The sequence below is a fragment of the Streptomyces sp. MS191 genome, from assembly GCF_008042125.1.
In the GTDB taxonomy this organism is placed as follows: domain Bacteria; phylum Actinomycetota; class Actinomycetes; order Streptomycetales; family Streptomycetaceae; genus Streptomyces.
Map to the genome: position 1 here is coordinate 4,640 of NZ_RDBI01000016.1, position 44,982 is coordinate 49,621.

The following is a 44,982-nucleotide window of genomic DNA, read 5'->3' on the forward strand; positions in this document are numbered from 1 at the left end:
CCCCCTTGTGCCCGAAGCGCCTCCCGGGCCGGGGGAGGGCGGTGGCGGACGGGGGCGTCCGGTGAGCGAACCCGCGTGACCGGTTTCCGCTCTTGACGGGAAGTCAAACCCTCGCTGAACATTCAGCACGCACAGCCGTACGCCGCACAAACGCACCATGCACAGCTCCAGCGCCTCGTGGCACCCACGCCGCGGGGCGTCTCGCACGTTCCGTCCCATCCCCGTTCGGAATCCGGAGCCCCCACATGAAGTTCTCCGTGCCCAGACGCGTCGGCGCCGTCGCCGCGCTCGCACTCGCCGGGTTGCTCGGCACCTCGGCCCCCTCCGCCACCGCGCAGCCGGACGCCGCGCTCGCCGCACCCGACATCTCGGTGGCCAACGTCAAGCAGCACCTCGCGGACCTCCAGTCGATCGCCACCGCCAACGGCGGCAACCGCGCCCACGGCCGTACCGGCTACAAGGCGTCGATCGACTTCGTGAAGGCCAAGCTGGACGCGGCCGGATACACCACCACCGTCCAGCAGTTCACCTCCAGCGGCTCCACCGGCTACAACCTGATAGCCGACTGGCCGGGGGGCGACCCCAACCAGGTCCTGATGGCCGGCTCCCACCTGGACTCGGTCACCTCCGGTCCCGGCATCAACGACAACGGCTCCGGTTCGGCCGCCGTCCTGGAGACCGCGCTCGCCGTCTCCCGGGCCGGCCTCCAGCCCACCAAGCACCTGCGCTTCGGCTGGTGGGGCGCCGAGGAGCTCGGCCTCGTCGGGTCGAAGTACTACGTCAGCCAGCTGCCCACCACGGAGCGCTCGAAGCTCTCCGGGTACCTGAACTTCGACATGATCGGGTCGCCGAACCCGGGCTACTTCGTCTACGACGACGACCCCACCATCGAGCAGACCTTCAAGAGCTACTTCGCGGGTCTCGGCGTCCCCACCGAGATCGAGACCGAGGGCGACGGCCGCTCCGACCACGCGTCGTTCAAGAACGTCGGCGTCCCCGTCGGCGGCCTGTTCACCGGCGCCAGCCGGGTGAAGAGCAGCGCGCAGGTGCAGAAGTGGGGCGGCACGGCCACGGCCTTCGACCGCTGCTACCACTCGTCGTGCGACACGACGTCGAACATCAACGACACGGCCCTCGACCGCAACAGCGACGCGATCGCCCACGCGATCTGGACGCTGTCGGCCGGCACGACCCAGCCGCCCGGCACGGTCTTCGAGAACACCACCGACGTGTCCATCCCGGACAACGGCGCCGCGGTGACCTCGACGCTCAACGTCACCGGTGTCACCGGCAACGCCCCGTCCACGCTGAAGGTCGGCGTGGACATCGTCCACACCTACCGCGGTGACCTGGTCGTCGACCTGGTCGCGCCGGACGGGTCGGTCTACAGCCTGAGCAACCGCTCCGGCGGCAGCGCCGACAACATCGTCCAGACCTACACCGTCGACGCCTCCAGCGAGGTCGCCAACGGCGCCTGGAAGCTGCGGGTCCAGGACAAGGCGGCGGCGGACACCGGCTACATCAACAGCTTCAAGCTCACCTTCTGAGCCGTTCGCCCCTGCACGCGTCCGTGCCGTCCGGCCCCTGGCCGGACGGCACGCACAGCCTCCCGGGTGGGTCGGTGAAGGACTGCCCCCGACCCACCCGGGCAACCAGGCCCGCGGTGCCCTACCGCCCCGCGTTCGCCGCGTCCACCAGGGCGTCCTGGGTGACCGCGCCGACGTAGACCTTGCCGTCGTCCGTCATCAGGGCGTTGACGAGCTTGGTCTTGAAGACCGTGCCCGAACCGAACTTCCCGGTGACCTTGTCGCCGAGGGCGTCGAGGAAGCCCTTGGCCTCCGCCGGGACCTCGGAGTCCTTGGGCGCCGGGGCGCCCGTGTCGAGCTTCGCGATCGTCGTCCAGCCCTCGCCGATCACGTTCGTGCCGCTGAGGTCCCCCAGGCCCGTGAGGTCCCCGAGGCCCTGCGGACCCTTGTCCTCGCCCTCCGGGAAGCCCTCCGTCACCTTCGCGCCCTTGGGCGCGGCGAAGGCGGAGGCGGCGGGCTTGCCGAAGTCGATCTTCGTGAAGCCCGCGTCGACGACGGGCTTGCCGCCCTCGGTCGAGGAGAGCGTGAACTTGAGGGGGGTGCCCGTGGCGGCGTCGACGGCCACCTTCACCGACTCGACCGTCGATCCGCTCTGCTTCGGCTTGACGACGAGCTGGTAGGCGTCACGGCCGGCCACCTTGGCCGTCCCGCCGACCGTGATCGACGTGGTGCCGTCGGCGGCCTTCAGGATCTCGTCCGCGAGCTCCTTGGGCGTGCTGGGCAGGTTCTCCGGCTTCTCCCCCGCCTTGTGGCCGCCCGTCTCGTGGCCGCCGTCCTTCGGGCCGCCGTCCTTCTCGTGGTACGCCTCGTTGGACTTGCTGTCGTACGCCCAGACGTCGTCGCCGTCGTGGATCAGGCTGTACTCGTCCGAGCCGTCGAGCAGCGTCACCTTCTGCCGGTCCGGGCCGTCCGCCGCGAGGCGCAGCGTGTGCGTACCGGAGAAGAGCTCGGTGAGCCGTTCCTGCGGGTCGGCCGAGGAGGAGCCCCCGGCGCCGCCGGTCAGGCCCGCGAAGGACGGCAGGCCGAGGTCCGTGCTGATCTTGAACGTGCCGGACAGTGCCTGGGTGTCCGACGCGGCGATCTTCTCGACGAGTTCCTGCGCCGTGATCTCCGGCAGGTCGGGGTCGCCCGACGCGGCCAGCGCCGGGACGAGGCCGATGGTCGCCGCGGCCACTGCGGCCACCGCGACCGGGACGACGTAGCGGCTCGCCCTGCGGTTTTCGTTCGGTGCCATGGTCTGTCCTACCTCCGTGGTCGATGACATCCATCTGACCAAATCGGCGGGAGGGAATCGTCAGACTCCGGGCTCAACCTCACGTACTGCTACGGGATGACGGGACCCTGAGAGTCCCTAGCCCGCGCGGTGGACCACCGCGTCGCACAGCTCCTCCAGGGCCGCCTTCGCGTATCCCTCGGGCAGCGGCGCCAGCATGGCCCGTGCCTCCTCCGCGAACCGCACGGTGTCGCGGCGGGCCTGCTCCAGGGCGGGGTGGACCCGCAGCCGGCGCAGGGCCTCGGCGTGCCGTACGTCGTCGGTGAGGTCGCTGTCGAGGAGTTCGACGAGTTCCACGTCGTCCGGGCGCCCGTGCGCGGCGGCGGCGGCCCGTACGTGGAGCACGGGGAGGGTCGGGACGCCCTCCCTGAGGTCGGTACCGGGGGTCTTGCCGGACTCGTGGGAGTCGGAGGCGATGTCGAGGACGTCGTCGGCGAGCTGGAAGGCGACGCCGAGCCGCTCGCCGTACTGGGTGAGGATGTCGACGATGCCCTCGTCGGCGCCGGACATCATCGCGCCGAAACGGCAGGAGACGGCGACCAGCGAGCCGGTCTTGCCGCCGAGGACGTCGAGGTAGTGGTCGACGGGGTCGCGGTCGCCCTGCGGTCCGGCCGTCTCCAGGATCTGGCCGGTGACGAGCCGTTCGAACGCCTCGGCCTGGATGCGTACGGCCTCGGGTCCGAGATCCGCCAGGGTGTGCGAGGCGCGGGCGAAGAGGAAGTCACCCGTGAGGACGGCGATCGAGTTGCCCCAGCGGCTGTTCGCGCTGTCGACGCCGCGGCGCACGTCCGCCTCGTCCATCACGTCGTCGTGGTACAGCGTGGCGAGGTGGGTGAGCTCGACGACGACGGCCGAGGGCACGACACCCGGCGCGTAGGGGTCGCCGAACTGGGCGGCGAGCATCACGAGCAGCGGCCTGAAGCGCTTGCCCCCGGCCAGGACGAGGTGCTGCGCGGCCTCCGTGATGAAGGGGATCTCGCTCTTGGTGGCGTCGAGGAGACCCGCCTCCACAGCCGCGAGTCCGGTCTGGACATCGGCTTCGAGAGCCTGGTCCCGCACGCTCAGCCCGAACGGCCCGACGACGGTCACGAGGGGGTCTCCTGTCTGCTGAAGCCTGCTGCCGATCACACGGATTGTCGATGTGTCGCTGGATTCACTCAAGTCAGCGTATCCGGTCGCGTTTCGATCACCATGGGCGCCTTCCCGCCACCCCCGGTATGTTCGTGATCAGCTGATACGACCGGGAGTGGGCGATTTGTCTCGAACAACGATCGACGGTGAGACGAGCGGCGAGCAGCCGCCCGCCGGAGACGATCATGCCTCCTTCGGCCGACCGAGGGGGCTGCTGACGCTCTCGGGCCCCGAGGTCCGGGAGCGGCTCCCCTTCCTCGGCGCGCGGGCGGTCCTCGTCCCCTCCTTCGCCGCCGCAGCGGGGAACGGAGGCACGGGCCCGGACGCGGGTACCGCCGCGTCCGTCCCGGCGGCCCGCGGCGCCCTCGTCCACCTGTGTGGCCGGGGCCGGCAGCGGGGTTTCCCGGCCGCCGCCGTCGGCATGGCCTCCGGCCCGATCCGGTACGTCGCCGGGCGCCGTCACCTGGCCGGGCGCAGCCACGCCGCCGAGTTCGCCGTGGCCGCCGGCCGGGCCGGCGCCCCGGCCGCGCCGCACCACGCACCCCGTCCACTGAGGCAGCCGTGAGGTACCCGTGACGAAGATCCGCACCGAGTTCCCGTACGAGACCGTCCACGAGGACGTCCGCATCCCGCTGCCGGACGGCACCCGGCTCTACGCCCGGGTCTGGCGGCCGGTGACCGACGAGCCGGTCCCGGCCCTCCTGGAGTACCTGCCGTACCGCCTGACGGACTGGACCGCGCCCCGGGACTGGCAGCGTCACCCCTGGTACGCCGGGCACGGCTACGCCTCGGTGCGGGTCGACGTGCGCGGCCACGGCAACAGCGAGGGGCTGCCGGGCGACGAGTACGACCCGGTGGAGCTGGCCGACGGGGTGGCCGTGGTGCACTGGCTGGCCGCTCAGGAGTGGTGCACGGGCCGGGTCGGCATGTTCGGGATCTCCTGGGGCGGCTTCAACTCGCTCCAGATCGCCGCGCTCGCCCCCGAGCCGCTGAAGGCGATCGTCACCGTCTGCTCGACCGACGACCGCTACGACAACGACGTCCACTACATGGGCGGCTCCGTCCTCGCCGTGGACATGCACGCCTGGGCCGCGACGATGCTCGCCTTCGTCTGCCGGCCCCCGGACCCGCGCTACGCCGGCGAGGAGTGGCGCGCGCTGTGGCTCCGGCGGCTGGCGGCCGTGGAGCCGCTCGTGCACACCTGGCTGTCCCACCAGACCCGCGACGACTACTGGAGGCACGGCAGCGTCTGCGAGGACTACGGGGCGATCCGCGCGGCCGTCCTCGCCGTGGGCGGCTGGCACGACCCGTACCGGGACACCGTGCTGCGGCTGACCGAGCACCTGCCCCAGGACCGCGTCCGCGGGATCATCGGGCCCTGGTCGCACCAGTACCCCGACCGCGGCCTGCCGCCCGGACCCGCGATCGGCTTCCTGCAGGAGACCCTGCGCTGGTGGGACCACCATCTGAAGGGCGTCGAGAACGACGTGATGGCCGAGCCGATGCTGCGCTCGTGGATCAGCGGGTCGCACCCGCCGGCGACCGTCTACGGGGAGCTGCCGGGCCGCTGGGTCGCCGACCCCGCCTGGCCGTCGCCGAACGTCACCCCGGTCACCTACGCCTTCCAGGGCGCGCCGGTCGTGGTCGACTCCCCGCAGCAGACCGGGCTGGACGCCGGCCGCTTCTTCCCGTTCGGCAACGACGCCGACCTGCCGCCCGACCAGCGCGAGGAGGACGCCCGCTCGGCGTGCTTCGACTTCACCGTCCCGCCGGACGGCGGCCCGGTCGAGGTCCTGGGCCGGCCGCGGGTGAGTCTGTCGCTGCGCACCACCGCGCCGACCGGGCAGGTGATCGCCCGGCTGTGCGACGTCGCCCCGGACGGCTCCTCGACGCTGGTGACCCGCGGGGTGCTGAACCTGTCCGCCCGCTACGGCCGCGACCGCGCGGTGGAGTCGCAGGTCGACGAGAGCGAGGACGTCGTCTTCGAACTGAACGGAATCGGCCACGCCTTCTCGCCGGGGCACCGGGTGCGGCTCGCGGTCTCCTCCGCGTACTGGCCGTGGATCTGGCCGCAGCCCGACGCGGCGGGCTTCACCCTCGATCCCGTCGCCTCGCACCTGACGCTGCCGGTCCGCCGGCCCGCCGAGGACGCGGTCGAGTGGGAGGAGCCGGAGCAGTCCCCGCCGCTGGGGGTCAGCTTCCCGGCGACGCTGGAGGAGCCCCGGCCGGAGCGGCTGGTGGTGCGGGACGTGGCGAAGGGCGAGTGGCGTCTGGAGGTCGACCCCCGGTACGGCGGCACGCGGGTCTATCCGGACGGCCTCGAATTCACCGAGGACGCGCGGGAGACGTACACGATCGTCGAGGACGACCCGTTGTCGGCGCACAGCCGCTCGGACTGGTCGATCCGGCTGCACCGGCCGGAGTCGGCCTGGGACGTCACGATCGAGACGCGTTCGGAGATCGGCTGCGACGCGGACGCATTCCTGACGTCGAACGAGGTGGTGTGCAAGGAAGGCGGCGAAGTGGTCTTCCACCGGACGTGGGAGAAGCGCATTCCGCGAACGGCGGGGTGAATTCCGTCTGTACGGAGAAAAGGGGAGGCCCGCATTCCTTGCGGAAATGCGGGCCTCGTCCGTCGGTGTGCGGGTCAGGCCTGCGAACCGGCCTTGCGACGGCGGACGACGAACATCGCGCCGGCGCCGAGCGCGACGGCCGCGGCGCCCGTGAGGGCGATCTGCGGGACGGCGTCGTTCGAGCCGGTCCTGGCGAGCGAACCGGTGGTGCCGGTGGTGCCCGTGCCGTCGACCGGGGTGGTGGAGGTGCCGCCCTGGCCGGTGGTGTTCGTGTTGCCGCCGCCGGAGGTGCCCGGGGTGGGCTTCTTCGGCTTGGCGGCGATGTCGAACTCGAAGATGGCGGGCGCCGAGACGCCGCAGGACCCGTCCGCGTCGTCGTAGGCGCCGATGGCGAACAGGAGGCCCTCGCCGGCCGGGGCCTTGGCGTCGACCGTCAGCTTGAACTTGAGGTCGGTGCGGGTCCCGGGCTTCAGGGTGCCGAGGTTGATGCCCTCGGACTCGTCGATGGACTGCCACTTCGGGCTCGCGGCCGTGGACCACTTCAGGTCCAGGTACTTGTCCAGCGGGCCGAAGGTCTTGTTGTCGAAGCCGGTGACGAAGGCGTCCACGATCGCCTCGTCCGCGACCTTCTTCGTCCCGTTGGTGACCTTGAGGGTGTAGTAGGCGGAGGTGCCGGCGACGACCTTCTCCGGGCCGGTGAGCACAGCCGTGAAGGCGCGGTCCTCGAGGCACTCGCCGGCGCCCTCCTCGGCGTCGGCGAGCGCCTTCCTGGCCTCGTCGAGGGCCTTGCGGGCGTCCTCCTTGGCCTTCTGGACCCTGGCGAGCTCCTGCGAGCCGGCGACCCGGGCGTCGTGGACTGCCGTATTCGCGGCGGCGACGGTCGCGTCGGCGGTCACCTTGGCGGTGGCGGCGGTCTGGGCGGTCGCCTTGGCCTCGTCGAGGACGAGCTGGGCGGCGGCCTTCTCCTCGTCGGTGACGGCGGCGTCGAGCTTGGCCTGGGCGTCCACGACGGCCTGGTCGGCCTTCGTCTTGTCCTCGGCGGCCTTCTCGGCGGCCTTCTTGGCCGCGTCGTAGGCGATCGCGGCGGGGTGCGTGCCGCCGGTCTCCAGCGTCTTCAGCAGCGCCTCGAAGGTCTTCTGGGCCTCGGACTCGGCGATGACGGAGGCGTCGTACGCCTTCTGCGCCACGGCGACCGCGAGCTTGAGCTGCTCGATGGTCGGCTTCTGGTTCCGGGTCTGCGCGGCCGGCTTCGTGTCGGCGAACGCGGGCGCGGCGGACAGGAGCACGACCGGCGTGGTCACGGCGGCGGCCACGGCGGTGGCGAGTATGCGACGGATCTTCAAGTCGGACCCTTTTTCTGGTTCTGGGTGAAGAAGAAAGAAATGGGGGGTCGCGCCCGCGGAGATGACACGCGGCACGACGTAGCAGTGATCGTATGACCCGAATATGGCCGCGGAATAGGGGGAATTGAGGGCCGCCGGATGCACAGCCACCCCACAGGACGCATAAAGCACCTGAACATGGACAGTTGTGCACGGAGGCCCCACTTTTTGTGTGACCCATGTCATCTGCGTCGCGCCGCCCGACCCGTAACGTGTCCCCCACACCCGTGGAAAGCGAGGCAAGCACCGATGCCCGAGCAGTCCCCGCTCGACCTGGCCGAGGGCGATCCCTTCGGCCCGCACAACCTTCCGTACGGCGTCTTCTCGACCGCCGACGAGCCCAGCCGGCGGAGGGTCGGCGTCCGCATCGGCGGGCATGTCCTCGACGCGGGGGCCGCGGCACACGCGCTCGGCTCCCCCTATGCCGCACTGCTCGCGCGGCCCAGCCTCAACCCGCTGCTCGCCGCCGGGCGGACCGCCTGGCGCGACGTGCGCAGGGCGCTGACCGCGTGGGTGACCGTACCCGCGCACCGGCCGGACATAGAGCCGCTGCTGCACCCGCTGGGCGCGGTCACGATGCACCTGCCGTTCGAGGTCGCGGACTACGTCGACTTCTACGCGAGCGAGCACCACGCCACGAACGTGGGGCACATCTTCCGTCCGGACGGTGAGCCGCTCACGCCCAACTGGAAGCACCTGCCCATCGGCTACCACGGGCGCGCGGGCACGGTCGTGGTCTCCGGCACCGACGTGGTGCGGCCCTCGGGGCAGCGCAAGGCGCCGACCGACCCGGCGCCGGTCTTCGGCCCGTCGGTGAAGCTGGACATCGAGGCGGAGGTCGGCTTCGTCGTCGGCACCCCGTCCACGCTGGGCACGCCGGTGGCGCTCGGGGACTTCCGCGAGCACGTCTTCGGCCTGACCCTGCTCAACGACTGGTCGGCGCGTGACATCCAGGCCTGGGAGTACGTGCCGCTCGGCCCGTTCCTCGGCAAGTCGTTCACCACGTCGGTCTCGGCGTGGGTGACGCCCCTGGAGGCCCTGGACGCGGCCCGGGTCGCCCCGCCGGCGCGCGACTTCGACCTGCTGCCCTACCTGGAGGACGCGGCCGACGAGGAGCCGGGCGGCTTCGACCTGCGGATCACCGTGCGGATCAACGGTGAGGTGGTCTCCGAGCCGCCGTTCTCGACGATGTACTGGACGGCCGCGCAGCAGCTGGCCCACATGACGGTGAACGGCGCCTCGCTGCGGACCGGCGACCTCTACGGCTCCGGCACGGTCTCGGGACCCGAGGTGCACCAGCGGGGCTCCCTGCTGGAGCTGACCTGGAACGGGCGCGACGCGCTCGAGCTGTCCACCGGCAAGCGGACGTTCCTGGAGGACGGCGACGAGGTCACCCTGACCGCCTGGGCGCCGGGTCCGGACGGCACCCAGGTCGGCCTGGGCGAGGTGACGGGCCGGATCGTTCCGGCGCCCGCCACCTCCTGACACCCGCCGGGACGGCGGGCCCGGGGCCCGAGGGCCTCGGGCCCCGGCGGTCCCGGACGGGACCTAGACCGCCCGCCACAGGGCGGGGACGGACGGGGGCTCCCAGCCCGGCTGGGCGACGTGGCCCTGGAGGCAGACGTAACCCCGTCCCGCGTAGCCGACCCGCGCTCCCGCCGGATAGGCCGTGCCGGCCACCCAGGTGCCTCCGGGCGGCGGGGTGGTCGCGGTGGCCGTGGGCGTGGGGCCGGGGTCCTGCGGCACGTTCAGCACGAAGTCGTAGGCCGCCTCCTTCGCGCCGCCCGCGTCGCGCACGGTCATCAGCAGCCGCGGGTCGAAGATCGTGTCGGTGTTGTTGCGGGGTTCGCCGGGGAAGTAGAGCTGGGTCGTCAGGACCGGCCGGCCGGGCGCCTGCACCTTGACGTGGATGTGGCGGGTGCGGCCCGGATAGAGCCCGGGGACGACGGTCGTCAGGGCGAAGGCCCCGGTGGAGTCGGTGAACTGGTGGCCGCGGAAGCGGTAACCGGTGTTGTCGTACGCGCCGTTGACGTCGGCCTGCCAGAAGTCCATCAGCACGCCCCCGATCGGCTTGCAGGCCAGCCCGAAGACATAGCCGCCGACGGTCAGCCGCGTGCCGGGTGTGCCCGGCTCCAGCAGCGAGGTGCGCAGGGGCGAGGCCGGCTTGAAGTACGGCCCTTCCGTCTGGGCCGGCGTCGGGTCGTCGCCGTCGTCGCACGTGGGGGTGAGTTCGGGCGCGGCGCTGCCGTCGGTGAGGGTGCGCGCCAGGGCCGGTACGCCCATGAGGGCGATGGGCGCCGCCATGCCGGCCGCGAGCGCCGCGCGCAGAACCGCCTTGCGGCTGGGGTGTGCCGGGGTGTTCTCGCCGTCCATGCCTGCTCCTTGTGGGGGGCTGCGGGGTCGGCCACGAACCTACGCAGGGCCGCCGGGCACTTCGATGGACCGGGCGCGGGCGTCATGGTGTTTTCGGAAGTCCCCCGGGGTGCTCCCGGTCTCCCGGCGGAAGAAGCGGCAGAAGTAGGCGGGGTCGGCGAACCCGGTCCGGACCGCGACCTGATGGACCGACAGTTCGGTGCGTGCCAGCAGGCGTTGGGCCTCGGCGACGCGGGCCTCGCGCAGCAGCGGGCCGGGGGTGCGGCCGGTGGCGGCCCGGACCGTCTCGGTGAGGTAGCCGGTGGTGACGCCGAGGCGCTCGGCGCATTCCCGTACGGACCACGGGCCCGCCCCGGTGGGGGCGATCAGCCCCGCGAACCGTGCGGCGAGCGCCGCGGCGCGGCCGGGGGCGGGCGCCGGTGCGCCGGGGCCGGCCCGCCGTCCCGCGCGCACGAGCAGGACGTGCAGCAGGGAGCGCAGCACGGACTCGAAGCCGGGGGCCGCGTGCCGGTACTCCTCGGCGAGTTCGGTCATCAGGCGGGCGATCCCGGCGTCCGCGGCGGCGTCGAGGGTCGCCGGGGGGAGTTCCGCCAGGCGGCGCAGCACGTCCCGGTCGCCGGGGTGGTCCAGCAGGAAGTCCTCGGTGAAGAGCGCGACGGTGCCGTCCAGGCCGGCGGCTCCCTCCCAGTGGTGGATCCGGCCGGGGAGGATCACCTCCAGTTGCGGCGGGCGCAGCCGTCTGCGGGTGAGGTCGACGACGTGGGCGCCGGCTCCCTCGGTGACGTGCACGATCTCGTAGAAGGTGTGCCGGTGGGGGAAGGCGGCCCGGGACATCGGGCCGATCGTGTCGAAGGTGCCGGCGGCGAAGGGCGCGGCGCCGGGCACGGGCAGTTCCAGGCGGTGGAGCGGCGGCTCTCCCTCACGCGGGATGTGGCAGGGCGCTCCGGGTGACACGGTGGTGCCGCGCATCGTCCGTCTCCCTCGACTCCGTGGGCTACAGGTCCAGACCAGTCTCGGGGGTTCAGCCTGACACGGACGGGCCGCGGCGGGCCACCGTGCGTGCGGTGCTCGGCTCCCCCGCGCAGGCTGTCCACGCAGTGGACCGCGGCCTGGCAGATCTTCTGGCCCACATGAGGTCTCCCCAGGTCAGAGCCGTTCCGGTGGGGCGTTCAAGTGGCGCAACACTGTGGCAACACCATCCCGCGCACGCCGTCGGTATGGTCCGTCGCATGCCAGCCGAACGCCTTCGTGAGCACACCGTCCCGGTCGCCGCGGCGCGCCGTCGGCGGCTGCGCGCGGACCAGGCGCGACAGCTCGCCGACCTCCTGCGCCACCAGATCCTCGCCGCCCGATTCCCCCGCGGGGTCCTCCCCCTGGAGGACCGCATCGGCGCCGACTACCGCGTCTCCCGCAACACCGTCCGTCAGGCGCTCGACCTGCTGCGCGCCGAGGGCCTGGTGGAGCGGCAGCCGGGGGTGGGGACGGTCGTGGTGTGCGAGAAGTACCCGCACGCCCTGGACCGGCTCCAGGGGCTCGCGGAGACCCTGCACGAGCACGGCCCGGTGACCAACGAGGTGCGGACCGCGGGCCCGGTCCCGGCCCCCGCGCCGGTCGCGGGCCGGCTGGGCGTCCCCGAGCACTCCGACGTCCTCTACATCGAACGGCTGCGCCGCCTCGGCGGCCTGCCGCTCTCCCTCGACCTCACGTACGTCCCGATGGACGTCGGCGCGGGTCTGCTGGACTGCGACCTGGAGAACACCGACGTCTTCCGGCTCCTCGAGACCCTCACCGGGCAGCCGCTCGGGCACGCCGACATCACGCTGGAGGCCGTCAACGCCGACGCGCACTCCGCCGCCGTCCTGCAGGCGCCGCGCGGCGCCGCCCTGATGATGCTGGACCGGCTCACCCACCTCTCCGACGGCCGTCCCGTGGACCTGGAGTTCATCCGGTTCCGGGGCGACCGGATCACCATGAGCGGCCTGCTGCACCGCACCGCCTGACCTCTCCCCGGCCCTCACCCCTTCCCGCCCCTTTTCGCCCCTTCCCGGAGACAGCCATGCCTTTGGCGCCCCAGCGGGCCGACGTGCCCGTGACCATCGACGAGTCGAAGTGCATCGACGGCTGCACGCTGTGCGTCGAGATGTGCCCGCTGGACTCCCTCGCGATCCACCCCGACAGCGGCAAGGCGTACATGCACGTGGACGAGTGCTGGTACTGCGGCCCGTGCGCGGCCCGGTGTCCCACCGGTGCGGTCACGGTCAACATGCCCTATCTGCTCCGCTGAGAGGTCCCGCATCCCATGCCCTCGAACCGCGCCGCCCGCGTCGCGCCGCTCCTCGCCCTGGTCCTGCTCCTCCCGCTCGCCGCGTGCGGCGGACGGGCGGGCGCCGGCGAGGAGAGGACGGTCACCGTGACCGTCGGCTACCAGTCCAAGACCATCAACACCGTCACGGCCGGCACGCTGCTGCGCTCGCTCGGCCACTTCGAACGCGAACTGCGCGCCCAGGGCGCCAAGGACGGCCGGACGTACAAGGTCGTCTGGCAGGACTACGCCACCGGCGCGCCGATCACCGCCCAGATGACGGCCGGGAAGATCGACATCGGCTCGATGGGCGACTTCCCGCTGCTCCTGAACGCGGCCCGCGGTGTCACCGCCAAGCGCCCGACCCGGCTGGTCTCGGTGACCGGGTACAACCTGCGCGGCGCCCTCAACACCATCGTGACCGCGCCCGGTTCGCGGCTCGGCTCGCTGGCGGACCTGCGCGGGAAGAAGGTGTCGACCAGCGTCGGCTCCGCCGCGGACGGCACCCTCGTCCGTGCCCTGCAGCGTGCCGGGATCGATCCCGGCCGGGACGTGCGCAAGCTCAACCAGCAGCCCGCGGTGGGCGCTTCGGCGCTGACGGCCGGCAGCGTGGACGCGCTCTCGCAGTTCGTCGCGTGGCCTGGGCTCCTCGCCTTCCAGGGGAGGGCGCAGGCGCTCTACGACGGCGGTGAGCTGGACCTGCCGACCTTCCACGGGGTGACGGTCCGCGAGGCGTTCACCCGTGAACACCCGGAGGTCGTCGAGGCGTTCGTACGGGCGCAGATCTCGGCGACCGCGTATCTGCGCGAGCACCCGGTGGCGGCCAGCGAGAAGGTCGGCAAGGCAACCGGCCTCCCGGCGGAGGTGGTCCACCTCTACAACGGCCCGAACGGCATCGCGACCTTCGACCCGTCCCTCAAGCCGCGGCTGATCGACGCGCTCAAGGAGGACGTGCCGGTGCTGAGGTCGGCGGAGCTGGTGGACGAGGTGGACGTGGACGCCTTCGTCGACGACCGCTTCGTCCGCGAGGCGTACGGCGCCGGCTACGCCCGCCAGGTCGCCACGCCGCCTCCGGCGGCGCGCAGCGAGGTGTGGCTGAAGGGGGCCGGGCGGACCGTCTCCTTCGACACGCCGGCGCAGGCGCTGCGGCACGTGGCGGCGCACCGTTCGCAGGTCCGGGCGGCGTACGTCCCGGACGCGGTGACCGGCACCCTCTGGTTCGCGGACCGGGCGGTGTGGGTGGCGGACGGGGCGGAGCTCAAGCCGTTCGTGACCCCGGCCGGGGCGCGGGCCTACCGGGCCGCGCACCCCGGCGCGCGGCAGGTCACCTACGCCGAGGCGCTGGCGTCATGAGGTACGCGCTGCGGGTGCTGTCCCTGGCGGCGGCGCTGGCCGTGTGGCAGGCGCTGACGGCCTACGACGTGACGCTGTGGCTGCGGTTCGAGCAGTTCCCGACCGTGACGGAGGTCGCGGACGCCTTCGCCGACCGCCTGGCGACGAGCGCTTACTGGCAGGACCTCGGCGACAGCCTGACCCGGATCGTCACCGGTTTCACGCTGGCGGCCCTCGCGGGCATCGGACTGGGCACCGCGATCGCCCGCTCGCGCCTCGTGGAGGACCTGCTGGGCCCGATCCTGGAGGTGCTGCGGCCGATCCCGGCGATCGCGCTGGTGCCGGTGGCGATCCTGCTCTTCCCGAGCAACGAGCAGGGCATCGTGTTCATCACCGGCGCGGCGGCGTTCTTCCCCGTCCTGGTCTCCACCCGGCACGCGGTCCGCGCGCTGCCCCCGCTGTGGGAGGACGCCGTCGTGACCATGGGCGGCGGCCGGGCGCGCGTGCTGCTCTCGGTGGTGCTGCCCGGGGCCCTGCCGGGCATCTTCAGCGGTCTGTCGGTCGGGATCGGCGTCTCGTGGATCTGCGTGATCTCGGCGGAGATGATCTCCGGCGAGTACGGGGTGGGCTACCGCACCTGGCAGGACTACACGGTCGTGGACTATCCGGCGGTCTTCGTCGGCATGGTGACCATCGGCGCGCTGGGCTGGCTGACGTCCACGGCGGTCGAGTGGCTGGGCCGCCGTGTGGTGGGCCCGCGGTCCGCCCCGGCCGGTGTCCGGACGTCGGCGCCGGCCGGCCGGGTCCGGCCGGCCCGGACCGGGTCGGCGCCCGCCCCGGCCGGAGCCGAGGCGGTCTCGTGACCGCCCTCGTGCTCGACGCCGTCACCCTCGGCCGGCCGCGCCACCCGCTCCCCCACCGCGTCGACCTGCGCGTCGACCCCGGCGAGCTCCTCACCGTCGTCGGCCCGTCCGGCTGCGGCAAGTCCACGCTGCTGCGCACCCTCGCCGGGCTGCTGCCGCCGCTGTCCGGGACGGTCACCGCACCGCGTGACCACCGGGCCCTGGTGTTCCAGGAGGACGCGCTGCTGCCCTGGCGCACCGCGCGCGCCAACGTCGAACTGCCGCTGGCGATCGCCCGCACCCCCCGGGCGGAGCGGCGGGCGCTGGCGACGGAGTGGCTCGGCCGCGTCGGGCTCGCCGACGAGGCCCTCCGGCTGCCCCACCAGCTCTCCGGCGGGCAGCGCCAGCGCGTGCAGCTCGCCCGGGCGCTGGCTCCGCGACCCCGCGCCGTCTTCATGGACGAGCCGTTCGGCGCGCTGGACGTGCGTACCCGGGCCGACATGCAGGACCTGCTCGTCGAGGTCCTGCACGGCACCGGCGCGACCGTCGTGTTCGTCACGCACGACGTGGACGAGGCGCTGTTCCTCGGGGACCGGGTCGCCGTCCTCGGGACGGGCGTCGTCCTGGAAAACCCCCGGCCGCGCGAGCGCGGGGCGGACCTCTCCGGCCTGCGCCGCGAGGCCCTCAAGGCCCTCGCCTCCTGATCCCCCGAAAGGCCCCCGGATGGACATCCCCTCCCTCACGGACGCGGAGGAGCTCTCCTGCGACGTCCTCGTCGTCGGCGGCGGCACCGCCGGCACGATGGCCGCGCTGACCGCGGCCGAACACGGCGCCGACGTCCTGCTTCTGGAGAAGGCCCACGTCCGGCACTCGGGCGCGCTCGCCATGGGCATGGACGGCGTCAACAACGCCGTGATCCCCGGCCGCGCCGAACCGGACGACTACGTCGCGGAGATCACCCGCGCCAACGACGGTGTCGTGGACCAGTCCACGGTCCGCCAGACCGCGACGCGCGGTTTCGCGATGGTCCGGCGCCTGGAGTCGTACGGCGTGAAGTTCGAGAAGGACGAGCACGGCGAGTACGCGGTCCGCCAGGTCCACCGGTCCGGCTCGTACGTGCTGCCGATGCCCGAGGGCAAGGACGTCAAGAAGGTCCTCTACCGGCAGCTGCGCCGCCGCGAGATGCGGGAACGGATCCGCATCGAGAACCGGGTGATGCCGGTCCGGATCCTGACCGGCGAGGACGGCCGGGCCGTCGGCGCCGCGGGCTTCCACACGCGGACCGGGCGCTTCGTCACCGTGCGGGCCGGCGCCGTGATCCTGGCGACGGGCGCGGCCGGGCGCCTCGGGCTGCCCGCGTCGGGCTATCTGTACGGGACCTACGAGAACCCCACCAACGCGGGCGACGGCTACTCCATGGCGTACCACGCGGGCGCCGAGCTCACCGGGATCGAGTGCTTCCAGATCAACCCGCTGATCAAGGACTACAACGGGCCCGCGTGCGCCTACGTCGCCAACCCCTTCGGCGGCTACCAGGTCAACCGGCACGGCGAGCGCTTCGTCGACTCCGACTACTGGTCGGGCCAGATGATGGCGGAGTTCGCCGAGGAACTGGCCTCGGACCGTGGTCCGGTCTACCTCAAGCTGAGTCATCTGCCCGAGGAGTCCGTCGGCGCGCTCGAGTCGATCCTGCACACCACCGAGCGCCCCACCCGGGGCACCTTCCACGCCAACCGCGGGCACGACTACCGCACCCACGACATCGAGATGCACATCTCCGAGATCGGTCTGTGCGGCGGGCACTCCGCCTCGGGGGTACGGGTCGACGCCCACGCCCGCACCACCGTGCCCCGGCTCTACGCGGCGGGGGACCTGGCGTGCGTCCCGCACAACTACATGATCGGAGCCTTCGTCTTCGGCGACCTGGCGGGCGAGGACGCGGCCCGCTACCGCGCCCCCGAGGGTCCACTGCCGGCCGACCAGCTGGCCGCCGCCCACGCGCTGGTCTACCGGCCGCTGCGCCATCCGCAGGGGCCGCCGCAGCCGCAGGTCGAGTACAAGCTGCGCCGTTTCGTGAACGACTACGTCGCCCCGCCCAAGTCCGGTGCCCGGCTCTCGCTGGCGATCGAGCACTTCGAGCGGATGCGGACGGAGATCGACGCGATGGGCGCGACGACCCCGCACGAGCTGATGCGCTGCGCCGAGGTGGGCTTCATCCGGGACTGCGCCGAGATGGCGGCCCGCTCCTCGCTGGCGCGGACCGAGTCCCGCTGGGGCCTGTACCACGCGCGGACCGACCATCCGGAGCGCGACGACACGGACTGGCTGCACCATCTCGATCTGCGCAAGTCCCCCTCGGGGACGATGGAGTTCACGGCCCGGCCGGTGGCTCCCTACCTGGTGCCGGTCGAGGGCTACGCGCCGGCCGGCGGCGCCTCGCGGGAGCTGGGCGAGGTCCGGCCGGAACAGGTCGCGACGGCGGGTCCGCGCGAGCTGGCACCGGTCGGCTCCGGTGTCCGCACGCCCGCGTCCACGGCGGGGGAACGGAGCGCGGTCGCCGACGCGCCGCGCATCCTGGAGCTGCACGCCCTGGCCGAGTCCGAACCCGAACTCGGGGCGCTGCTGCCCTACCTGGGGGATCCGGACCCGGCCGTACGCAGGGCGGCGGTGGCGGCCCTCACCGAGACCGTCCCGGCGGGTACGGGTCCGGCGCTGGCGGGCGCGCTGGTCGACGCGGATCCGGCGGTACGGGCGGAGGCGGCGGCGGCGCTGCGCGAACTGGTCGAGACGCTGCCCGCGGCGCCGGAACTGCGGACGCCGCTGGTCGCCGCGCTGTCGGCCGCCGACCCGGTGGCGCGGTCGGCGGCCCTGACCGTCCTGCGGGTGCTCCGGCTGGGCTCGGAGGCGCTGTTCGCGGGCGCGCTGGGCGACGCCGACCGGGACGCGCGGGTGGCGGCGGTCGGCGGGCTGGTGTCGGTGGACGCGGTCGGGGCGCTGGCCCGGGCGGCGCAGGACCCGTCCCGTGAGGTCCGGGTGGCGGTGGCGAAGGGGCTCGCGGCGGTGCCCGGCGCCGCGCCCGGCACGCTGGACCCGCTCCTCGCGGACGGGGATCCGCTGGTCCGGGCGGCCGCCCTCGGGGCGCTCGGGACGCTCGGCTGCCCCGCCGGCTACGCCGCGGACGCGGTGCGGGCCCTGGACGATCCGGCCTGGCAGGTGCGTGCGGGGGCGGCCGCCGGGCTGGCTGCGGCGGACCGGGAGACCGCGGTACCGGCGCTGGCGCGGGTGCTCGGCGACCCGAACGCGGACGTCCGCAAGGCGGCGGTCCTGGCGCTGCTGCGCCATCCGGGGACCGCGGCCGTGCTGGCCCCCGCCCTGGACGACGCGGACGCCGACGTCCGCGCCTACGCCTCGCGCGCGGCCGTGCCGGCGGCCGGCTGACCGAGGGCGACGCGGGTCGCCCGCCCCACGCACCAGGGCCCGGCCCCCGCGCGAGCGGGGACCGGGCCCTGGGGTCGTGCGCGGGTGTCAGCGCACGAACACGCCCGCCTGGCTCGCCAGGTCCAGGAAGTACTGCGGCGCGAACCCGAGCACCAGCGTGACGACGACGCCGACCGTGATCGTGGCGGCGGTGAAGCCCGAGGGCACGGCGACCGTCGGGCCGTCGGACCTGGGCTCGCTGAAGAACATCAGCACGATCACCCGGATGTAGAAGAACGCGGCGATCGCGGACGAGATCACGCCGACCACGACCAGGGCGCCGGCCCCGCCCTCCGCCGCCGCCGTGAAGACGGCGAACTTGCCGGAGAAGCCCGCGGTCAGCGGAATGCCGGCGAAGGCGAGCAGGAACACCGCGAAGACCGCCGCGACGAGCGGCGAACGGCGCCCCAGACCGGCCCACTTGGACAGGTGCGTCGCCTCGCCGCCCGCGTCGCGCACCAGCGTGACGACGGCGAAGGCGCCGATGGTCACGAAGGAGTAGGCGGCCAGGTAGAAGAGGACGGAGGAGACGCCGCTGGGCGTGGCCGCGATGACACCGGCCAGGATGAACCCGGCGTGGGCGATCGAGGAGTAGGCGAGGAGCCGCTTGATGTCGGTCTGGGTGATCGCGACGATCGCGCCGCCCAGCATCGTGACGATGGCGACGCCCCACATGACCGGCCGCCAGTCCCAGGTGAGGCCCGGCAGCACCACGTACAGCAGGCGCAGCAGCGCGCCGAACGCGGCGACCTTCGTCGCGGCGGCCATGAAGCCGGTGACGGGGGTCGGCGCGCCCTGGTAGACGTCCGGGGTCCACATGTGGAACGGCACCGCGCCGACCTTGAAGAGCAGGCCCGTGAGCACCAGCGCGAAGCCGATGAGCAGCAGGACGTCGTTGCCCATGGTCTGGGCGAGCGCCGGGTCGACCGAACCGACCGAGCCGTCGACGACGTTCGCGATGGTGGCGTACGAGACGGAGCCCGCGTAGCCGTAGAGCAGGGCGATGCCGAAGAGGAGGAAGGCGGAGGAGAAGGCGCCGAGGAGGAAGTACTTGACCGCGGCCTCCTGCGACATCAGCCGCTTGCGGCGGGCGACGGCGCACAGCAGGTAGAGCGGGAGGGAGAAGACCTCCAGCGCGACGAACAGCGTCAGCAGGTCGTTGGCGGCCGGGAAGACCAGCATGCCGGCGACGGCGAACAGCACCAGCGGGAAGACCTCGGTGGTGGTGAACCCGGCCTTGACGGCAGCCTTCTCCTGGTCGCTGCCGGGGACGGCGGCGGCCTCGGCGGCGAAGGAGTCGACCTTGTGGCCGTGGTCGGCCGGGTCGAGCCTGCGCTCGGCGAAGGTGAAGACGGCGACGACGGCGGCCAGCAGGATGGTGCCCTGGAGGAAGAGCGCCGGGCCGTCGACGGCGATGGCGCCCATGGCCGCGATGTGCGCCTTGGTGGAGCCGTAGCCGCCGGCCGCGAGGCCGACGACCGCGGCGAAGGCGGCGGCGAGTGCCAGGACGCTGAGGAACACCTGGCTGTAGTAGCGGCCCTTGCGGGGCACGAACGCCTCGACGAGGACGCTGACGATCGCGGCACCGACCACGATCAGCACGGGTGAGAGCTGGACGTACTCGATGTGCGGTGCGGGGATCTTGGTGATCGGCTCGGCGGCCGTCGTCCACAGGCTGTGGACAGCCGTTGCACTCACTTGGCTGCCTCCGCGTTCTGAATGGGCACCGTGGGCTGGGGGTCCTGCTGCCGCACGTCCGACAGGGTGTGGTTGACGGCCGGGTCGACGATCTCCGTCAGCGGCTTCGGGAACACGCCGAGGAAGATCAGCAGGGCGATGAGGGGTACGACGACCGCGAGTTCACGCGCTCGCAGGTCGGGCATCGTCCGCACCTCCTCCTTCACCGGCCCCGTCATCGTCCGCTGGTACAGGACGAGGGTGTAGAGCGCGGCGAGGACGATGCCGGTGGTGGCGATGACGCCGGCCACCGGGTAGCGGGCGTACGTGCCGACGAGGACCAGGAACTCGCTGACGAAGGGCGCGAGGCCCGGCAGCGAGAGGGTGGCCAGGCCGCCGATCAGGAAGGTGCCGGCGAGGACCGGGGCGACCTTCTGCACGCCGCCGTAGTCGGCGATGAGCCGGGAACCGCGCCGGGTGATCAGGAAGCCGGCGACCAGCATCAGCGCGGCCGTCGAGATCCCGTGGTTGACCATGTAGAGCGTGGCGCCGCTCTGGCCCTGGGTGGTCATCGCGAAGATGCCCATGATGATGAAGCCGAAGTGCGAGATCGAGGCGTACGCGACCAGCCGCTTGATGTCCCGCTGCCCGACCGCGAGCAGTGCGCCGTAGACGATGCTGATCAGGGCGAGCGCCACGATGACCGGGGTCGCCCACTTCGAGGCCTCCGGGAAGAGCTGGAGGCAGAAGCGGAGCATCGCGAACGTGCCGACCTTGTCGACGACCGCGGTGATGAGCACGGCGACCGGTGCGGTCGCCTCCCCCATCGCGTTCGGCAGCCAGGTGTGCAGCGGCCACAGCGGCGCCTTCACCGCGAAGGCGAAGAAGAAGCCGAGGAACAGCAGCCGTTCGGTGTTGGTGGCCATCTCCAGCTGGCCGCTCGCCCGCGCCTCGGCGATCTCCGTGAGGGAGAAGTTGCCGGCGACGACGTACAGCCCGATGACGGCGGCCAGCATGATCAGCCCGCCGACCAGGTTGTACAGCAGGAACTTGACCGCCGCGTAGGAGCGCTGGGCCGCGGCGTTCTCGTCGGAGCCCGCGTGCGCCCGGTCGCCGAAGCCGCCGATGAGGAAGTACATCGGGATCAGCATGGCTTCGAAAAGGATGTAGAAGAGGAAGACGTCGGTGGCCTCGAAGGAGAGGATCACCATCGCCTCGACCATGAGGATCAGGGCGAAGAAGCCCTGGGTCGGGCGCCAGCGATAGTTCTTCGTCTCCTTGGGGGTCTCCCCGCCGGCGGCGGGGGAAGGGTCGGCGTCGTGCCAGCCCGCCAGGACGACGAAGGGGATGAGCAGCGCGGTGAGCGCGATCAGCGCCACCCCGATGCCGTCCACGCCCAGTTCGTAGCGGACCCCGAAGTCCTTGATCCAGGAGTGGGACTCGACGAGCTGGTAGCGGGCGCCGCCGGGCTCGAAGCGGACGAACACGACCGCGGCGAGCACGAGCGTGACCAGGGAGACCAGCAGCGCCAGCCACTTGGCCGCGGTGCGGCGGGCGGCGGGGACGGCGGCGGTGAGGATCGCACCGGCCGCCGGCACCGCTGCCGTCACCGTCAGGAGGGGAAAGGACATCGGTTACACCGCCCTCATCAGCAGGGTCGCGGCGATCAGCACCGCCGTACCTCCGAACATGGAGACCGCGTACGTGCGGGCGTAGCCGTTCTGGAGCTTGCGCAGCCGGCCGGACAGGCCGCCGACCGAGGCCGCGGTGCCGTTGACCACGCCGTCGACCAGGCTGTGGTCGACGTAGACGAGGGAGCGGGTGAGGTGGGTGCCGCCGCGGACGAAGACGACGTGGTTGAAGTCGTCCTGGAGGAGGTCGCGGCGGGCCGCCCTCGTGAGCAGCGACCCGCGCGGCGCGACGACCGGGACCGGCCTGCGGCCGTACTGGACGTAGGCGACGGCGACGCCGATCACCATGACCGCGACGGTGGCGGAGGTGATGGCCCCGGCGCTGATCGGCGGGTGCCCGTGCTCGAAGCTCGTCACCGGCTCCAGCCAGGTCACGAAGCGGTCGCCGATGCTGAAGAAGGCGCCGGCGCACACGGAGCCGACGGCCAGCAGGACCATCGGGACGGTCATCGACTTCGGCGACTCGTGCGGGTGCGGCAGGTCGCCCTTCTCGTCCGCCTGCCAGCGCTTCTCGCCGAAGAAGGTCATCAGCATCACGCGGGTCATGTAGTACGCGGTGATGGCGGCGCCCAGCAGGGTGACCGCGCCGAGGATCCAGCCCTCGGTGCCGCCCTTGGCGAAGGCGGCCTCGATGATCTTGTCCTTGGAGAAGAAGCCGGACAGTCCCGGGAAGCCGATGATGGCGAGGTAGCCGAGGCCGAAGGTGACGAAGGTGACCGGCATGTACTTCCGCAGGCCGCCGTAACGGCGCATGTCCACCTCGTCGTTCATGCCGTGCATGACCGAACCGGCACCGAGGAACAGCCCGGCCTTGAAGAAGCCGTGGGTCACCAGGTGCATGATCGCGAAGACGTAGCCGATGGGGCCGAGGCCCGCCGCCAGGATCATGTAGCCGATCTGCGACATCGTGGAGCCGGCCAGCGCCTTCTTGATGTCGTCCTTGGCGCAACCGACGATCGCACCGAAGAGGAGAGTGACCGCGCCGACCACGGTGACCACGAGCTGGGCGTCCGGGGCGGCGTTGAAGATGTCGGCCGAGCGGACGATCAGGTACACGCCGGCGGTGACCATGGTGGCGGCGTGGATCAGGGCCGAGACCGGGGTCGGGCCCTCCATCGCGTCACCGAGCCAGGACTGCAGCGGCACCTGGGCCGACTTGCCGCAGGCCGCGAGGAGCAGCATCAGGGCGATCGCCGTCAGCGTGCCCTCGCTCGCCCCGTCCACCGATCCGAGGACCGGCCCGAAGGCGAAGGTCCCGAAGGTGGTGAACATGATCATGATGGCGATCGACAGGCCGATGTCGCCGACCCGGTTGACCAGGAAGGCCTTCTTGGCGGCGGTCGCCGCGCTGGGCTTGTGCTGCCAGAAGCCGATCAGGAGGTACGAGGCGAGGCCGACGCCCTCCCAGCCGAAGTACAGCAGCAGGTAGTTGTCGGCGAGGACCAGCAGCAGCATCGCCGCGACGAACAGGTTGAGGTAGCCGAAGAAGCGGCGGCGGCGCTCGTCGTGCTCCATGTACCCGATCGAGTACACGTGGATGAGCGTGCCGACGCCGGTGATCAGCAGGACGAAGGTCATCGACAGCTGGTCGAGCTGGAAGGCCATCTCCGCCTGGAAGCTGTCGACCGGGATCCAGGTGTACAGCGTCTGGTGCAGGGCCCGGTCGTCGGCGCTCCGGCCGAGCATGTCGGCGAAGAGGACGACGCCGATGACGAAGGAGACGGCCGCGAGCACGGTGCCGAGCCAGTGCCCGGTCTTGTCCAGGCGACGGCCGCCGCACAGCAGGACGGCCGCTCCCAGCAGGGGCGCCGCGATGAGCAGCGCAATCAGGTTCTCCACGGTTCAGCCCCTCACAGCTTCATCAGGCTGGCGTCGTCGACCGAGGCCGAGTGGCGCGCCCGGAAGACCGACACGATGATCGCGAGCCCGACCACGACCTCCGCGGCGGCGACGACCATCGTGAAGAACGCGATGATCTGGCCGTCGAGGTTGCCGTGCATCCGGGAGAAGGCGACGAACGCCAGGTTGCAGGCGTTGAGCATCAGCTCCACGCACATGAACACCACGATCGCGTTGCGCCGGATCAGCACCCCGGCCGCGCCGATGGTGAACAGCAGGGCCGCGAGGTACAGGTAGTTGACGGGGTTCACCGGGTGGCCTCCTCTTCGTCCCGGTCCCGGCCGAGCCGCTCCTCGGAGCGCTGCTCCAGCGCCTTGAGGTCGGCGAGGGCCTCGGTGGACACGTCCCGGATCTGACCGCGCTTGCGCAGCGTCTGCATGACCGTCAGCTCGGCGGGCGTGCCGTCGGGCAGCAGACCGGCGACGTCCACGGCGTTGTGCCGGGCGTAGACGCCGGGGGCGGGCAGCGGCGGCACGTGCTTGCCCTCGCGCACGCGCTGCTCGGACAGCTCGCGCTGGGTCCTGGCCTTCTCGGTGCGCTCGCGGTGCGTGAGCACCATCGCGCCGACCGCTGCCGTGATCAGCAGCGCGCCGGTGATCTCGAAGGCGAAGACGTACTTGGTGAAGATGAGGGCGGCGAGGCCCTCGACGTTGCCGCCGTACGCGCTGTTGGCCGCGCCGAGTCCGTTGAACTCCGTGAGCGACGCCTGGCCGATGCCCGCGACGAGCAGCACGCCGAAGCCGAGCCCGCAGGCCGCGGCCCACCAGCGCTGCCCCTTGATGGTCTCCTTCAGCGAGTCCGCGGCCGTGACACCGACCAGCATGACGATGAAGAGGAAGAGCATCATGATCGCGCCGGTGTAGACGACGATCTGGACGATGCCGAGGAAGTACGCGCCGTTGGCGAGGTAGAAGACGGCGAGGATGATCATGGTGCCGGCCAGGCACAGCGCGCTGTGCATGGCCTTCTTCATGAGGATCGTGCACAGGGCGCCGATGACGGCGACGGTGCCGAGGACCCAGAACTGGAAGGCCTCACCACCCGAGGTGGTGTACGCCGCGAGGTCGGCGGTCATGCGTCCACCTCCTCCGGCTCGCCGTTCTCCCCCTTGGAGGCGGCGACCTGCCGGACCGTGCCGGGCGCGGCACCGGTGACCAGCCCCCGGTAGTAGTCCTGCTCGTCCGTCCCGGGGTGGATCGCGTGCGGGGAGTCGACCATGCCCTCCTCCAGGCCCGCGAGCAGCTGCTCCTTGGTGTAGATCAGGTTCTCGCGGGAGGAGTCGGCCAGTTCGAACTCGTTGGTCATCGTGAGCGCCCGCGTGGGGCACGCCTCGATGCACAGGCCGCACAGGATGCAGCGGGCGTAGTTGATCTGGTAGACCGCGCCGTACCGCTCACCCGGGGAGTAGCGCTCCTCGTCGGTGTTGTCCGCGCCCTCCACGTAGATGGCGTCCGCGGGGCAGGCCCAGGCGCACAGTTCGCAGCCGACGCACTTCTCGAGTCCGTCCGGATGGCGGTTGAGCTGGTGCCGGCCGTGGAAGCGCGGCGCCGTCGTCTTCTGCTGCTCCGGGTACTGCTCGGTCAGCCGCTTCTTGAACATGGCCTTGAAGGTCACGCCGAAGCCGGCCACCGGATTCTGGAAATCAGACACCGTCCGTCTCCTTTCCATCGCTCGCAGTAGCAGAATCGGGGCCGCCGCTGACGACCAGGTCGCGGTCGCGGCGGGACCGGCGCCGCGGGACCGGCGGCAGGGCTTGTCCCGGCTTGGGCGGTACGGGGAATCCGCCGGCCATCGGGTCGAAGGGGAGGCTGTCCTCGGGTGCGGAAGCGGCCTCGCTCCTGGCCTTCCGGTCGCGGAACATGTCCGCGATGAAGGAGAGCAGCAGCACGGCGATGACCGCTCCGGCGACGTAGAGCACGATCGTCTGGAACCCGTAGTTCTCGTTCCGCAGCGCCCGGACGGTGGCGACCAGCATCAGCCAGAGCACCGAGACCGGGATGAGGACCTTCCAGCCGAGCTTCATCAGCTGGTCGTAGCGGACGCGGGGCAGCGTGCCGCGCAGCCAGATGAAGAAGAAGAGCAGCAGCTGGACCTTGATGACGAACCAGAGGAGCGGCCACCAGCCGTGGTTCGCGCCCTCCCAGAAGGTCGAGATCGGGTACGGGGCCCGCCAGCCGCCCAGGAAGAGGGTCACCGACACGGCCGAGACCGTCACCATGTTCACGTACTCGGCGAGCATGAACATCGCGAACTTGATCGAGGAGTACTCGGTGTTGAAGCCGCCGACCAGGTCGCCCTCGGACTCCGGCATGTCGAACGGGGCGCGGTTGGTCTCACCGACCATCGTGACCACGTAGATGATGAAGGAGACCGGCAGCAGGACGATGAACCAGCGGTCGGCCTGCGCCTCCACGATCGCCGAGGTCGACATCGACCCGGAGTAGAGGAAGACGGAGGCGAACGCGGCGCCCATCGCGATCTCGTAGGAGATCATCTGCGCGCAGGAGCGCAGACCGCCCAGCAGCGGATAGGTGGAGCCGGAGGACCAGCCGGCGAGCACGATGCCGTAGATCCCGACGGAGGCGATGGCCAGCACGTAGAGCATGGCGATCGGCAGGTCGGTGAGCTGCATCGAGGTGCGGTGGCCGAAGATCGAGACCTCGTTGCCGGCCGGGCCGAAGGGGATCACGGCGATCGCCATGAACGCCGGGGCCGCGGCGATGATCGGCGCGAGGACGTAGACGACCTTGTCGGCCCGCTTGACGATCACGTCCTCCTTCAGCATCAGCTTGATGCCGTCCGCGAGGGACTGGAGGAGGCCCCAGGGGCCGTGCCGGTTCGGGCCGATGCGCAGCTGCATCCAGGCGACGACCTTGCGCTCCCACACGATGGAGAAGAGCACGGTGATCATCAGGAAGGCGAAGCAGAAGACCGCCTTGATCGCGACGAGCCACCAGGGGTCCGTGCCGAACATGGAGAGGTCCTCGGCGGCGAGCACGCTGCGCTGTGCCTCCGCGAGTGGAGCGAGGGCGGTCATGCGCGCACCTCCGGAGCGGCTACGGCCCGGGCTGCGCCCGGCCTGACGAGGGGGAAGCGGGGGCGCCGCCCCGCGGGCCCGCGGCCCGCGGCCGGGCGGGCGAGGGGCGCGGTCATGACCGGACCTCCGCCGCGTCGGCGGCGCCCGCGGGACCGATGCGGACCAGGTCGCCGGGGTGGGCGCCGGTGTCGGAGAGCACGCCGCCGCCGGTGGAGTTCAGCGGCAGCCACACCACCCGGTCGGGCATCTCGGTGACCTGGAGCGGGAGGTGGACCGAGCCCGCCGGGCCGGTCACCGCGAGGAGGTCGCCGTCCTTGACGCCGGTCTCCGCCGCGGTGGCGGCCGACAGCCGGGCCGGTGCCGCGTGCCGGGTGCCGGCCAGGGCGGTGTCGCCCTCCTGCAGGCGGCCCAGGTCGAGCAGCAGCCGGTGGCCGCCGAGGACGGCCTCGCCGTCGCCCGGCCGGGCCGCGGGCTGCGCCGGCTCGGCGGGCTCGGAGGCCCGCTCCCCCGTCCAGCCGCCCAGCCGGTCCAGCTCCCGCCGGACGGACCGCAGGTCGGGCAGCGCCAGGTGCGCGTCGAGGGCGTCCGCGAGCATGTGGAGCACCCGGGCGTCCGACGGGGCGAGGCGCCGGGTCATCTGCTCGGGCTTGAGCGCGGCCTCGAAGAGCCGGGCCCTGCCCTCCCAGTTGAGGAAGGTGCCGGGCTTCTCGGCGACCGCCGCGACCGGCAGGACCACGTCGGCCCGGTCGGTGACCTCGCTCGGCCGCAGCTCCAGCGACACCACGAAGGCCGCGTCGAGCGCCTCGCGGGCCCGTGCCGGGTCCGGCAGGTCGCGGACCTCGACGCCTCCGACGAGCAGCGCGCCCAGTTCGCCGACGGCGGCGGCCTCGACGATCTGGCCCGTGTCACGGCCGTAGCCGTGCGGGAGTTCGCGTACGCCCCAGGCCGCGGCGACCTCCTCCCGCGCCCGCGGGTCGGTGGCCGGACGGCCGCCGGGCAGCAGCGTCGGGATGGCGCCGGCTTCGAGCGCGCCGCGCTCGCCGGCCCGGCGGGGGATCCACACCAGCTTCGCCCCGGTGGCCGTCGCCCCGCGGACGGCCGCGGTCAGCGCGCCCGGCACGGCGGCGAGCCGCTCGCCGACCACGATGACGGCGCCGTCGAGGCGCAGGGCCTCGGCCGCGTCCGCACCGGCCTCGTCGAGACCGACCCGGGAGGTGAGCGCGTCGAGCCACTCCGTCTCGGTGCCGGGCGCGGCGGGCAGCAGCGTGCCGCCCGCCTTCGTCAGGCCGCGGGTGGCGTGCGAGGCGATCGCGTAGGTCCGCTGGCCGTGCTTGCGCCAGGCCTTGCGCAGCCGCAGGAAGACGCCCGGGGCCTCCTCCTCGGCTTCGAGACCGATCAGGAGCACCGCCGGCGCGGCCTCCAGGGAGGTGTAGGTGACGCCGGCGCCGTCCAGGTCGCGTCCGCGTCCGGCGACCTGCGAGGCCAGGAAGTCGGCCTCCTCGCTGGAGTGGACCCGGGCCCGGAAGTCGACGTCGTTGGTGTCGAGGGCGACCCGCGCGAACTTCGCGTACGCGTAGGAGTCCTCGACGGTCAGCCGGCCGCCGGCCAGGACACCGGTGCGGCCGCGGACCAGGCCGCGGGCCGCGGCCTCCAGGGCCTCGGGCCAGGAGGCGGGTTCGAGGACGCCCTCGGCGTTGCGGACGAGGGGGGTCGTCAGCCGGTCGCGCTGCTGCGCGTACCGGAAGCCGAACCGCCCCTTGTCGCACACCCACTCCTCGTTGACCTCCGGGTCCTCGGCCGCCAGACGTCGCACGACCTTGCCGCGCCGGTGGTCGGTCCGGGTGGCGCAGCCGCCGGCGCAGTGCTCGCAGACCCCGGGCGTCGACACCAGGTCGAAGGGCCGGGAGCGGAAGCGGTACGCCGCCGAGGTCAGCGCGCCGACCGGGCAGATCTGGATGGTGTTGCCGGAGAAGTACGACTCGAAGGGGTCGCCCTCGCCGGTGCCGACCTGCTGGAGCGCGCCGCGCTCGATCAGCTCGATCATCGGGTCGCCGGCGACCTGGTTGGAGAAGCGGGTGCACCGCGCGCACAGCACGCAGCGCTCGCGGTCGAGCAGCACCTGGGTGGAGATCGGGACCGGCTTCTCGTAGGTCCGCTTCCGCCCCTCGAAGCGGGACTCGGCCTGGCCGTGCGACATCGCCTGGTTCTGCAGCGGGCACTCGCCGCCCTTGTCGCAGACCGGGCAGTCCAGCGGGTGGTTGATGAGCAGCAGCTCCATCACACCGTGCTGCGCCTTCTCGGCGACCGGGCTGGTCAGCTGCGAGCGGACCACCATGCCGTCGGTGCAGGTGATGGTGCAGGAGGCCATCGGCTTGCGCTGGCCCTCCACCTCGACGATGCACTGGCGGCAGGCGCCGGCCGGGTCGAGGAGCGGGTGGTCGCAGAAACGCGGGATCTCGATGCCGAGCTGCTCGGCGGCGCGGATGACCAGCGTCCCCTTGGGGACGGAGATCTCGACGCCGTCGATGGTCAGCGTGACCAGATCCTGGCCGGCGGCCCCGGACGGCCCCGCCGCGCTGCCGCCGCCGCTGGGGGTGGACGCGATGACGGTCATGCGGTCACCTCCTTGTGGTTGTCCGCCCAGGCGGTCGACTTGGCCGGGTCGAAGGGGCAGCCGCGGCCGGTGATGTGCTGCTCGTACTCCTCGCGGAAGTACTTCAGCGAGGAGAAGATCGGGGAGGCGGCGCCGTCGCCGAGCGCGCAGAACGACTTGCCGTTGATGTTGTCGGCGATGTCGTTGAGCTTGTCGAGGTCGGACATCCGCCCCTTGCCCGCCTCGATGTCGCGCAGCAACTGGACCAGCCAGTAGGTGCCTTCACGGCAGGGCGTGCACTTGCCGCACGACTCGTGGGCGTAGAACTCCGTCCAGCGGGTGACGGCCCGCACCACACAGGTGGTCTCGTCGAAGCACTGCAGCGCCTTGGTGCCCAGCATCGAGCCGGCCGCGCCGACGCCCTCGTAGTCCAGCGGGACGTCGAGGTGCTCGTCGGTGAACATCGGCGTGGAGGATCCGCCGGGGGTCCAGAACTTGAGCCGGTGGCCGGGCCTCATCCCGCCGCTCATGTCGAGCAGCTGGCGCAGGGTGATCCCGAGCGGGGCCTCGAACTGGCCGGGCGAGGCGACGTGGCCGCTGAGCGAGTAGAGCGTGAAGCCGGGGGACTTCTCGCTGCCCATCGACTTGAACCAGTCCTTGCCGCGGTTCAGGATCGCGGGAACGGACGCGATGGACTCGACGTTGTTCACCACGGTGGGGCAGGCGTACAGACCGGCGACCGCGGGGAACGGGGGACGCAGCCGGGGCTGGCCGCGGCGCCCTTCGAGCGAGTCGAGCAGGGCGGTCTCCTCGCCGCAGATGTACGCGCCGGCGCCCGCGTGCACGGTGAGTTCGACGTCGAGTCCGCTGCCCAGGACGTTCTCGCCCAGATAGCCGGCCTCGTACGCCTCACGCACGGCCTCGTGCAGCCGGCGCAGCACCGGGACGACCTCGCCGCGCAGGTAGATGAAGGCGTGGCTGGAGCGGATCGCGTAGCAGGCGATCACGATGCCCTCGATGAGGGAGTGCGGGTTGGCGAAGAGGAGCGGGATGTCCTTGCAGGTCCCCGGCTCCGACTCGTCCGCGTTGACCACGAGGTAGTGCGGCTTGCCGTCGCCCTGCGGGATGAACTGCCACTTCATCCCGGTGGGGAAGCCGGCGCCGCCGCGGCCGCGGAGTCCGGAGTCCTTGACGTACGCGATGAGGTCGTCGGGCGACATCGCGAGCGCCTTCTTCAGGCCCTGGTAGCCCTCGTGCCGCTTGTACGTCTCCAGGGTCCAGGAGTTCGGCTGGTCCCAGAACGACGACAGGACGGGCGCGAGAAGCTTCTCGGGGCTGCTGTTGTTGATCTCGGCTGCCAAGGTCATCACTCCCCCTCCCCACTGGCTGACTCGCCGCGCGGGTGGACGATCTTGTGGTGCGGGGTCTCGCCCTTGGCCAGGCGCAGCCCGACGAGCGAGGCCGGGCCGGCCCCGCCGGTGGCCTCGACGGCCCCCTCGCGCTCGTCGGGGAAGCCGGCCAGGATGCGGGCGGTCTCCTTGTACGTGCACAGGGGCGCGCCACGGGTGGGTGCGACGGGACGTCCGGCGCGCAGGTCGTCGACGAGCCGCTTGGCGGTCTCGGGCGTCTGGTTGTCGAAGAACTCCCAGTTGACCATCACCACCGGCGCGAAGTCGCAGGCCGCGTTGCACTCGATGTGCTCCAGCGTGACCTTGCCGTCGGCGGTGGTCTCGTCGTTGCCGACGCCGAGGTGCTCCTTGAGCTCCTCGAAGATGGCGTCGCCGCCCATGACCGCGCAGAGCGTGTTGGTGCAGACGCCGACCTGGTAGTCGCCCGACGGCTTGCGGCGGTACATGGTGTAGAAGGTCGCCACCGCGGTGACCTCGGCCGTGGTCAGGCCGAGGACGTCCGCGCAGAACTGCATGCCCGTGCGGGTGACGTGGCCTTCCTCCGACTGCACCAGGTGCAGCAGCGGCAGGAGCGCGGAGCGGGACCCCGGGTAGCGGGCGACGATCTCCTTGGCGTCCGCCTCCAGCCGGGCCCGGACGTCGGCCGGGTAGGCGGGGGCGGGAAGCTGGGGCATGCCCAGGTTCGTCGACGAAGCGTTGTCGGTCATCGGTCGACGCCTCCCATCACGGGGTCGATGGAGGCGACGGCGACGATGACGTCGGCGACCTGGCCGCCCTCGCACATCGCCGCCATGGCCTGCAGGTTGGTGAAGGACGGGTCGCGGAAGTGGACCCGGTAGGGGCGGGTGCCGCCGTCGCTGACGACGTGCACGCCGAGCTCGCCCTTGGGCGACTCGACGGCCGCGTAGGCCTGTCCGGCCGGCACGCGGAAGCCCTCGGTCACCAGCTTGAAGTGGTGGATCAGGGCCTCCATGGAGGTGCCCATGATCTTCTTGATGTGGTCGAGGGAGTTGCCGAGACCGTCCGTGCCGAGGGCGAGCTGCGCCGGCCAGGCGATCTTCTTGTCGCCGACCATGACGTCGCCGGGCTCCAGGCGGTCCAGGCACTGCTCGACGATCCGCAGCGACTGCCGCATCTCCTCCAGCCGCACGAGGAAGCGGCCGTAGGAGTCGCAGGTGTCGGCGGTGGGGACCTCGAACTCGTAGTTCTCGTAGCCGCAGTACGGGTCCGTCTTGCGCAGGTCGTGCGGGAGGCCCGCGGAGCGCAGGATCGGGCCGGTGGCGCCGAGCGCCATGCAGCCGGTGAGGTCGAGGTAGCCGACGTCCTGCATGCGGGCCTTGAAGATCGGGTTGCCGGTGGCGAGCTTGTCGTACTCCGGCAGGTTCTTCTTCATGGTCTTCACGAACTCGCGCACGGCGTCGACGGCGCCGGGCGGGAGGTCCTGGGCGAGGCCGCCGGGCCGGATGTACGCGTGGTTCATGCGCAGGCCGGTGATCAGCTCGTACAGGTCCAGGATCATCTCGCGGTCCCGGAAGCCGTAGATCATGATCGTGGTGGCGCCCAGCTCCATGCCGCCGGTGGCGATGCACACCAGGTGGGAGGAGAGCCGGTTGAGCTCCATGAGCAGGACGCGGATGACGCTGGCGCGGTCCGGGATCTGCTCGGTGATGCCGAGCAGCTTCTCCACGCCCAGGCAGTACGCCGTCTCGTTGTAGAACGAGGTGAGGTAGTCCATGCGCGTGACGAAGGTGGTGCCCTGCGTCCAGGTCCGGTACTCGAGGTTCTTCTCGATGCCGGTGTGGAGGTAGCCGATGCCGCAGCGGGCCTCGGTGACGGTCTCGCCGTCGATCTCCAGGATCAGCCGGAGCACGCCGTGCGTGGACGGGTGCTGGGGACCCATGTTGACGACGATCCGCTCGTCGTCCGCCTTGGCCGCGGACTGGACGACCTCGTCCCAGTCCCCACCCGTGACCGTGTAGACGGTGCCCTCGGTGGTCTCGCGCGCGCTTGCCGATGGGGTAGTCACGAGTACGACCTCCGCTGGTCGGGAGCCGGGATCTGGGCACCCTTGTACTCGACGGCGATGCCGCCGAGGGGGTAGTCCTTGCGCTGCGGGAAGCCCTGCCAGTCGTCCGGCATCATGATCCGGGTGAGGGCGGGATGGCCGTCGAAGACGATGCCGAAGAAGTCGTACGCCTCGCGCTCGTGCCAGTCGTTCGTCGGATAGACCGCGGTGAGCGACGGGATGCGCCGGTCGGTGTCCGGGGCGGACACCTCCAGCCGGATCAGCCGGCCGTGGGTCAGCGAACGCAGGTGGTAGACGGCGTGCAGCTCGCGGCCCTGGTCCCCGGGGTAGTGGACACCGGAGACGCCCGTACACAGCTCGAACCGCAGCGCCGGGTCGTCGCGCAGGGTCCTCGCCACCCGGACGAGGTGCTCGCGCGCGATGTGGAAGGTGAGCTCGTCGCGGTCGACGACCGTCTTCTCGATCGCGTTCTCCGGGAGCAGTCCCTGCTCGTCCAGGGCGCCCTCGAGTTCGTCGGCCACCTCGTCGAACCAGCCGCCGTACGGGCGGGTGGCCTCGCCGGGCAGGCGCACCGAGCGGACGAGGCCGCCGTAGCCGGAGGTGTCGCCGCCGTCGTTGGCGCCGAACATCCCGCGCTGGACGCGGACCTCCTCACCGTGCTCCCCACGCTGCCCCGGCAGGTTCTGCGAGGAGAGGTCCTTCTCGGGATTGGGTGTCTCGTCACTCACCGGAGCAGACCCTTCATCTCGATCGTCGGCAGCGCCTTCAGCGCCGCCTCCTCCGCCTCGCGGGCCGCTTCCTCCGCGTTCACGCCGAGCTTGGAGTTCTGGATCTTCTGGTGGAGCTTGAGGATCGCGTCCATCAGCATCTCGGGGCGCGGGGGGCAGCCCGGCAGATAGATGTCGACCGGGACGATGTGGTCGACTCCCTGCACGATCGCGTAGTTGTTGAACATCCCGCCCGACGAGGCGCAGACGCCCATGGAGATGACCCACTTGGGGTTCGGCATCTGGTCGTAGACCTGCCGCAGGACGGGCGCCATCTTCTGGCTGACGCGGCCGGCCACGATCATCAGGTCGGCCTGGCGCGGCGAGCCGCGGAAGACCTCCATGCCGAAGCGCGCCAGGTCGTACCGCCCGGCGCCGGTCGTCATCATCTCGATGGCGCAGCAGGCGAGGCCGAAGGTCGCGGGGAAGACGGACGCCTTGCGCACCCAGCCCGCGGCCTGTTCGACCGTCGTCAGCACGAAGCCGCTCGGCAGTTTCTCTTCGAGTCCCATAGGTGCCCCTCAGCCCCTCAGTCCCATTCCAGGCCGCCGCGCCGCCACACGTAGGCGTAGGCGACGAAGACGGTGAGCACGAAGAGCAGCATCTCCACGAGCCCGAAAAGCCCCAGGGCGTCGAAGGTGACCGCCCAGGGGTAGAGGAAGACGATCTCGATGTCGAAGACGATGAAGAGCATCGCCGTCAGGTAGTACTTGATGGGGAAGCGACCGCCCGTGACCGGCTTGGGCGTCGGCTCGATGCCGCACTCGTACGCCTCAAGCTTCGCCCTGTTGTACCGTTTTGGGCCGATTAGCGTGGCCATGACCACGGAGAAGATCGCAAACCCCGCACCCAGGGCGCCGAGCACGAGGATGGGCGCGTACGCATTCACGCTCCTCGCTCCTTCCAGTCGTCCTTGACCGTTGGACCGCACCGTCGGGGTCTTCCTCGCTCAGCAGCCCACAGTCACGCGAAGATCGCGTACATGTGAGGCAGTTCACAAGCCCGACTGTCCCGCATCCTATGCCCGCCCCTCTGTGATCTGCGACACGGGGTGCACCAAGGACTTTGTGATCTCCACCACCTGACGAACGATCATCAAGTCGGATGAGCGGTGATCTTGGCACGCGAAGCGCCCAGGTGATCACCAGTTGTGACATCCGGACCCGAAACCGCTGGTCGAAGGGGGTGCGCACTATCAAGAGTTGGGCTGTACAGGCAAATTGGCGACACGGGTCGGCGGAGTGGTAAAGGATCCCGCCGTCGCCCGGTCGAGGGCCTTCGCGTACCGAAGTGGACGCGTGCGTCCGTTCACGAGGGCCGCCGGCACCCCGGGGGCGCCCCCATGTGACCTGCGCCACACACGCACCCGTCCCGGGAAAGCGGGGCTTGGCCATCGGTGTGAAGAGGTGGTAAGTGGCGGTCAATTCGGACGTTTCGCGGAAAACCCATGATCAAGGGCTTGATCGTCGATGCCCGATTTGCCCGTTACGGCGTCAATAAGGGTGCCAGAGAAGCGGATTGAGGGGTTCCGGTCGTAACTGTGGCGCAACACACGTTTCTTGATGGGAACCGCGATCGCCTGATAGCGGTTGTTCCTATGTCCCAGACCGCTCATATACCCAGCCACCGGAAGCCCCGCCGCAGCGCTTCGAAGCTCGCGTTCCGGGCCGGAGTTGCCGGTGGCGTACTCAGCACCATCGCGGTGGCCGGTGCCGCCGGGCCGGCCAACGCCGAGCCGGTGACCGAGACCATCGAGATGCCCACGCTGGGCTCGCTCGACACCGACCTGGCGAGCGTCGTCTCCGCGTCGGCGGAGGCGTCCCAGCAGGAGGCCCTCGACCAGAGCCTGCGCACCCAGGAGGACGCCGCCCTCCAGAAGGCCGCCAAGGAAGCCAAGAAGGCCAAGGCGGAGGCCGACCGCAAGGCCGAGGCCGAGAAGGCGGAGAAGGCCCGCGCCGAGGCCCGTGACCGCGCCTCGCGCACCGCGAGCCGCACCTCGCTCTCCGCGTACTCCGCGAGCGACTCCTCCGACAGCACCTCGCAGGTCGCCACCGGCTCCGCCGCGGCGATCGTGGCCTTCGCCAAGGCGCAGCTCGGCGACGCCTACGTGTCCGGCGGCACCGGCCCGAACTCCTGGGACTGCTCGGGCCTCGTGCAGGCCGCGTACCGCCAGGCCAACATCGACCTGCCCCGCGTCTCCAGCTCGCAGTCCAGCATGGGCACGTCCGTCTCGCTGAGCAGCCTCCAGCCCGGCGACATCCTGTACTGGGGCAGCCGCAGCGGCTCGTACCACGTGGCCATCTACGTGGGCGGCGGCAAGTACGTCGGCGCGCAGAACCCGTCCACCGGCGTGGTCGAGCGCTCCCTGGACTGGGACATGCCGTCCGGAGCCGTGCGTATCCTCTGATTTCGGACGCTTCGGGATTCTCCGTCGCTTCCCTTGCCATAACAGTGAAAAGCCGTCACTCCTCGGGGGAGTGACGGCTTTTCGCGGTTCCGGTGCCGGCCGGGGCGAGGGGCCCCGCGGCCGGAGGGGGCCTGGGAGCCGCGTGAGGCTCCCCGGACCCCTCCCGCGGCCTCGGGCCCCGGGAGCTCCGGCTCAGGCCTTCGGGGCCACCTTCGAGAGACCGTTGATGATGCGGTCCATCGCGTCGCCGCCCGTCGGGTCCGTGAGGTTCGCCAGCATCTTCAGCGTGAACTTCATCAGGACCGGGTGGGTCAGGCCCCGCTGCGTCGCGATCTTCATGATCTTCGGATTGCCGATGATCTTCACGAAGGCGCGGCCCAGCGTGTAGTAGCCGCCGTAGGTGTCCTTCAGGATCTTCGGGTAGTTGTGCAGCGCGAGTTCGCGCTGGGCGGGGGTCGCCCGGGCGTGCGCCTGGACGATGACGTCGGCCGCGATCTGGCCCGACTCCATCGCGTAGGCGATGCCCTCTCCGTTGAACGGGTTGACCAGGCCGCCGGCGTCACCGACGAGCAGCAGGCCCTTGGTGTAGTGCGGCTGGCGGTTGAAGGCCATCGGGAGGGCGGCGCCGCGGATCGGCGTCGTCATGTTGTCCGGGGTGAAGCCCCAGTCCTCCGGCATGGAGGCGCACCAGGCCTTGAGGACCTCGCGCCAGTCCAGCTCCTTGAAGGCCGAGGAGGAGTTCAGGATGCCGAGGCCGACGTTGGACGTGCCGTCGCCCATGCCGAAGATCCAGCCGTAGCCGGGCAGGAGCCGGTCCTGCGGGCCGCGCCGGTCCCAGAGCTCCAGCCAGGACTCCAGGTAGCGTAGTCCGGGTACGAGGCGAGATCGGGCCAGTCGAGCTGGAGGCGCACGCCGCCGCCGATGATCCGCAGCCCCTTGTTGCGCAGCCAGCCGGCCTCTTCGGAGATGTCGATGCCCATGGCGACCAGCTGCTTGGTGGCGCGCGGGGTGAGGCCGTCGCCGCAGACCTTCTCGCGGGGGAACGCGGTCTTCTCCAGCAGCAGGACGTCGAGTCCGGCCTTGGCGAGGTAGTAGGCGGTCGTGGAGCCGGCCGGGCCTGCCCCGGACGGCGTTGATACCGGCCCAGTCTATGGGGGCGCCCCGCGGCCCGACCGAGGGCCACCCCGCGAACGGGGCGGCCGGCGGCCAGGGGACCCGCGGGCCCGTCGCCGGGGGCGTCAGACGGTCTTGAAGCCCCGGTGCATCGCCACGATGCCGCCGCTCAGGTTGCGCCAGGCGACCTTCGACCAGCCGGCCTTCTGCAGCAGGCCCGCGAGGGTCGGCTGGTCCGGCCAGGACTGGATGGACTCGGCGAGGTACACGTAGGCGTCCGGGTTGGACGAGACCGCGCGGGCCACCGGCGGCAGCGCCCGCATCAGGTACTCCTCGTAGACCGTGCGGAACGGCGCCCACGTCGGGTGGGAGAACTCGCAGATCACGACCCGGCCGCCGGGCTTCGTCACGCGGTACAGCTCGCGCAGCGCCGCGTCCGTGTCCTGGATGTTGCGCAGACCGAAGGAGATCGTCACCGCGTCGAAGACGTCGTCGCGGAAGGGCAGGCGGGTGCCGTCACCTGCGGTCAGCGGCAGCCAGCCGTGCCGCTTCTTGCCCTCGCGCAGCATGCCGAGCGAGAAGTCGCAGGGCACGACGTACGCGCCGGTCGCCGCGAAGGGCAGCGACGAGGTGCCGGTACCGGCGGCCAGGTCCAGGATCCGCTGCGCCGGGCGGGCGTCGACCGCCTTGGCGACCTCCTTGCGCCAGCGCCGGTCCTGGCCGAGCGAGAGCACGTCGTTGGTCAGGTCGTAGTTCGCCGCCACGTCGTCGAACATCGAGGCGACTTCGTGCGGCTGCTTGTCCAGGGTTGCTCGCGTCACGCGGCCATTGTCGCAGCCCTGTGAATCCGTTCTCGAACCGCTTCGGCCTTTCGGGCACGGCACGGCTCTCGGAGGCGGCCGGATTCAGCGGCGCCGGAAGACCAGCCGGCCGGCGAGCACGGTCGCGACGCAGGTCCCCGCGCCGCGGGCGGCGAGTTCGGCCTCGTCCCGCACGTCGAAGACGGCGAAGCCGGCGTCGACGCCCACGGGGCCCAGCGGTGTCAGGACCGCTTCCGCGAGGGGGCGGCCGTCCGCCAGCGGATCCAGCGACGGAGGACCCGGAGGCGCGTCGAAGCGCTGCTCCGTGCTCAGGCCCGCGCGCGCCACGGCGTCCACGACCGCGGGTCGCCACAGGTCGCCGGCCACCGCGACCGTCCCGTGCGCGAGCATCCGCTGGACGCCCCGCCGGGCGCTCGCGCCCCAGCGGGCGTCAGTCATGCCCAGGGCGGCGAGGGCGCTCGCGCCCGTGATCGGCTCGGTGCCGAGTTCCGCGGCCTCGCGCGGGTCCGGGTGGTAGGCCCGCTCCAGGAGCTCGGGGCCGTACGGGTTCACCAGCCCCGGGGTCAGCAGGCCCGGCCAGCGCCGGGTCCGCGCGCCGGGGTGGGCGGCGGCGAGGTCCTCGTACGGGCCGATCGCGGCGATCAGCGAGCCCCGGACGACGACGGCCCCGCCCGGCACGGGCGCGTGGCCGCCGCCGGGCAGGACCAGGTCCGCCGCGTGGATCGTGAGCACGGCCGCGTCAGGTGGCGGCGATGATCTGGAGCTCCGGGTGGGCCGTGCCGCCCTCCAGCGCCGTCGACGAGATGTGCGAGGCGACCCGCTCGTCGACCGGGTCGTTCGCCGGGTCGTCGTGCACGACCAGGTGCTCGTACGTCGTCGCCCGCTGGGCGGGGACCCGGCCGGCCTTGCGGATCAGGTCGATGATCTCCAGGCGGTTCGAGCGGTGCTTGGCGCCCGCCGAGGAGACCACGTTCTCCTCCAGCATGATCGAACCGAGGTCGTCCGCGCCGTAGTGCAGCGACAGCTGGCCGACCTCCTTGCCGACGGTCAGCCAGGATCCCTGGATGTGCGCGATGTTGTCCATGAACAGGCGCGCGATGGCGATCATCCGCAGGTACTCGAAGATCGTCGCCTGGGTCCGGCCCTTGAGGTGGTTGTTCTCGGGCTGGTACGTGTACGGGATGAAGGCCCGGAAGCCGCCCGTCCGGTCCTGCACGTCGCGGATCATCCGCAGGTGCTCGATGCGCTCGGCGTTCGTCTCGCCGGTGCCCATCAGCATCGTGGAGGTGGACTCCACGCCCAGGCCGTGCGCGATCTCCATGATCTCCAGCCACCGCTCGCCGCTCTCCTTGAGCGGGGCGATCGCCTTGCGGGGGCGGGCGGGCAGCAGCTCCGCGCCGGCACCGGCGAAGGAGTCGAGGCCGGCCGCGTGGATCCGGGTGATCGCCTCCTCGACGGAGACCCCGCTGATCCGGGCCATGTGCTCGACCTCGGACGCGCCGAGGGAGTGGATGACCAGCTCCGGGAAGTCCTTCTTGATGGCGGAGAAGTGCTTCTCGTAGTACTCGACGCCGTAGTCCGGGTGGTGACCGCCCTGGAACATGATCTGGGTGCCGCCGAGCTCCACCGTCTCCGCGCAGCGGCGCAGGATGTCGTCGAGGTCGCGGGTCCAGCCCTTGGCGGTGTCCTTGGGCGGTGCGTAGAAGGCGCAGAACTTGCACGCCGTGACGCACACGTTGGTGTAGTTGATGTTCCGCTCGACGATGTACGTGGCGATGTGCTCGGTACCCGCGTAGCGGCGGCGGCGCACGGCGTCGGCAGCCGCGCCCAGCGCGTGCAGCGGCGCCGAGCGGTAGAGGTCGAGCGCCTCCTCGGGGGTGATCCGGCCACCCTCTGCGGCGCGGTCGAGGACGGACTGAAGGTCGGCCTTCTCGGTCACCGGGTGAGTCCCTTTCGGAGGGGTGCTGGTCGGACCGAACCAGCCTACGCCAGCGGTTCTCAGGACTTTCGCAGGGTGCCCGTCGGCTTCCCGGCGGCCTCCTCCTCGGAACGGTAGGCGAGGGTGCCGTCCTCGCCGAGCGTGAGGGTGAGGGACGAGGTCCCGCTGGTGCACAGGCCGGCCGTGCCCGGCCGGTCGGGGTCGGTCCGTTCGGTGATCCGCAGCTCGGTCGCGGAGGCGGAGGCCAGCTTCCCGATGCCGTGGCAGCGGACGGTGGTGCCGAGAAGGGTGATCTCGTGCGTGGTGCGCACCACGTCCTCGCCGGTCCGGCCCGCGGCGACGACGGCGGTGAAGTCCCCGTGCGGCGAGCCGTTGCGTTCGGTGGTCGGGCCGGTCCAGGTCCCGACGAAGGCGGCGGGCACGCTGCCGCTCCCCGCCGTGGCGGAGGGCGCGGCCGTGGTCGGCGCGGTCGCGGCCGGCGGGCTCGACGTGCTCCCGCCGGAGTCCGAGGCGCGGGGGTCGTCACGGCCGCCCGGCATCAGGTCGAAGAGGTACCCGGCGCCCAGGGTGACGGCGGCCAGCGCCCCGGCGACGGCGAGGGCGACCGAGCAGCTGACCCGTCGTCCCGCGGCGACGGACAGGGTGAGGCTCCGGCCCGTGCCCCCCTCGGGCCGCCCGCCGGGGCCCGGGGCTCCGCCGGTTCCGGGGGCGGTCGGGCCGCCGGCCCGGGGCGGTGGGACCTCACCCGTGCCGACCGGTTCGAAGGGCGGCCCGAACGTCCCGACGGACGGCGAGCTGAAGGGCACCGGGCCGGACAGACCCGCGTCCCGCGCGGCCGGTTCCAGTTCCAGGAGCCGTACGGCGGTCCTGCTGACCTCCTCCACCAGGGGGCCCGGCAGCCAGCCGCCCGCCACCAGCGACGCCGCGCCGCCGGGGGCGAGGACGGCCGCGGCCCGCGCCGGGGTCGGGCGGGCGGCCGGGTCCTTGGCCAGGCAGGCGCCGACCAGTTCGCGCAGTTCGCCGGTCAGCGCGCCCAGTTCGGGCTCCTCGTGGACGACCTTGTAGAGCAGGGCGGCCGAGGTGTCGCCGGAGAAGGGCGGGGCGCCGGTGGCCGCGTAGACGAGGACGGCGCCGAGCGAGAACACGTCGCCGGCGCCGGTGGTGCCCGTGCCGAGGATCTGCTCGGGCGCCATGTAGCCGGGCGAGCCGACGGAGACGCCGGTCGCGGTGAGCGAGGCCGTGCCTTCGGTGGCGCGGGCGATGCCGAAGTCGATGAGCCGGGGCCCGTCGAGGGTCAGGATCAGGTTGGAGGGCTTCACGTCGCGGTGCACCAGCCCGAGGGCGTGGACACCGGACAACGCCTCGGCGAGGCCCGCGCCCAGGGTCCGCACGGTGTGCTCGGGCAGCGGGCCGAGCGTCTCGACGGCCCGGGCCAGGGTCGGACCGGCGACGTAACCGCTGGCCACCCAGGGCACGGCGGCCTCGGTGTCGGCGTCCAGGACCGGCGCGGTCCAGGCTCCGCCGACCCGGCGCGCGGCCTCGACCTCGCGCCGGAACCGGGCCCTGAACTGCTCGTCCAGCGCGAAGTGCGGGTGCACGACCTTCACGGCGACGGTCCGGCCACCCGCGTTCCGGGCGAGGTAGACGCGCCCCATGCCGCCGGCGCCGAGTCTGCCGAGGAGACGGTAGGCCCCGATGGTCGTCGGTTCCCCTGCTTCGAGCGGCTGCATGCTTCCCCTTCTAGCAGCGCGGAGCTCCCCGTGGGCCGGTTCGTGAGGATTCGCGGCCCCGCCGAGCCAACCGAAGGGGCGTCAGGCCCCTCCTCCTTCTCGTCAACCCCTTGATACCCGTCGTGTCCGAAAGCACCCGGAGTCGCTCCATGAAACGCCTGCCCAGGATCCTCGCCGCCGCCCTCGCGCTCGGCTCCGTCGCCGCGCTGGTCACCGGCTGCTCCGAGGAGGAGGCCCCGCTGACGTTCGACACCCCGAGGGCCTCGGCCGGGAGTGCCGGGCGGGCCGGCGAGACCGGTGGGCGGCGGCCCGTGCACGCCCGCGGGCCCGAGACCGTCTTCCCCACCGGCCCCAGGGCGATCTTCACCACGGCCAACACCCTGGACGACGGCACCAAGGTGGGCGTCACCACGCTCCGGGGCGAGAAGTCCGGTTTCACGGGCAAGGTGTGGGTGTGGGCGCCCCAGCAGTATTTCGACCCGAAGTACGCGGAGAGCGGCTTCCCGGTCCTCGTCGCCCTGCCGGGAGGAAAGGGCTATCCGGTGAATTACTGGATGGGTGGGGACCTCAAACTCCAGCAGCGCATCAGCGCGTGGTCGCGGGAGGGAAAGAGCCTGCCGTTCATCGTCGTGATGCCGGTTCTCAACCCGGACGCCAAGTTCTACTACGACGGCAGCGATATTCCGGGTCAGCCGCGAATGGGCACCTGGCTGACCGAGGACGTGCCGGATTTCGTGCGGGCGAATTTCCGCACCTTCAAGTCCCGTGACGGCTGGGGGTTCATGGGGTCGTCCTCGGGTGCCTTCGTCGGACTCAAGTCGGTGCTCCAGCACCCGGACAAGTTCAAGGCCGTCATCGCCTCGGGGCCCGACACGGTCCCCGATTCACCGCTGTGGGCCGGGCACGAGGCCGAACGCCAGGCGAACAACCCGGAGAAGCTCGCCCGGGCGCTCGGCGCGAAGCCGGACACCCGGGCGAACGAGACCTACCTCGCGTTCCAGATCGGGACCAAGGAGTCGGGGATGGCCCGGCTGAAGGCGTTCATGAAGAACTACACCAAGGGCCCGGTGAAGTCCCGCCTCCAGGTGATCCAGGACGGCGGGCACGACGCCAGGAGCTACATGCGGGGCATGGACGAGGGCTCGATGGAGTGGATCAGCCGCCACATGCAGGGCCCGGTCGCCGCCCCGTAGGCCGTGCCCGGACGCGTCCCGGAGCGGCGGCCGGCCGCCCCGGGCTACCGGTGGCCCAGCAGCTCGACCTGCACGTTCGCCGGGAAGCCGGTCGTCGGACCGGTCCGGCGGGCGAACTCCCGCACACCCGCGAGCTGCTCGGGCCCGAAGCGGAAATCGAGCGTCCGGAAGTACCGCTCCAGCAGCTCCGCGTCGAAGGACTCCCAGCGTGCGGCCTGCTCGGCGACCTTGGCGACCTCCACGAGCGACAGGTCGCGCGAGGCCAGGAACGCCTCGTGGACCTCGCGGACCGTCTCGGGCTGCTCCGCCAGGTAGTCCTTGCGCGCCGCCCACACCGCGAAGACGAACGGGAGGCCCGTCCAGTCCTTCCACATCAGCCCCAGGTCGTGGACCTGGAGGCCCAGCCGCGGGGCGTCGTGCAGCGAGGCCCGCAGGGCCGCGTCGCCGATCAGGACGGCCGCGTCCGCCTCCTGCATCATCAGCCCCAGGTCGGGCGGGCAGGTGTAGTAGTCCGGGTGGACGCCGTACTGCTCGGCGAGCAGCAGCTGGGCGAGCCGTACGGAGGTGCGGGAGGTGGAGCCGAGGGCCACCCGCGCCCCGTCCAGCCGGTCCAGCGGGCGCTGGGAGACGATCACACAGGACATCACGGGGCCGTCGCAGCCCACCGCGATGTCCGGCAGGGCGACCAGGCCGTCCGCGTTCCGGAGATATTCCACGAGGGTGATGGGGCCGATATCGAGGTCGCCCCGGACCAGCCGCTCGCTGAGCTTCTCCGGGGTGTCCTTGGTCAGCTCCAGATCGAGAAGCGTTCCGGTACGGGCCAGGCCCCAGTAGAGGGGCAGACAGTTCAGGAACTGGATGTGCCCGACACGGGGCCGGCTGCGCTGGTGGTCATCGGTTGCATTGTCCACATCGCGAGGCTAGACCCGTCTCGCACGTCGGACATCGCCGGGGCGCGCGTCAGCACGCCGTCGCACGTCAAACGTGTGGGTGACGTGATCTTTCCCTCTAGTGCGCCGCACACCCTGCGTGCTACGCTCCTCGCAAGTTGCAGTTTGGTTTCCCTTGCAGTACAGAGCCTGCGGAGCATGTGACCCGCAGGCTTTTGTAGTTTTCAGACTTCTTTGCAGGTTCTGGAGCAGGGCAACCCTTTGGCCCAAGGAGGGCTTATGGCTACCGGAACCGTCAAGTGGTTCAACGCTGAAAAGGGCTTCGGCTTCATCGCCCAGGACGGCGGCGGCCCGGATGTCTTCGTCCACTACTCCGCGATCAACGCGTCCGGGTTCCGCTCCCTCGAGGAGAACCAGGTCGTGAACTTCGACGTCACGCAGGGTCCGAAGGGCCCGCAGGCGGAGAACGTCACCCCGGCCTAAGTTGCCCGGGTCGGCGATCGCGCACGGCTAGAGAAGTACCCAAGGAGCCCCGCTCCGTGTCCTCGGGCACGAGCGGGGCTCCTGCCTTTCGGCAGACGGATCCCGGTGTCAGCAGTTGGGGATGACGGTGCCGTTGTTGTCGCGGGCCTCGTCGTTGCCCCAGCGGGAGAGGTAGTACGCGGAGACGTACGCGCCCCGGCCGTTCTTGCCGGCGTAGACCGTGTCCAGGTCGGTCCGCAGCCACCAGTGGTTGTAGTTGCCGGAGGCGTCCCTGATCTCCTGGCCCCAGACCTTGCAGTAGACGTAGTTCGTGCCCGCGTTCAGCACGCCCTGGGCGTCGGCCGTGTTCGCCTGGGCGTAGCCCGTGGCGTTGGCGAAGGTGTCGACCCAGTACGTGCCACCGCCTCCCGAGCAGCCGTTGTCGCTGGTCAGGTGCCTGGATCCGTACGAGCCGGGATAGGGCGCGAGGGAGGCGCCGTTGATCGCGATCGGCTGGCCCACGCCGTTGTAGAGCTGCTCGTAGTGGATGTGGGCGCCGGAGCTGTTGCCGGTGGAGCCGGTGGTGCCGACCTGCTGGCCCTGGCTCACCCAGGCCCCGTTCGCGACGGAGTAGGCGCTGAGGTGGAAGTAGTACGTCTTCCAGCCGCCGCCGTGGTCGATCACGATGTAGTTGCCCGCGCCGCTGGGCTGCGAGTGGCGGGTGGCCGTGCCGGACGCCGAGGCGAGGACCGGGGTGCCCGCGGTCGTCCCGCCGTCCGACCTGACGAAGTCGAGCGCCTGCCGCACCTCGGCGGAGTGGTGGCTGTAGGTCCACTTCTGGCCGCAGGGGAAGGGCGCCTTGAAGACGGGGGCCGCGTGGGCGGTCCCGGCGGTGAGGGCGGTGAGCAGTCCGGCGAGCAGGGTGAGCAGGGTGCCGGCCAGGGTGATCCGTAAGGTGCGAGGGGAACGCATCCGTCCTCCGGGTGTGGGGGGCCTCCGCGGGGGCCCCCCACACCCGGAGGACGGATGCGTTCCCCTCGCACCTTACGGATCACCC

Annotated in this window: 38 protein-coding genes and 1 pseudogene; 13 read left to right on the forward strand and 26 right to left on the reverse strand. The window is 71.6% G+C overall.

Going from position 1 to position 44,982, the window contains the following annotated elements:
* Window positions 1–245: 245 nt before the first annotated feature.
* The gene (locus EAO71_RS02085; protein WP_147976037.1) at window positions 246–1,547 is read left to right on the forward strand and encodes a M28 family metallopeptidase; all 1,302 of its coding nucleotides are present in this window, start codon (window positions 246–248) and stop codon (window positions 1,545–1,547) included.
* Window positions 1,548–1,668: 121 nt separating this feature from the next.
* Here EAO71_RS02085 and EAO71_RS02090 read toward each other — a convergent pair whose 3' ends face one another.
* Complete coding sequence (locus tag EAO71_RS02090; protein ID WP_187282524.1) at window positions 1,669–2,820, reverse strand: LolA family protein; 1,152 nt, start codon at window positions 2,818–2,820, stop codon at window positions 1,669–1,671.
* 117 nt (window positions 2,821–2,937) lie between these two features.
* On the reverse strand, window positions 2,938–3,948 hold the full coding sequence (locus EAO71_RS02095; RefSeq protein ID WP_147976039.1) for a polyprenyl synthetase family protein: 1,011 nt from the start codon (window positions 3,946–3,948) through the stop codon (window positions 2,938–2,940).
* Window positions 3,949–4,114: 166 nt separating this feature from the next.
* Here EAO71_RS02095 and EAO71_RS02100 point away from each other — a divergent pair, with 166 nt between their 5' ends.
* Together EAO71_RS02100 and EAO71_RS02105 are read left to right on the forward strand one after the other, a co-directional pair.
* Entirely contained in the window at window positions 4,115–4,555 is a 441-nt protein-coding gene (locus tag EAO71_RS02100; protein ID WP_187282525.1) for a hypothetical protein, read from the forward strand.
* Between the two features lie 7 nt (window positions 4,556–4,562).
* Window positions 4,563–6,563, forward strand: coding sequence for a CocE/NonD family hydrolase (locus tag EAO71_RS02105; RefSeq protein WP_147976040.1), 2,001 nt, complete (start codon window positions 4,563–4,565; stop codon window positions 6,561–6,563).
* A gap of 74 nt (window positions 6,564–6,637) precedes the next feature.
* Here the strand turns inward: EAO71_RS02105 and EAO71_RS02110 are convergent, their stop codons facing one another.
* Window positions 6,638–7,906: a COG1361 family protein gene (locus EAO71_RS02110; RefSeq protein ID WP_147976041.1), complete on the reverse strand. Its 1,269-nt coding sequence runs from the start codon at window positions 7,904–7,906 to the stop codon at window positions 6,638–6,640.
* A 288-nt stretch (window positions 7,907–8,194) separates the two neighbouring features.
* Between EAO71_RS02110 and fahA the strand changes: the two genes are divergently transcribed.
* Entirely contained in the window at window positions 8,195–9,430 is a 1,236-nt protein-coding gene (fahA, locus tag EAO71_RS02115; RefSeq protein WP_147976042.1) for a fumarylacetoacetase, read from the forward strand.
* 63 nt (window positions 9,431–9,493) lie between these two features.
* Here fahA and EAO71_RS02120 read toward each other — a convergent pair whose 3' ends face one another.
* Entirely contained in the window at window positions 9,494–10,318 is an 825-nt protein-coding gene (locus tag EAO71_RS02120) for a dioxygenase family protein (RefSeq protein WP_147976043.1), read from the reverse strand.
* A 39-nt stretch (window positions 10,319–10,357) separates the two neighbouring features.
* Window positions 10,358–11,287, reverse strand: coding sequence for an AraC family transcriptional regulator (locus EAO71_RS02125; RefSeq protein WP_147976044.1), 930 nt, complete (start codon window positions 11,285–11,287; stop codon window positions 10,358–10,360).
* 260 nt (window positions 11,288–11,547) lie between these two features.
* Between EAO71_RS02125 and EAO71_RS02130 the strand changes: the two genes are divergently transcribed.
* From EAO71_RS02130 to EAO71_RS02155, 6 genes are read left to right on the forward strand one after another with little or no spacing between them, the layout of a single operon-like run.
* On the forward strand, window positions 11,548–12,318 hold the full coding sequence (locus EAO71_RS02130; protein WP_187282526.1) for a GntR family transcriptional regulator: 771 nt from the start codon (window positions 11,548–11,550) through the stop codon (window positions 12,316–12,318).
* 56 nt (window positions 12,319–12,374) lie between these two features.
* The gene (locus tag EAO71_RS02135) at window positions 12,375–12,602 is read left to right on the forward strand and encodes a 4Fe-4S dicluster domain-containing protein (RefSeq protein WP_147976046.1); all 228 of its coding nucleotides are present in this window, start codon (window positions 12,375–12,377) and stop codon (window positions 12,600–12,602) included.
* A 15-nt stretch (window positions 12,603–12,617) separates the two neighbouring features.
* A complete protein-coding gene (locus EAO71_RS02140; protein ID WP_147976047.1) occupies window positions 12,618–13,973 on the forward strand; it encodes an ABC transporter substrate-binding protein in 1,356 nt (451 codons plus the stop codon).
* A complete protein-coding gene (locus EAO71_RS02145; RefSeq protein WP_147976048.1) occupies window positions 13,970–14,815 on the forward strand; it encodes an ABC transporter permease in 846 nt (281 codons plus the stop codon). Before EAO71_RS02140 ends, EAO71_RS02145 begins: the two co-directional genes overlap by 4 nt.
* Complete coding sequence (locus EAO71_RS02150) at window positions 14,812–15,498, forward strand: ABC transporter ATP-binding protein (protein WP_147976049.1); 687 nt, start codon at window positions 14,812–14,814, stop codon at window positions 15,496–15,498. Before EAO71_RS02145 ends, EAO71_RS02150 begins: the two co-directional genes overlap by 4 nt.
* Before the next feature lie 19 nt (window positions 15,499–15,517).
* A complete protein-coding gene (locus tag EAO71_RS02155; protein WP_147976050.1) occupies window positions 15,518–18,232 on the forward strand; it encodes a fumarate reductase/succinate dehydrogenase flavoprotein subunit in 2,715 nt (904 codons plus the stop codon).
* Between the two features lie 87 nt (window positions 18,233–18,319).
* Here EAO71_RS02155 and nuoN read toward each other — a convergent pair whose 3' ends face one another.
* The 14 genes from nuoN to EAO71_RS02225 form a co-directional block, all read right to left on the reverse strand.
* Window positions 18,320–19,969, reverse strand: coding sequence for an NADH-quinone oxidoreductase subunit NuoN (gene nuoN, locus EAO71_RS02160; protein ID WP_147976051.1), 1,650 nt, complete (start codon window positions 19,967–19,969; stop codon window positions 18,320–18,322).
* The gene (locus tag EAO71_RS02165; protein WP_147976052.1) at window positions 19,966–21,579 is read right to left on the reverse strand and encodes an NADH-quinone oxidoreductase subunit M; all 1,614 of its coding nucleotides are present in this window, start codon (window positions 21,577–21,579) and stop codon (window positions 19,966–19,968) included. The genes nuoN and EAO71_RS02165 overlap by 4 nt, the downstream gene beginning before the upstream one ends.
* Before the next feature lie 3 nt (window positions 21,580–21,582).
* The gene (nuoL, locus tag EAO71_RS02170) at window positions 21,583–23,478 is read right to left on the reverse strand and encodes an NADH-quinone oxidoreductase subunit L (RefSeq protein WP_147976053.1); all 1,896 of its coding nucleotides are present in this window, start codon (window positions 23,476–23,478) and stop codon (window positions 21,583–21,585) included.
* An 11-nt stretch (window positions 23,479–23,489) separates the two neighbouring features.
* Entirely contained in the window at window positions 23,490–23,789 is a 300-nt protein-coding gene (nuoK, locus tag EAO71_RS02175; RefSeq protein WP_030214504.1) for an NADH-quinone oxidoreductase subunit NuoK, read from the reverse strand.
* On the reverse strand, window positions 23,786–24,613 hold the full coding sequence (locus tag EAO71_RS02180) for an NADH-quinone oxidoreductase subunit J (RefSeq protein ID WP_147976054.1): 828 nt from the start codon (window positions 24,611–24,613) through the stop codon (window positions 23,786–23,788). Before EAO71_RS02180 ends, nuoK begins: the two co-directional genes overlap by 4 nt.
* Window positions 24,610–25,206, reverse strand: coding sequence for an NADH-quinone oxidoreductase subunit NuoI (gene nuoI, locus EAO71_RS02185; protein ID WP_147976055.1), 597 nt, complete (start codon window positions 25,204–25,206; stop codon window positions 24,610–24,612). The genes EAO71_RS02180 and nuoI overlap by 4 nt, the downstream gene beginning before the upstream one ends.
* Window positions 25,181–26,575 carry an NADH-quinone oxidoreductase subunit NuoH gene (gene nuoH, locus EAO71_RS02190; protein WP_147976056.1) on the reverse strand — a complete coding sequence of 465 codons (1,395 nt, stop codon included), beginning with the start codon at window positions 26,573–26,575 and terminating at the stop codon, window positions 25,181–25,183. Before nuoH ends, nuoI begins: the two co-directional genes overlap by 26 nt.
* Window positions 26,576–26,687: 112 nt before the next feature.
* Complete coding sequence (locus tag EAO71_RS02195) at window positions 26,688–29,189, reverse strand: NADH-quinone oxidoreductase subunit G (RefSeq protein WP_147976057.1); 2,502 nt, start codon at window positions 29,187–29,189, stop codon at window positions 26,688–26,690.
* Window positions 29,186–30,535, reverse strand: a complete 1,350-nt coding sequence (gene nuoF / locus EAO71_RS02200) for an NADH-quinone oxidoreductase subunit NuoF (protein WP_147976058.1) — start codon at window positions 30,533–30,535, stop codon at window positions 29,186–29,188. The genes EAO71_RS02195 and nuoF overlap by 4 nt, the downstream gene beginning before the upstream one ends.
* Entirely contained in the window at window positions 30,535–31,284 is a 750-nt protein-coding gene (gene nuoE, locus EAO71_RS02205) for an NADH-quinone oxidoreductase subunit NuoE (protein WP_147976059.1), read from the reverse strand. The genes nuoF and nuoE overlap by 1 nt, the downstream gene beginning before the upstream one ends.
* Window positions 31,281–32,603 (reverse strand): NADH-quinone oxidoreductase subunit D, encoded by a 1,323-nt coding sequence (locus EAO71_RS02210; RefSeq protein WP_147976060.1) that lies wholly within the window; start codon window positions 32,601–32,603, stop codon window positions 31,281–31,283. The genes nuoE and EAO71_RS02210 overlap by 4 nt, the downstream gene beginning before the upstream one ends.
* Window positions 32,600–33,331 (reverse strand): NADH-quinone oxidoreductase subunit C, encoded by a 732-nt coding sequence (locus EAO71_RS02215; RefSeq protein ID WP_147976061.1) that lies wholly within the window; start codon window positions 33,329–33,331, stop codon window positions 32,600–32,602. The genes EAO71_RS02210 and EAO71_RS02215 overlap by 4 nt, the downstream gene beginning before the upstream one ends.
* Window positions 33,328–33,882: a NuoB/complex I 20 kDa subunit family protein gene (locus EAO71_RS02220; protein WP_147976062.1), complete on the reverse strand. Its 555-nt coding sequence runs from the start codon at window positions 33,880–33,882 to the stop codon at window positions 33,328–33,330. Before EAO71_RS02220 ends, EAO71_RS02215 begins: the two co-directional genes overlap by 4 nt.
* A 17-nt stretch (window positions 33,883–33,899) precedes the next feature.
* Entirely contained in the window at window positions 33,900–34,259 is a 360-nt protein-coding gene (locus EAO71_RS02225) for an NADH-quinone oxidoreductase subunit A (protein ID WP_147976063.1), read from the reverse strand.
* A gap of 708 nt (window positions 34,260–34,967) precedes the next feature.
* On the opposite strand from EAO71_RS02225, the gene EAO71_RS02230 reads away from it, so the two are divergent.
* Entirely contained in the window at window positions 34,968–35,777 is an 810-nt protein-coding gene (locus tag EAO71_RS02230; protein WP_147976064.1) for a C40 family peptidase, read from the forward strand.
* A gap of 192 nt (window positions 35,778–35,969) precedes the next feature.
* Here the strand turns inward: EAO71_RS02230 and EAO71_RS02235 are convergent.
* The 5 genes and pseudogenes from EAO71_RS02235 to EAO71_RS02255 form a co-directional block, all read right to left on the reverse strand.
* Window positions 35,970–36,901, reverse strand: a pseudogene (locus EAO71_RS02235) (FAD-dependent monooxygenase); the annotation flags it as partial.
* A 114-nt stretch (window positions 36,902–37,015) separates the two neighbouring features.
* Window positions 37,016–37,711 carry a demethylmenaquinone methyltransferase gene (locus tag EAO71_RS02240; protein WP_147976065.1) on the reverse strand — a complete coding sequence of 232 codons (696 nt, stop codon included), beginning with the start codon at window positions 37,709–37,711 and terminating at the stop codon, window positions 37,016–37,018.
* 84 nt (window positions 37,712–37,795) lie between these two features.
* Window positions 37,796–38,443, reverse strand: coding sequence for an amidohydrolase family protein (locus tag EAO71_RS02245; protein ID WP_147976066.1), 648 nt, complete (start codon window positions 38,441–38,443; stop codon window positions 37,796–37,798).
* A gap of 7 nt (window positions 38,444–38,450) precedes the next feature.
* A complete protein-coding gene (mqnC, locus tag EAO71_RS02250; RefSeq protein ID WP_147976067.1) occupies window positions 38,451–39,650 on the reverse strand; it encodes a cyclic dehypoxanthinyl futalosine synthase in 1,200 nt (399 codons plus the stop codon).
* A gap of 59 nt (window positions 39,651–39,709) precedes the next feature.
* Window positions 39,710–41,380 carry a serine/threonine-protein kinase gene (locus tag EAO71_RS02255; protein WP_147976068.1) on the reverse strand — a complete coding sequence of 557 codons (1,671 nt, stop codon included), beginning with the start codon at window positions 41,378–41,380 and terminating at the stop codon, window positions 39,710–39,712.
* A 149-nt stretch (window positions 41,381–41,529) separates the two neighbouring features.
* On the opposite strand from EAO71_RS02255, the gene EAO71_RS02260 reads away from it, so the two are divergent.
* Complete coding sequence (locus tag EAO71_RS02260) at window positions 41,530–42,573, forward strand: alpha/beta hydrolase (protein WP_147976069.1); 1,044 nt, start codon at window positions 41,530–41,532, stop codon at window positions 42,571–42,573.
* Between the two features lie 44 nt (window positions 42,574–42,617).
* On the opposite strand, the gene EAO71_RS02265 is transcribed toward EAO71_RS02260, so the two are convergent.
* Window positions 42,618–43,484, reverse strand: a complete 867-nt coding sequence (locus EAO71_RS02265) for a menaquinone biosynthetic enzyme MqnA/MqnD family protein (protein ID WP_147976070.1) — start codon at window positions 43,482–43,484, stop codon at window positions 42,618–42,620.
* A gap of 258 nt (window positions 43,485–43,742) precedes the next feature.
* Here EAO71_RS02265 and EAO71_RS02270 point away from each other — a divergent pair, with 258 nt between their 5' ends.
* A complete protein-coding gene (locus tag EAO71_RS02270; protein WP_003967102.1) occupies window positions 43,743–43,946 on the forward strand; it encodes a cold-shock protein in 204 nt (67 codons plus the stop codon).
* Window positions 43,947–44,054: 108 nt separating this feature from the next.
* Here EAO71_RS02270 and EAO71_RS02275 read toward each other — a convergent pair whose 3' ends face one another.
* On the reverse strand, window positions 44,055–44,897 hold the full coding sequence (locus EAO71_RS02275; RefSeq protein ID WP_147976071.1) for a M23 family metallopeptidase: 843 nt from the start codon (window positions 44,895–44,897) through the stop codon (window positions 44,055–44,057).
* Between the last annotated feature and the right edge of the window lie 85 nt (window positions 44,898–44,982).

Coding starts and splice junctions, on each gene's coding strand:
- EAO71_RS02085 (WP_147976037.1), top strand. CDS start 246: ATGAAGTTCTCCGTGCCCAGACGCGTCGGCGCCGTCGCCGCGCTCGCA.
- EAO71_RS02090 (WP_187282524.1), bottom strand. CDS start 2,820: ATGGCACCGAACGAAAACCGCAGGGCGAGCCGCTACGTCGTCCCGGTC.
- fahA (WP_147976042.1), top strand. CDS start 8,195: ATGCCCGAGCAGTCCCCGCTCGACCTGGCCGAGGGCGATCCCTTCGGC.
- EAO71_RS02120 (WP_147976043.1), bottom strand. CDS start 10,318: ATGGACGGCGAGAACACCCCGGCACACCCCAGCCGCAAGGCGGTTCTG.
- EAO71_RS02125 (WP_147976044.1), bottom strand. CDS start 11,287: ATGCGCGGCACCACCGTGTCACCCGGAGCGCCCTGCCACATCCCGCGT.
- EAO71_RS02130 (WP_187282526.1), top strand. CDS start 11,548: ATGCCAGCCGAACGCCTTCGTGAGCACACCGTCCCGGTCGCCGCGGCG.
- EAO71_RS02135 (WP_147976046.1), top strand. CDS start 12,375: ATGCCTTTGGCGCCCCAGCGGGCCGACGTGCCCGTGACCATCGACGAG.
- EAO71_RS02140 (WP_147976047.1), top strand. CDS start 12,618: ATGCCCTCGAACCGCGCCGCCCGCGTCGCGCCGCTCCTCGCCCTGGTC.
- EAO71_RS02145 (WP_147976048.1), top strand. CDS start 13,970: ATGAGGTACGCGCTGCGGGTGCTGTCCCTGGCGGCGGCGCTGGCCGTG.
- EAO71_RS02155 (WP_147976050.1), top strand. CDS start 15,518: ATGGACATCCCCTCCCTCACGGACGCGGAGGAGCTCTCCTGCGACGTC.
- EAO71_RS02165 (WP_147976052.1), bottom strand. CDS start 21,579: ATGTCCTTTCCCCTCCTGACGGTGACGGCAGCGGTGCCGGCGGCCGGT.
- EAO71_RS02180 (WP_147976054.1), bottom strand. CDS start 24,613: ATGACCGCCGACCTCGCGGCGTACACCACCTCGGGTGGTGAGGCCTTC.
- nuoI (WP_147976055.1), bottom strand. CDS start 25,206: ATGGAAAGGAGACGGACGGTGTCTGATTTCCAGAATCCGGTGGCCGGC.
- nuoH (WP_147976056.1), bottom strand. CDS start 26,575: ATGACCGCCCTCGCTCCACTCGCGGAGGCACAGCGCAGCGTGCTCGCC.
- EAO71_RS02195 (WP_147976057.1), bottom strand. CDS start 29,189: ATGACCGTCATCGCGTCCACCCCCAGCGGCGGCGGCAGCGCGGCGGGG.
- nuoF (WP_147976058.1), bottom strand. CDS start 30,535: ATGACCTTGGCAGCCGAGATCAACAACAGCAGCCCCGAGAAGCTTCTC.
- nuoE (WP_147976059.1), bottom strand. CDS start 31,284: ATGACCGACAACGCTTCGTCGACGAACCTGGGCATGCCCCAGCTTCCC.
- EAO71_RS02220 (WP_147976062.1), bottom strand. CDS start 33,882: ATGGGACTCGAAGAGAAACTGCCGAGCGGCTTCGTGCTGACGACGGTC.
- EAO71_RS02230 (WP_147976064.1), top strand. CDS start 34,968: ATGTCCCAGACCGCTCATATACCCAGCCACCGGAAGCCCCGCCGCAGC.
- EAO71_RS02255 (WP_147976068.1), bottom strand. CDS start 41,380: ATGCAGCCGCTCGAAGCAGGGGAACCGACGACCATCGGGGCCTACCGT.
- EAO71_RS02260 (WP_147976069.1), top strand. CDS start 41,530: ATGAAACGCCTGCCCAGGATCCTCGCCGCCGCCCTCGCGCTCGGCTCC.
- EAO71_RS02270 (WP_003967102.1), top strand. CDS start 43,743: ATGGCTACCGGAACCGTCAAGTGGTTCAACGCTGAAAAGGGCTTCGGC.
- EAO71_RS02275 (WP_147976071.1), bottom strand. CDS start 44,897: ATGCGTTCCCCTCGCACCTTACGGATCACCCTGGCCGGCACCCTGCTC.